Source organism: Coprococcus sp. TF11-13 (genome assembly GCF_003481085.1).
GTDB classification, from domain to species: Bacteria; Bacillota; Clostridia; order Lachnospirales; family Lachnospiraceae; genus Coprococcus; species Coprococcus aceti.
This window is the reverse complement of the sequence record NZ_QUKK01000007.1, coordinates 58,135-115,805: the sequence shown is the minus strand read 5'-3', so window position 1 is coordinate 115,805 and position 57,671 is coordinate 58,135. Positions and strand designations below refer to the sequence as shown.

Genomic DNA, 57,671 nt, shown 5'->3' with positions numbered 1-57,671 from the left:
ATGGAATCTTGTCGCTTCTTGCCGAGTTGTAGCCCCAAACGTCCTTATCGGGGGCGGAAACGAGTGCAGATAGAAGCAAGACAAGATGATTGAGCTGTGCGTAGCCCAGCAGGCACAAATCCAGCACACCCAGCGTATTGGAGAACAAAATGGTATATTTGATAGGCGCAGGCCCCGGCGACCCGGGACTCATCACGGTGAAGGGCCTGGAATTCATAAAACAATGCGATACAATCATATATGACAGACTCGGAACCTATCAGCTTTTGGAGATGGTGAAGCCGGACTGCCGCAGGATATACGTCGGCAAGCAGGCGGGCAGCCACTACAAGAAGCAGCCTGAGATAAACGAGATACTTGTTGAGGAAGGCCGCAAAGGCAACATGGTGGTGCGCCTCAAAGGCGGCGATCCATTTGTATTCGGAAGAGGCGGCGAGGAAGTGACCGCACTTTTAGAAGCGGGGATCCCATTTCAGGTGATACCGGGAATAACATCCGCAGTGGCGGTTCCGGAGGTGTGTGGCATACCAGTGACACACCGAGGAACGAGTAGAAGCTTTCACGTGATAACAGGACACAAGCGGGCGGACATACACAGATCTGATGAAGGTGGTTTAGATGATTACGACTACATCAGAAATCAGGAAGGGACAAGCGTGTTCCTGATGGGGCTGAACAGACTGCCACAGATCATGGAGAGACTTGTTCAGACTGGGGCGGAGGAGAATACTCCGGTCGCGGTCATTTCCAAAGGAACCATGCCAGGGCAGAGGATAGTCCGCGGCGATATACAGACAATTGCGGACAAGGTGAACGAGGCAAAGCTTGAATCTCCTGCGATCATAGTTGTGGGTGAAAATGCAGCGTTGGATTTTACAGCACCAAACAGAGGACCGCTTCAGAATGTCCACGTTGGACTTGTTGGAACGCCAAAGCTTCGCGAGAAGATGAGAGTTGCAATAGATGCACTTGGCGGCCAGTCCTACAGCATAGTGGATATGAGTGTGGAGCAGACAGAGGAGAAGAACAGGCTGCGAGTGGCTCTGGAACATATAGAAGATTACAGCTGGCTGGCATTTACCAGTCAGAACACCATAACCTTGTTTTTCAAATGGCTCAGAGAATGGAATATAGATGTCAGAAAACTGGCTCATCTGAAATTTGCGGTGGTCGGTGCTGGAACAAGAGATACGCTTAAATCTGAGGGATACATAGCGGATTATGTGCCGGGCGAGTACACCACAAGCGCCCTTGCTATGGGACTTGCAAATGTGATGAATGACGGAGAGAAACTTCTCCTTCCGAGGGCAGTCCAGGGCAGCGAGACGATGCTTGACATACTTGATCAGGGCGGTGTGGTATATGAGGAGATCCCGGTTTATGATGTGGTTGGACGCAGGATGGAGAGCATACAGTATCTGAAGGATCTGGATGTGATAACATTTGTCAGCGCATCAGGAGTCAGAGGATTTCTAGATGTTCTTGATGCAGAGAAAAAAAACTGCGGTGTGGCCAATATGTTGAATGATATAGATTCATGTGGGGATCATACGGACAATACAGACGGCAGTTTTAAAATACATGATATAATGAAGAATATCCGCATAGCGGCACTTGGAAATGTGACCGAGAAGGCTTTGGAGAGGGCTGGTTATCATGCGGATATAGTTCCGGAGGTTGGTGATATCGAGCACCTTATATCAGCCATCGGTGATTATTATTTTAGAGAAAAGAGGCAGTAACATGATAAGACTCAGAAGACTTCGTGGCAGCGAGGCCATCAGAAATATGGTTAGAGAGAACCGGGTTAACAAGGAGGATCTTGTATATCCGATGTTTGTGGCGGAGGGCACAGGGATCAAGAATCCGGTAGACTCCATGCCGGGAATATACCAGTATTCACTCGACACATTTGAGGAGGAGCTTCGCAGAGTGGCGGACGCCGGAATCAGCGCGGTTCTCCTGTTCGGCATACCGGCTCACAAGGATGAGGTGGGCAGCAGCGCGTACGACGACCAGGGAATCATGCAGAAGGCGGTCAGGAGGATAAAAGAGCTGTATCCGGACATGATAGTCATAGCGGACATTTGTCTGTGCGAGTACACATCACACGGTCACTGCGGAATTATCCATGACGGCAAGATACTCAACGATGAGACTCATCCATATCTGGGCAAGATGGCTGTATCACTTGCAAAGGCTGGCGCAGACATGGTGGCTCCGTCGGATATGATGGATGGACACACCGCATACATCAGAAAGGCACTTGACGACAACGGGCTGACGGATGTACTGATCATGGGTTACAGTGCGAAATTTGCATCTGGTTACTATGCACCATTTCGCGATGCGGCACATTCTGCACCACAGTTTGGAGACAGAAGGACATACCAGATGGATCCCGCAAATGGCAGGGAGGCTCTGAGAGAGTGCGAGGCGGATATCGCCGAGGGAGCAGACATAATCATGGTTAAGCCGGCACTTGCTTATCTGGATGTAGTCAAGGATGTGAGAAACCACACGGACTATCCGATAGCGGTGTACAATGTCAGCGGCGAGTACTCCATGGTCAAGGCAGCTGCGGCAAATGGCTGGATAGACGAGAAGAGGATCGTCATGGAGAACATGACAGCCATGAAGCGCGCCGGAGCAGGAATCATCATAACCTATCATGCCATAGACGTGGCAAAATGGTTAGAGTCGGAATCAATATGACAGAGTCATATTTGGGAATGATTCCGACGATCTGCCCCGCTCGACGGAGGAGAGAGGGGCGTTTCCAAAGAGTCGGAATCAATATGACAGAGTCATATTTGGGAATGATTCCGACGATCTGCCCCGCTCGACGGAGGAGAGAGGGGCGTTTCCAAAGAGTCGGAATCATAAAAAGTCACACAGGACGATAAATTATAGAAAGAAGAATGGCAATGACAAATTCACAGGATCTATTTGAGAAATCACAGAAGGTAATTCCGGGCGGCGTCAATTCACCGGTCAGGGCATTTGGCTCGGTGGGACGGACACCTGTATTTATGAAGAAAGCAAAAGGTTCACATATATTTGACGAGGATGGCAACTCCTATGTGGATTATGTCTGCTCCTGGGGACCGGGAATTCTGGGGCATGCCGATGACAGAGTCATAGATGCGGTGAAGGCGGCTTGTGATGACGGACTTACATTCGGCGCACCGACAAGGAAAGAGCTCGAGATCGCAGAGCTGGTAAATGAGCTTATGCCTTCAATGGAGCTGACCAGGATGGTCAACTCGGGAACAGAGGCAGTGATGAGTGCGCTCAGAGTGGCGAGAGGATTTACAGGCAGAGACAAGATTGTAAAGTTCCGCGGCTGCTATCACGGACACAGTGATGGACTTCTGGTCAAGGCAGGCTCGGCGGCACTTACACAGTCAGTTCCGGACAGCCTGGGAGTTCCAAAGTCGTATACACAGCATACACTCATAGCAGAGTATAACAACGAGGACAGCGTAAAGAAGTTATTTGAGGCGGAGGGCAAAGACATTGCCGCAATCGTGGTCGAGCCGGTTGCCGCAAATATGGGAGTTGTCCCACCGCATGATGGATTCCTTCAGTTCCTCAGGGACATAACAAATGAGTACGGCGCACTTCTTATATTTGATGAGGTCATCACAGGTTTCAGACTCAGCCTTGGCGGTGCCCAGGAATACTTCGGGGTAAAGCCTGATCTCACAACACTTGGCAAGATAGTCGGAGGCGGAATGCCGGTGGGAGCATACGGCGGACGCCGCGATGTCATGAGCATGGTGGCACCACTTGGCGGAGTATACCAGGCGGGAACCCTGTCGGGCAATCCGATAGCCATGACAGCCGGACTCACAACGCTCCGCATACTCCAGAAGGAAAAGGATACAATATATCCTGCGATAGAAAAGAGCACAAGGCAGATAGCCGACACAGTCAGAGACACACTCGGCGACACAGTCCATGTCAACCAGATAGGCTCACTGATGAGCGTATTCTTCACAGATCAGGAAGTAGTAGACATGGATACATCAACATCCAGCGACACCGCAAGGTATGCAAAGTATTTCTCATACATGCTGGACAACGGAATCTACCTTGCTCCATCACAGTTCGAGGCAATGTTCGTATCTTACGCACACAGCAAGGAAGACGTATCCAAAACCTGTGAGCTGATAAAGAAATACAAAGAGAACTAGAGAGACTTAGTAGGTCAGAAGATGTCTCATTAAAAAGGAATTTATATTCCTATATTGTAGAAATAATTAGATAAGTATTAAAAGAGTGGTTTGGAAATAACATAATAAAACTAACGGTTATCGAAGAGTAAGCTGTCATGTTTATGTGATGCTCCAAAGGCGGGTAGCACATAGACGACGGAAGCTTGTCGCTCCTTGCTGAGCGGGAGCCCCCTTGCCCTTATAGGGGGGCGGGAGCGAATGCAAATAATGTGTCAAGTTTTCTGTGAAAACTTGACATGTAGCGTCAGCCCCTCGCCGAAGGCGACTTTTGATGGGCTGATGTTCAATTCAGGAGCTAAGACAAGGTGACAGAGTCGTGCGTAGCCTTGGAGCATCACATAAACATGACAGCGACCTTCTTCGACAAGGAGGAAATATGAGAGATTTGGTTATTGTGGGCAGCGGCCCTGCGGGTCTGTCCGCCGCAGTCTACGCCAAGAGGGCGATGATGGACGTGGTGGTACTGGAGAAGGAGGCATTCTCCGGCGGGCAGATCGTGAATACAGAGCAGGTTGACAACTACCTTGGACTGCCGGGCATAAGCGGTTTTGACATGGGTATGAAGTTCAGAGAACATGCGGATACATTTGGCGTGGAGTTTGATGACAGAGAGGTGACAGCTATCGAGGATCACGGCGATCACAAGAAGGTCAGCCTGGAGGATGGCAGCAGCATAGAGACAAAGGCGGTTCTGATAGCCACAGGCGCAAAGCACAGAAAGCTTGGCGTTCCCGGTGAGGAGGAATTCACAGGGGCAGGAGTTTCTTACTGTGCCACATGTGATGGAGCGTTCTTTAGGAACAAAGAAGTCGCAGTTGTGGGCGGAGGTAATATAGCTCTTGAGGATGCCCTGTATCTGTCAAAGATGTGCAGCAAGGTACATCTGATCCACAGAAGAGATGAGTTCAGAGGCGAGAAAATACTCGGAGCGCAGGTGCTTGAGACTGAGAATATAGAATTCCACCCATTTGCGCAGGTGACGGAGATAGGCGGAACGCCGGGCAAGCTGGAACTAAAGGTCGCTGTTAAGACACCGAAAACAGTGGACGGACAGACAGACAGCAATTTCACGCTTCCGGTAGCCGGTGTATTTATTGCCATAGGAACAAGCCCTATCACAGACTTCCTCGGTGACGTTGTGGAGCTTGATGACGCTGGTTATGTTGCAGCGGGCGAGACCGGACAGACCAGCACACCGGGAATATTTGCCGCGGGAGATGTGAGGACCAAGGCAGTGCGCCAGGTGGCGACAGCAGTTGGAGATGGTGCAGCAGTTATCCATTATGTTGAGGAATACCTGAACGGATTAAAAAAGAAGGTATAACTTGAGTATCTGATCAGCAACATATGGTAGGCAGTATAGAAACATAATCATAAAAATCAAGTGAATTAAACGGAAAATAATTGGCACGGAGATAAGGTAAGAACATTATAACTGCTTTTTCTCCTTGCCAAAAAAAATAAAACTAATTCATAGTAATTCTATAGGTAAAATATAACAATGAACAGGAGGCGGAAAAATGTTAATATCATCAAAGGGACAATATGCTTTGAGACTCATGGTAGATATATCGATAAACAGCGGCAGCACGGTTACTGTCAAAGCCGTAGCCAGAAGATGTGGATTGTCTGACAAATATCTTGAGCAGGTTACATCTTCTCTGCTAAAGGCAGGATATTTAAGGAGCGTGAGAGGTCCGAGAGGTGGTTACCGTCTGAACATGCCGGCGGAGGAGATCACGGTTGGGATGGTGCTAAGGGCGATAGAGGGCAGGATATCACCAATCGATAACAGAGTTGATGAGGATGGCGACACCAATATGGTCATGAACGATGTCATTGGAGAGGTGTGGGATGACCTTGAGACTGCCATCAACAATGTCCTTGACAACAAAACCATCGCCGATCTCACCCGGGAGTACAGTGACCGGATCGGATACATGTACTCGATATAAATCAGGGACGGAGGGGCAATAAGATTTCAGTTGAAAAAAAACTTATTTTGTATATAGTTGTAGTGGGATATATATCATATTAGGAGAATAAGAGATGTTAACACAGTTTTCGAGAACGGAGCTGCTATTTGGCAAGGAAGCCATGGACAAGCTGGCAGGCTCTAAGGTAGCGGTATTTGGAATAGGCGGAGTTGGCGGTTATGTATGCGAGGCGCTGGTCAGAAGCGGTGTCGGAGCATTTGACCTGATAGATGACGACAAGGTGTGTCTGACAAATCTCAACAGACAGATCATAGCGACAAGGAGCACAGTTGGAAAGTATAAGACCGATGTTATGAGGGACAGGATGCTTGACATCAATCCAAATGTGGAGGTTGAGGTACACAAATGTTTCTTCCTTCCGGAAAATGCGGATGACTTCCCTTGGGACAGCTACGACTACGTAGTCGACGCGGTGGACACCGTGACAGCCAAGATCGCTCTTGTCATGAAGTGCAAGGAGAAGAATATCCCGATCATCAGCAGCATGGGTGCGGGAAACAAGCTTGACGGAAGCCAGTTCAAGGTTGCAGATATATACAAGACAAAGGTGTGCCCGCTTGCGAAGGTCATGAGAAGAGAACTGAAGAAGAGAGGCATCAGGAAACTCAAGGTCGTATACTCTGAAGAGATTCCGACAAGGCCGATCGAAGATATGGCGATAAGTTGCAGAAACAACTGCATCTGTCCTCCAGGAGCAGAGCACAAATGTACAGAGCGCAGAGACATCCCGGGCAGCGTGGCATTTGTGCCATCAGTCGCAGGGCTTATCATAGCCGGTGAGGTGGCAAAGGATCTCATCAGGGTATAAAAAAGAAGACGCTGAGAAATCAGCGCCTTCTCCATAAAAATACCAAAGTTCCAAGCAGAACAGCACCACCATAGATGAATGGTGCATTTTTGTCGCTGTTCATAGTTTTTTCCGTATAAGATGCAGATGGATTCTCCGGGTTGTAATATATTGCGATGGACGACATGGAGTTGTAATTTGTTAGACCGCGGACGGAAAGAAAACCATTGTGCAATACTCCGGATTGGTCGCGGTATTCATAGTTGATATGGGTTCTTTTACTGACTCTTCTGACAGATGTGATATTGGCGGACGTTCTGGTATAGTCCCGCTCGATACGGCATGCCTTACCCCGTATGGAAAGACCGATGACCACAGCTATGATGAATGATGCTATTGGAATAATGTAAGTCGTATAAGGTAATAGTCTGAAAAAAATACTGATAGAATCCCCCCGATGTTAAAATCATAATGTACCTCCTGAAATTGTTGTTTCCCCAAAATGTCAGACATGAGATCCCTATTTACATGCCGGACTTGTATGTGTAAATTATAATATAAAGAAGACTGGTTGAGAATCCCTTAATTTAAGAGGATAAGTCTGTTAATATAGCAAATCTCAGGTAATAAATATATTACTGTATGCACTGCCACTCATGGTGGTCATAAGCTCAGTCATATTCGCATTTGCCAGAAGTGATAACATGGTGATAATAGGCCAATAATATAATAGAGAATATACAAAAGGAAGATGAACGAGATGGATAAGAAAGAAGAAAAGAAAATCATAAGACAGGAGTTTCTGACAGGTGAGAGAGCTCTTTTCATGGGAAAAAATCTCGATATATATGATACGATATTTGACGACGGCGAGTCTCCGCTTAAGGAGAGCCGCGGCATAAATCTGTACGGCAGCATGTTCAAATGGAAGTATCCGCTGTGGTACAGCAAGAACATTGTTGCGGAGGATTGCCACTGGTTTGAGATGGCGAGAGCCGGAGTCTGGTACACTGATAATATCGCGGTGAGGCGGGCACTCATCCAGGCGCCAAAGAACTTCCGCAGATGTAAAGGTCTGGAGCTTACGGATGTGACATTCACCCATGCGGAGGAGACACTGTGGAGCTGCGATGACGTGACAATGGACCACGTGACAGCAAAGGGCGACTATTTTGCCATGAACAGCAATAATATGAAGATAGACGACCTGAAGCTTGACGGAAACTATTCATTTGACGGATGCAGGAATGTGGAGATAAGAAACTCCAATCTGCTTTCAAAGGATGCATTCTGGAACACAGAGAACGTGACCGTATATGATTCATTCATATCGGGCGAGTATCTTGGCTGGAACGCAAAGAACCTCACCCTGGTGAACTGCACCATCGAGAGCCTTCAGGGCATGTGCTACATCGACAACCTTGTAATGAGGAACTGCAAGCTCATCAACACAACACTTGCATTTGAATATTCAACAGTGGATGCCGACATCTGCAGCAAGATAGACAGTGTCATGAACCCGACATCAGGAACCATCAAAGCCCAGCACATTGACAACCTGATAATAGAAAAAGACAAAGTAGATCCGTCAAAGACGAAAATAATAGTACAGGACTAAATTAAAGCACAGGGATTCACGGCAAAACATCACCCATACGTGTGACAGCATATGATAATATAAATAAGAGAAATATAATAATTTTTACGTAGAATGATGATAAATACATGGTGGCATATCATAACGTAAATGAGATTCCGCGGCTGCTGTGGTGAAACGAGTTGGCACATATAGAGTGCTCAATTGGTAGTGAAGTCGACTGAGCATTGCTGCTTCTTGCCGGAGCGGCGCAAGCAACGCACTTATCGCTTGCAGAGCGCAGTGCAGATAGAAGCAAAGCAAGGCGAGGGAAGACGAACGTGATGGAGCACTCTATATGTGCCAGCCGTTTGCCACAGCAGCCGCGGAATCTCTCCATGAAGTGGAGGGATAAACATGAAGTTTGATTTTGACAAGGTTATAGACAGACGCGGCACAGGCTCCCTGAAGTGGGACGTGCCGAAAAATGAACTGCCAATGTGGGTGGCAGACATGGACTTTCAGACGGCTCCGTGCATCAGGGAGGCACTGGCAGCCCGGGTTGAGCACGGAATATTCGGATATTCCATCATCCCGGACGAGTGGGCAGATGCCTACGTGAACTGGTGGGGCAGCAGACACGGATTTGCGATAGACAGGGATTGGCTGGTGTTCTGCTCCGGAGTCATCCCAGCCATATCAACGGCGGTGAGAAAGCTCACTACACCTGCAGAGAATGTTGTAGTGCAGACCCCTGTCTACAATATTTTCTTTAATTCTATATACAACAATGGGCGAAATATATTGGAAAGCCCTCTGAAATACGACGGCGAGGGATATGCCATGGACTTTGAGGATCTTGAGGCAAAGCTTGCAGATCCACAGACCAGCCTCATGATACTCTGCAATCCACAGAATCCTGCGGGGAAGATCTGGGATAAGGAGACACTTGCCCATGTGGGAGAGCTATGCGCAAAGTATGGTGTGACGGTCATCTCGGATGAGATACACTGCGATCTCACCGATCCTGGAAAGGAGTATGTGCCATTTGCCACGGCATCTGACACATGCAGGGATATAAGCGTGACCTGTATTGCGCCGACAAAGACCTTCAACATAGCCGGAATCCAGACTGCGGCCATTGTGGTTCCGGATAAATTCCTGAGACACAAGATGTGGAGAGGCCTGAACACAGATGAAGTAGCCGAGCCAAATGCATTTGCGGTGGATGCGGCGATAGCAGCATTTACAAATGGTGGCGAGTGGCTGGACAGTCTCAGGCAGTATCTGTATGAGAACAAGCAGTATGTCAGGAAGTTTATAGATGAAAAAGTGCCGGGTATAAAGGTGGTGTATTCGGAGGCCACATACCTTCTCTGGCTTGACTGCAGTAAGATAACTGACAACGCAAAACAGCTTTCAGCATTTATCAGGAAGAACACCGGACTCTATATGTCGCCGGGACTTTCATATGGTAAGAACGGAAAGGCATTTATCAGACTTAACATCGCATGTCCAAGGTCGATCGTGGAAGAGGGCATGAAGAGACTTGCCGAGGGAACCACGGCATTCAGAAAAATGAACGCAGAGACGGTAAACATAGACAATGCGGCTAAAAAAGGAGATATAGATGAGTAGCAGTGAAAACTTGCTGAAGGACATGATATCTGGAAAGTCCATGACCGCATCCCAGCAGATAGGACTTACGGTCAGGCTCAGTATTCCGGCGATCCTTGCCCAGATCTCGTCCATTGTCATGCAGTACATCGATGCATCCATGGTGGGGCGTCTCGGTGCAAATGCATCGGGAGCCATCGGACTTGTCTCGTCCACGACATGGCTGTTTGGTGGGCTGTGCATTGCAGTGACTACAGGATTTACTGTGCAGATAGCCCAGGCTGTGGGCGCCGGTGAGGATAAATCTGCCAGAAATATCATGAAACAGGGACTCATAATAGCCATGTGCATAAGCGCCCTGCTCGCACTCGTTGCAGCACTTATAAGCACACCGCTTCCGAGATGGCTCGGCGGTGAAGCTGCTATACAGAAGATGGCAAGCCAGTATTTCCTTGTGTATATGCTGGGACTTCCCGCTCTGCAGATGAACAGCATAGCGGGCGGCATGCACCAGAGCTCCGGAAATATGAGACTACCAGGCATACTGAATGTCATGTGCTGTGTGATGGATGTGATTTTTAATTTGTTCTTTATATTTCCGACAAGAATTGTAAATTTAAGTATTCCGTTTTTATCCAGCGTAAGGCTGGTTGGTTCTCAGATGGCAGAAACGGTTCAGGCAGGAGCCTTTGGTTCCCATTTGTCAACACTTGTGCAGTCTGAAACCTCGATGAATGGACTGACATTTACCATGCCGGGACTTGGACTTGGCGTTGCAGGTGCGGCGCTCGGAACCATCACGGCTGAGGCGGTCACCTGTGCCATCATGGTCACAGCACTTCTTTGGAAGAACAGGACACTTCACTTAAGAAAGGGCGAACACTTAAGATTTCACAGGGATATACTTGTCAAAGCAGTAAAGATAGGAGCGCCGGTGGGGCTTGAGCAGATGGTCATGTGCTCAGCGTACGTCATGTCTACAAAGATCGTGTCACCGCTCGGAACGATAGCCATCGCAGCCAACTCATTTGCAGTTACTGCGGAGAGCTTCTGCTACATGCCGGGCTACGGAGTACAGGCGGCATCAACCACACTTGTGGGACAATGCGTGGGAGCCGGACAAAAACAGTTGTCCAGAAGAATGGCATGGATTACAATGGGATTAGGTGTGTCGGTTATGACCATTGGCGGAGTCCTCATGTACATAGCAGCTCCGGCCATGATAGGTGTGCTGACACCGAACGAAGAGATAAGAAATCTAGGTGCGGCAGTGCTGAGGATAGAGGCATTTGCCGAACCATTTTACGCCGCATCCATAGTTGCATCGGGGGCACTCAGGGGAGCCGGGGACACTCTGGTACCAAGCTGCATGAACTTTGCCAGTATGTGGTGTGTGCGGATACCGCTTGCAGCTATATTTGCACCGAGGGTGGGACTCTATGGTGTATGGATCGCCATGTGCGTGGAGCTCTGTTTCAGGGGAATCCTGTTCACCACAAGGCTTAAACGGGAAAGATGGATGCGGGTGTTTGAAGAAAAATAAAATATGATGTTTTATAATTGCAAGGTATGATTAAACTTGCAATAAAACACCATTAAACAGGGAGGAAAATATGCCAGTATTTGATTTCAGCGGAAGTGACAACAAGAATAAGAACATAGTTACATATGAGACATTTCAGTCATCGGAAAGAACAGCCACAGCAGAGAAACCGATAATGCTCCTGGAGAACTCGGCCAGGAAGTGGGCGCACCACTCCAGCGGAAAGTTCACAAATCCGATCAAAAGGACAGCATTTGAATTTGACGAGGTGGACGGAGTTCAGTCCGCCGACATAATGAAGATAGATGCGAGATTTGTAAGCCTTCTCAAATGGCTCGGTGAGAATCACATCAATGTCCGTCTGTCGGGAGAGAACAGACCGGAGGGCTATGCGGTGTACAAGATAAGGGAGACCGAGTTTGGCGGCGGGGCAAAGCTGTCGGCAAATGACGGATTCCTTCAGTTTATGATAGAGAGACTTCTTTCCAGCGATGCCCCTTCAGAAGAAGAGAAATCCGAGGAGGAAGAAGAGGAGGAGGCACTTGGTGATGACATGAAGCTCACAAGCATGCAGAGTATCATTGATTTCATGCACTGTGCCGGAAGAACGCTCCCTGACAATATAAGACTGTGGGCGAGAAGAAATCTTGCGGTTGCCAGATCCAGCGAGGTATCCCCTGAGGAGAGACGCCACGCGCAGAGAGCACTCTCCATGGCGATGAACATCAGGTGGAAGAGCAATTATTTTGAGGCGATAGATCCAGATGAGGCGAGAAGGATACTGGACGAAGAACTCTACGGAATGGAGAAGGTCAAGCAGAGGATCATCGAGACGATCATCCAGATCAATCGTACACATACACTTCCAGCATACGGACTTCTGCTCTGCGGACCTGCCGGAACAGGAAAGTCACAGATAGCATATGCGGTTGCAAGAATACTGAGACTTCCATGGACGACCCTTGACATGAGTTCCATCAATGATCCGGAGCAGCTGACAGGAAGCTCAAGAGTGTATTCCAATGCCAAGCCGGGAATCATCATGGAGGCATTTTCACAGGCGGGCGAGTCTAACCTTGTATTCATCATCAACGAGCTGGATAAGGCCAACTCCGGCAAGGGCAACGGCAATCCTGCGGATGTACTGCTGACACTGCTGGACAACCTGGGATTCACCGACAACTACATGGAGTGCATGATCCCGACAAACGGTGTATACCCTATAGCAACGGCAAATGATAAGGAGAACATCAGCAAGCCTATCATGTCGAGATTTGCTGTCATAGACATACCGGATTACACCCCGGATGAGAAGAAGGAGATATTCAACAAATTTGTTCTGCCGAAGGTGCTCAAGCGCATCGGACTTGAAGGGAGCGAGTGCATCATCCTTCCAGACGGCGTGGATGCGGTCATCAGGAAGTGCGATGGTGTGACTGGAATCAGAGATATAGAGCAGGCTGCAGAGCACATAGTTGCACATGCGCTTTACCAGATCGAGGTAAATCACGTTCAGAGCGTGACATTTGACGGAGCTATGATAGAGGAGCTTTTGAGCTGATTATCGTCATATTACACAATTTACATTACAGAAAGTATTATGGTATACTCTTCTTATGAAACAAGTTTCATGGACTACAGTCTGAAATTCATAAGGAGAGTATATTTATAAATGGCAAGTATAAGAGATGTTGCAAAGGAGGCCGGGGTTGCAATATGTACAGTGTCAAGACTTATCAACGGCACGGCAAAAGTTGAACCCGAGACTCAGAAGAAGATAGAAGATGCGATGAAGAAACTGGATTATGTTCCAAATGAGCTTGCGCGCGGCATGTTCAAGGGCAGGTCCAATTCCATTGCGATGTTGGTTCCAAATATACAGCACCCATGGTTCTCATCACTGGCATCGGAGATTGAAAAGATACTTTATGAGAAAAAGTATAAATTCATGCTTTTTTCCACATCCGATGACAAGCAGAGGGAGAAGGAGTGTTTCAAGCTGTTAAAGTCCAATATCGTGGACGGAATCATATGCGGAACAACCACAAGCACAGCAAAGGAATATCAGAGGATAGACAAGCCTATGGTCATGCTGGATTACATGGTGGGAAACAAATTCCCTGTCGTAGTGTCTGACCATAAGATGGGTGGACAGCTTGCTGCCCGGGAATTCATAAACAGTGGATGCAAATACGTCATCCATATATCCGGAATCAGGACTGACAAGAATATCATGTCATTTGAGTGCCATGAGGAACTAGATAGAGTCCTTGCCGAGAATGGGATAAAATCCAGAAGGGTTCCTGTTCAGTGGAATGACTTTGATTTCCAGGGATACTTTGAGATGGCAAAATGCATACTGGAGGAGTATCCTGACGTGGACGGAATATTTGCCGCAGACATGCCGGCGATAGCATTCCTCAAGGCGGCACTTGCCATAGGCAAAAAGATTCCTGATGACCTGGCGATCGTGGCATACGACGGAACGTACATAACCAACGCCAGCACGACAAGGCTCACATCGATACATCAGCCGTACAAGGAGATCGCCCAGGAGGCAGTACGCCAGCTTATGGAGATGATCGACGGACCGGAGGAGGAAGATGATGCCGAAGGACAGGTTGAAAGTGCAACCGCAGATCAGATAGACAGCGCAAAAGAGAGAAACACACATATAGACGGAAATCTTATACTACTTCCGGTGAGCGTAGAAAAAGGCGATACAACTTTATAGTATGATTACGAAAAGAAGTTCATGAAGAGAAAATGAGGTGCCACTCAAAAATCATGAACTTCTTTTTATGTGGATACAAAACATAAGAAACTTACTAAGAGCACAAAATACAAAAATCTATAAATCCCCTATTGACGAAACATGTTTCATATGATAATCTTAGGACAAATGAAACATGTTTCATTTAAGCGCTTATGAAATGTGTTTTATCGGAACAATATGAATGATAGCGAGAATTAACAAGAGGGAAAATTCAAAGCAAGAAAAGGAGAAAAGGTTATGAGAGCAAAGAAATTAGTAGCATGTGCGCTTTCAGCAGCTATGATGCTGGGACTTGCATCTATGACAGGATGTGGTTCAGCAAAGAAGGATTACGATCTGTATATTTACAACACAAAGTCTGAGATTGCAGACAGCATCCAGGATCTGTGCAAGGATTATGAGACAGAGACAGGAGTTAAGGTTAAGGTTTACACATGTGGTACACAGGAGGCCATGGAGACACTCAGATCAGAGATGAATTCCAAGAACTATCCTACACTGTACGCGATAAACCAGGCACAGTTCACAGAGTGGAATGAGGGCGGATTTGTACTTCCATCAACATCAGTAAAGAATGAGGAGTTAAAGTCAATCTACGATTCAATTCCAGAGAGCATGCAGCTCGCAGATGAGAGCGGAGCAAGCTGCGGAATCCCTTACAACGTAGAGGGTTACGGACTTATCGCAGATACACAGATGATATGTGATGTATTTGGACTTGACAACGCAGACGCATTTGTCGCTGATTACAGAAGTGCCAATTATGAAGAGTTCACAGGCATGATCAAGGCAATTGATGATTACATAAACGGCAAGGGTGGCGAGAAGGTTACACTTTCAGGCAATGCATACACCACGGCAAAGGACAAGACAGCCACAACAGAGAACATGAACGGAGTGTTTGCAATCGCAGGCGCTGAGAAGTGGACATATGCAAACCACTATACAAACTACGCACTGAATGCAGTGTTCCCTAACTACAATACAACGGCAGCAGCTACAAAGGAAGATGTTGATAAGCTTGAGGAGCCACTTGTAAAGATGGTTCAGGAGCTTGACATGCTTTCAAGCTACACAGCAGGACCAAGCGGCAAGGTAGAGCGTGGATCAGAGTACATCAACTCAACAGTGACAGGATATGATCAGGCAGTTCAGACATTTGCCGAGGGTAAGGCAATGTTCATCAAGCAGGGTAACTGGGTATACGGAACCATCGCAGGTGTGGATGCAGACAAGGCATCAAGACTCACAATGCTCCCAATGAAGGTTAACCTTGAGCAGAGTGACATCTCAGCTGAGGGCGTTACAGTTGACAAGATGAACAGCTCAATCCCTGAGTTCGTTTCACAGTATTACGTTATCAACAAGAAGGATTCCGAAGAGGAGCAGAAAGCCGCTGAGGACTTCCTTGTATGGCTCTACACATCAGATACAGGAAAAGATTACATCACCAACAAATTTGCATTTGTCCCATTCAACGCAGACGAGAGCGAGAAGCTTGAGAATCCTCTCAGCAATTCACTTGTATACTATATGAGCAATGACCTTGTAATGGGCAATGACTTCGATGCATTCCCTGAGTCATGGGGACTCAATACCATCGGTGCAACTATTCAGGAGCAGTTGTTTACAAATCCTGATCAGTGGGATGAGAACACTATAAGAACAGGTGTGGAAGATGCACTGACAAAGTGGAAGGACAGTATCAAGGAGTAGTAGTTTAAGATATGTCAGATTCCCGATGGGAATCTGACAGGCAGCACCAGCCTTGACCGGATACGGTTCAGATCAGATCAGGCTGGTGCTAAATGTAGGAAAGGAAAAACTATGAAAAGATTTTACAAAAGAAAATTCTGGTTTATGGTTCTGCCTTCTATAGTGTTGTTTCTGCTGGTTATCATAGTTCCTTTTATAGAGGGTGTGATCTACTCCTTCACTGAGTGGAGAGGTTCATACTTCGTAGGTGGGGAGCACTGGTGGAACGCACTGGTGGGACTTAAGAATTATACAAGCATATTCAAGTCAAAGGATTTCCTTCAGTCACTTGGATACACGGCCATATATGCTGTACTTGCAGTAATAGCACAGAATGTTGTCAGTCTTCTTCTGGCACTCATGATCAAGAAGCTCACCAAGGGCAAGGGACTTTTCAGAACGGTACTGTTCCTTCCGTATGTACTTGGAATGCTTGCCATGGGTTATGTATGGCGTTTCATATTTGAAAATGTATTTTCACAGACACTGTTTGGAACAGATGGCGTGGTACATGTAGAGGTGCTCAACAACATGCTTCAGAATCAGTGGAAGGCACTTCTGGCATATGCCATTGTCGGAGTATGGCAGGTTGCAGGTTACTACCTGATAATCTACCTCAACGGACTCAACAATATTTCTGAGGATATTTATGAGGCTGCCAGAATAGATGGAGCCACAGGCTGGACAAGCTTCAGGAAGATCACACTTCCGCTTCTCATGCCTTCATTTACGATAGTTCTCTTCATGTCACTGGCAAACAGCTTCAAGATGCTCGACCTCAATGTTTCACTGACAGAGGGCAATTTCGGAACGACCATGATATCCTACATGATACTGAAAACGGTAAGAGAGAGCTCTCCTCCGGCATACGGAGAGGCGCAGGCACAGGCAGTTATATTCTTCGTTATCATTGCAGTTATATCTATAGCTCAGGTAATGATCACTAAGAGAAAGGAGATCGAATCATAATGGGAGTAAAAGGCAAGATCAAAAGAGCAATCATAGTGGTTATACTCGCTGTATTGGCAATCGTGACCATATTCCCGATATGGTTCCTGATCGTCAATTCATTCAAGGGACAGCAGGAGATAGTAACATCTCCAATAGCTCTCCCGAAGTCGTGGAATCTGGACTATCTGAAGAATGCGGCTGAGCAGATAAATCTCGGCAGCAGCCTGCTTCAGACAGTACTCATAACAGTTGCAGCTGTGGCACTTATCGTGTTCATATCTTCATTTGCCGCATGGGCAATTGCCAGAACAGATTCCAAAGTGGCAAATATACTCTTCATCGCGTACACAGCAGCCATGCTCATACCTTTCCAGTCAGTTATGTACCCATTGGTATCACTTATGGACAAGCTGGGACTCAAGAACACACCGGGTCTGATCCTCATGTACGGAGGCTTTGGAATCAGTATGTCGGTTCTGCTGTACAGAGGATTCATCAAGAGTATTCCGCTGTCACTTGAGGAGGCAGCCATGCTCGATGGAGCAAATATATTCCAGATATACAGATATGTGGTCATGCCGCTCTTAAAGCCGACGACCATGACAGTTGTCATCACAAATGCAGTGTGGATATGGAACGATTACCTTCTTCCATTCCTCGTAATAGGAAATAACGACAAAAAGACGCTCACGCTGAGCTTATACTATGCAAAGAGTCTGTCAGGACAGTACGGAAATCCATGGGAGCTCATCTTCCCTGCAGTACTTCTCTGTATCATCCCTATTGTGATCATATTCATCATTCTTCAGAAGAATATCATCGAGGGAATTTCAGCCGGAGCTGTGAAAGGATAAACATAAAATATGGACAAAAAATGGTGGAAAGAGGCGGTATTTTACCAGATATACCCTAGAAGCTTCTATGATAGCAACGGAGACGGCATAGGAGATCTGAAGGGGATAACCGAGAAATTGCCGTACCTCAAAGAACTTGGCGTGACCGCTGTGTGGATATGTCCATTCTTCAAGTCGCCTATGAAGGACAACGGATATGACATATCGGATTACTACGATGTGAATCCTGAGTTTGGAACCATAGAGGATGCGGATGAACTTATAAGATGTGCAAATGAAAATGGCATCAAGATCATCATGGACATGGTCATCAATCACACATCAGACCAGCACAGATGGTTCCAGGAGGCGTGCCGGGACAGACACAGCAAATACAGAAATTACTATATATTTAAGGACAACATAGATGGACTTGCAGATCTCAGATCTAATTTCGGTGGAAGCACATGGACACAGATTGAGGATGGCAGCTGGTATTTCCATTCATTTGCGAAGGAGCAGCCGGATCTCAACTGGGAATGTGAGGAGATGAGACAGGAGCTCTACGACATGATGAACTGGTGGCTCGACAAGGGAGTTGCCGGATTCCGAATGGATGCCATCACATTTATCAAGAAAGACCTCTCATTCCCGCCTATGCCGTCAGACGGCGAGGACGGCAGATGCGATGTTGGCAAATGCTGCCTCAACAGGCCGGGAATAGATGAGTTCCTTCACGAGTTAAAGCTTAACACATATGGCAGAGGAGACTTTGTGACTGTCGCAGAGACTCCTGGAGTTCCAAGTAAGGATTTGGACAAATACATTGGAAGAGATGGACATTTCTCCATGATATTTGACTTCAGCTACACAGACATAGATATCAATCCGGGCGATCTCTGGCTGCACCAGAGAGACTGGACGATAGAGGAGTTCAAGGACAAGCTGTTCACCAATCAGAGACTCGTGAAAAAGATTGGATGGGCGGCGAATTACCTGGAAAACCACGATCAGCCTAGAAGTATAGGCAAGTACTTCCCAGCTGGTGATATTCCTGAATACAGGACACAGATGGCAAAGGCGCTTGGCGCGTTGTTCTTCTTCCTGAAGGGTACGCCATTTGTATATCAGGGACAGGAGCTTGGAATGATCAACACTCATTTTGACAATATAGATGAGCTCGACGATATCAATTCCAAGGGACAGTATGCGAGATGCCTTGAAGCCGGATACAGTGAGACTGAGGCGATGAAATCCGTAAATATAAGGAGCCGCGACCAGTCAAGACTTCCAATGCAGTGGAACAGCGAAAAAAACTTTGGATTTTCAGCGCATGAGCCATGGCTGGCATGCAACAATCAGTGTGACCTCCAGACGGTGGAGCTTGAGAGCGTTGATAAGGATTCTGTGCTTAACTTTTATAAGGCGATGATACAGCTCAGAAATCACTCAGAGTACACACAGACTCTCATCTACGGAGACCTGGAGGATGTGGAGACGGATAATGCAGGAATCATAGTGTACAGGCGCAAGCCGGTTCAGATTGAGTGTGCATGTGGAACTGGAGCAAATGCAGAAAGCGCAGACAGATCGGTATATGTTGTTGTCAACATGACCGGTAAGGATGTGGGCTATGCAATTCCTGAGACTGCGGATGTGCTTATGGGTAATTATGCGGATTATGATGGTACGCTCAGACCTTATGAGACTGTGGTGTACGCGGTGTAGGCCGGAGCTGGCAGAAAAAGCCTGAATATTGGTGGAGACTGATTGAAAATTACAGTTGGTCTGGTATCAGTATTCAGGCTTTTTTTATTGTCTGTATACTTTTTGGATACTTTTTGGATACTTTGCTCAAATCTATAGACAAAGTGAATGGATCATTAAATGCAAGATATGTCTTAATGTTCAAAGCGTATTCACAGTTCAGAATAATCCCCCAACTTAACCATCAGCAGTGCCATATTTGGTCAACTTTTTTCCATATAAAATATAATACCCAGATATTAAAATAGCTGTATAAAAAGCAGTCAGACATGAGATTTAAGAGCAGAGGGTGCGCAGTGTACAGGCGTAACGGAGGTTGTCTGCTCAGACAAATAAATGGAGAAAAGGAGATACACTTATGGGTATTATATTTCACGAAGAGACACAGACATTTCACCTTACAAATGGTGAGATAAGCTACATCATGACGGTGCTCCCGAACGGACATCTGGGAAATCTGTACTATGGTAAGGCGATAAGGGACAGAGAGGATTTCTCACATCTGTTGGAGCTCGTCCAGAGACCTATGTTCCAGTATGTATATGACGATGACAGACTGTTCTCACTTGAGTCAGTGAAGCAGGAGCTTCCTGTGTACGGAACCACAGACTACAGAGCACCGATGGTTGAGGTACTTCAGTCAAATGGCAGCAGGATATCAGATTTTGTATATGTATCACATGAGGTAAATGCGGGCAAGCCAAAGCTTGAGGCACTGCCGGCAACATACACAGAGAATGATGACGAGGCAGAGACATTGATCGTCACATTGAAGGATTCACTCACAGGCATAAAGGCGAGAATGCTTTATACAATATGGAGCGACAGACCAGTCATAGCAAAGAGCGTAGAGTATGTAAATGAAGGCACAGAGGCGGTACATCTCACCACTGCTTACAGCATGTGCCTGGATCTCCCTGATCCTGATTACCAGTGGATGCAGCTCTCGGGCGCATGGGCAAGGGAGCGCCACATAATAACAAGAGACCTCGAGCAGGGCTTACAGTCGATAGGCAGCAACCGTGGTCATTCATCCCATGAGCACAATCCGTTCATCGCATTGAAGAGAGAGACAACGGACGAGAACCAGGGAGAGGCGATTGGAATAAGCCTTGTATACAGCGGCAATTTTAAGATACAGGCTGAGGTTGACACGAGAAATACAGCCCGTATTCTGGCCGGAATAAATCCGGATACATTTGACTGGAAGCTCGATGTAGGAGAGCATTTCCAGACTCCTGAGGCAGTTATTGTGTATTCAGACCAGGGACTCAACAAGATGAGCCAGACATTCCACAAGCTGTACCAGAAGAGACTTGCGAGAGGCGAGTGGAGAGACAAGCCAAGACCGATTCTCATCAACAACTGGGAGGCTACATATTTTGATTTCACCAGAGAGAAGCTCATAGCCATCGCACAGAAGGCAAAGGAGTGCGGAGTTGAGCTGTTTGTCCTTGACGACGGCTGGTTTGGAGCCAGAACCACAGACCATGCAGGTCTTGGAGACTGGGTTGCAAATCCAGACAGACTCCCGGAGGGAATCACAGGAATTGCAGAGGATATAGAGAAGGTAGGTCTGAAGTTCGGACTGTGGTTCGAGCCTGAGATGACAAATAAAGACTCAGACCTCTACAGAGAGCACCCAGACTGGATACTTTCAGTTCCAGGAAGACATGACTCACACGGAAGATTCCAGTACGTTCTGGATTTCTCCAGAAAAGAGGTCGTTGACAGAATATATGAGATGATGGCAAAGATACTCAGCACGGCAAAGGTGTCATATGTGAAGTGGGATATGAACAGAAGTATCACCGAGTGTTATAGTGCGGCTCTTCCGGCTGACAGACAGGGCGAGGTGTTCCACAGATACATACTTGGTGTGTACGATCTGTATGAGAGACTTACGAGCACATTTCCACATGTACTCTTTGAGTCATGTGCCAGCGGCGGCGGACGTTTTGATCCGGGTATCCTCTACTATGCACCACAGGGCTGGACAAGCGATGACACGGATGCCATAGAGAGAGTCAAGATCCAGTATGGAACGTCCATGTGTTACCCGATCAGCAGCATGGGAAGCCACGTGTCGGTTGTGCCAAATCACCAGACAAGGCGAGAGGCTCCGCTGAGAACCCGTGCAAATGCTGCATACTTCGGAACATTTGGCTATGAGCTGGATCTAGGCAAGCTTACCGCTGATGAGATAGAGGAAGTCAAGGAGCAGGTCAGGTTCATGAAGGTATACCGTGAGCTGATCCAGTACGGAACATTCTACAGACTTGCAAGTCCATTTGAAGATGAGGAGTGCGGCTGGATGGTCGTGTCAGACGATAAGAAGACCGCCATAGTTGCGTGGTTCAGAACGCTCTACACACCTAACAAATGTTTCACAAGAATGAAGCTTCACGGTCTTGATCCGGATGCGTTATATAGCTGCAATGTGCTCGGAGGACAGGCACTCACAGTGAGCAAGACACCGGATGGAAAGCTGATATATGAGAAAGTGTCAGGAGACAAAGGAGAGGATTCTGCAGTCAATGTCATCGCAGGCCCTTCATGCTATGGCGATGAGCTGATGAACCTCGGACTCATCACCAGCGACACATCGGCGGGAGAGATAGTCGGAGAGGATATGCCTTGCGGAGACTATGATTCCAGACTCTATGTGCTCAAGGCAGAGTAAGCGGGTTTGCGAAAAAATTTTCCTGGATATAGTCCAAAATAATAGAAAGCGTACAAGATTTTTGGATTTTGTACGCTTTCCTGCTTTTTCGGGCAGAAAAAGAAAAAAGACAGTTAAGATGTGCCTGCGTAAATCGGAGGAGAAAACACAGTATGAATATATTTGACATAATGGGGCTTGTAATGGTTGGACCGTCGAGCTCACACACGGCAGGGGGTGAAGGTGTGTATCGGTGCAGACATGTCCGATACACTGAAGGAGACTGCGCGTGGAGGCCTTGCAACCACTCGCACGGCGCTTGAGGTGAAAAATAGACTAAAAATGTAGATAGAAACTATGGCATTTGTCAAATTGCATAAATAAGGTTTTTTTTAGCCTGCAAACATGATATAATTGCATAAAGAATGTTTAAAAAATGCAGTTGGGGATGATCAGATGAGCAACAGGAAGAGAATATGCGTTATAACAGCACAGGTTGAAGAGAGTACACAGAATCGCTTCATGCAGGGATTTCTGAAGCAGGCATATGATATGAATTACGATGTCTGCATATTTTCCATGTTTTTGAAGTACCAGGATTCAACAGACAGGGAGGTTGGAGATTCAAACATCTACAACCTTATTAATTTTAACCTTTTTGATGCTGTGGTATTGTGTCAGGACACCATACAGACTCCGGGAGTCGTAGAAAAGCTGGAGAAGCGCCTGCAGTCAGAATTTGCAAATGGTGTGGTAGTGGTAGTCGACAAAGAGAATAACATATTCCCAACGGTCATGATGGATCATTATACCCCTATAGTAAAACTCGTGGATCACCTTATAGAGGTTCACGGCCACAAGAACATATATTTCCTGGGCGGACTCAAGGAGCACATACACTCCAAGCAGCGACTCGCCGGTTACATAGACAGCATGAAGGCGCACAACCTGCCGGTTACGGACGACATGATATATTATGGAACATACTGGTACGACAGCGGCGACTACATGGTGGACGAGCTTGTGAAGGATATGGAGCATCTGCCGGATGCCATCGTATGTGCAAATGACTGTATGGCCATCGGAGTGTGCACCGCATTTGACAGATATGGAATAAGAGTTCCCGAGGACATAGCCGTGGTGGGCTATGACTCCATAGAAGACGGAAGAAACAGTCCTGTTCCGATCACATCTGCGGACATACCGGCGGATGACTGCGGGCACTACTGTATGAAATATATAGATGCAAAGCTCAACGGACATGACGTACCGGAATTCAAGTCCAATGTGGAGCTGTACATAGGTGGAACCTGTGGCTGTGAGGGCTGGGAACGAGAGACAGTCAGGATCAGAAGAGACAAATGGGAGACAGACCTCTCAGAGACCGGCTTCTACTCTTGCTTCAACAACATGGCGGATGACCTTGTGGCGCAGACGAGCGTGGAGTCATTCTTTGACACCGTGTCGGAATACGTGTACCAGATAAGACCATTTGAGAGCTTCCATCTGTGCCTGAACGACTACTGGAGAAATCCGGAGGTCATGACCGGTGATGAGGCACTTCGCCATGGTTACACAGATCATGTATACAGACTGATAAAGTGCGGCCCGGATGAAAAAGAAGAGAGACACATACGCTACGACGACGTATTCGAGTCTGCGAAGCTGTTGCCGGAGCTGTACGAGGACAGGGATTATCCTACAGCGTTCATATTTACACCATTGTTCTTCCAGGACAGAAGCTTTGGCTATGCAGTGGTGAACTACGGTGCAGAGCCGAGGGTGTACGAAGATGTATACAGATCCTGGATCAAGACGGTTGCCAGGGACATGGAGTCATTTGCAAGACATCAGGGACTCAATGTACTTCTAAACAAGCTTGAGGCGGATCAGATAAGAGACGGTCTCACCGGAATGTACAACTACAGAGGCTTCATAGGCAGGGCAAATGACATGATAATCCAGGCCGCTGAAGAGAAGTCTGAGATACTTGTGTTGGCGGTGGATCTGAAGAATACACGCCAGATAAACAGCAATTACGGAAGAACAGAGGGTGACAGAGTCCTAAGCTATGTTGCCCAGTCGATAAATGAGATACTTACCCCATACGAGATATCCATGAGGATGGGAAATGACGAGTTCGTCATAGCCACAGTGGCAAAGAGTGGCGATATCTCAAGGGGAGAATATATAGCCGAGGAACTCAAGAAGAAGCTTGAGGCGGCAAACAGTGGCGGAAAGGACGATTACGAGCTCGGTATATATTACGGATGTAAGAAGGCTCTGGTCAAGTCATCTGCCGAGCTGGAGACCCTCATCAACGATACGGTCAACCAGAAGAACCGCATAAAAGAACAGAACAATGCCAAGGGACGCAACAAAGCGACGATAACGAACAGGGATCTGGAGAGAGATGAGATAGTAGCTATGATACTGGACAACAACATGCTCACATATCATTTCCAGCCTATAGTAAGTGCCCGTGACGGAGGCATATTTGCATACGAGGCACTTATGAGGATACTGGTTCCTATGAGAATGTCACCCCCTGAGCTTCTGGAGAGTGCAGAGAGACTGAACAGACTGTACGATGTGGAAAAACTCACACTGTTCAACGTCGTGGAGATCGTGGCATCGAATCCTGAGATGTTCAGGGGCAAGAAGGTATTTATCAACAGCATGCCGGGGCATATGCTCAACGCACAGGACAGAAAAGAATTCCTTTCAAAGGTGAAGATGCTCCAGTGTGCAGGCATAGTCATAGAATTTACCGAGGGAGCAGAGCTGTCGGATGCGGAACTGAATGATCTCGAGGCATTCCTCAGAGGAAATGGCATGGAGATCGCTATAGACGACTACGGCGCAGGCTATTCAAATGTAAACAATCTTCTCAGGTATATGCCTGAGTATGTGAAGATAGACAGAATGCTTCTGACAGGGATCGATGCAGACCCACACAGACAGCATTTCGTCAAGGATATAATAGAATTCACCTCGACCAACGACATCAAGGCGCTGGCGGAGGGCGTTGAGACCACGAAGGAGATGAAGACCGTCATCCAGCTCGGTGCGGATCTCATTCAGGGATACTATACCGCCCATCCGAACGCGGAGGTAGTACAGCTCATATCCCCACAGGTTGTGAATGAGATAGTTCAGTACAACCAACAGGAAGAGGTGGCTGAGAACAGCAGCATATTTGTCATGGAGCATGAGAGAAATGCATCACTTCTGAAGCTCGCATCCCAGGGAATCAGGGAGATAGTTGTGGCACAGAGAGCCGGTGGCGACAACAATGTCCGCATAGTCGGCGCACAGGGCTTCAAGTCAAATATGACACTCAAGATAAAGGATGGTTTCACCGGAACCATAGTGCTGCAGAACGTAAGCTTCTCGGGCGACCGCGACAAGCCTTGTATAGACTGCGGTGAGAATACGGATCTGCACATCGTGCTTGAGGGTAAGAATTTCTGCAGGAATGGCGGAATAAAGATACCGGAGTCGTCCAGAGTGACATTTATCGGAGATGGTGATATAATGGTCCGCGTCAACGGTAACAGCTATTACGGAATAGGCAATGACATTCATTCAAAGCATGGAGTCATGAAGTTCAAGCAGGAGGGCGCCATTAATATAGAAACAAACGGTGTGAACGGAGTGGCAATAGGCGCCGGACTCGGAGGAGATATACGTATAGAGAAGGGCCGATACGACCTGTATATCAACGGCGAGAACGGAGTTGCTATTGGAAGCATAAGCACCCCGGTGAATCTGAATCTCCTGCAGGCGGACATAGACATAACCTATGAGGCTGCAAATGGAGTCGCCATCGGCTCGGTGAGCCAGCACGCAGATATCGCGATAAAGAACACATCCATATCGCTCAGAGGATCGGGCAACAGATACGTGGCGGTCGGAACCCTGGACGGAGATGGATGCAGCGTAGATATAAGCAGAGCACATGTGGACATGAACCTTAAGGGCAATTCGTGCATAGCCATGGGATCTGACCATGGAATAGCAGACATACGCATGACGGACGCCAACTCAAGGCTGGCGGTTCAGGGCGAGGCGTGCTTCGCACTTGGAAGCAGAGACGGCACAGGCATGCTGTCCAGCAATAATGCAGATCTGAATGTGGTTGTCAGGAATTCACTGAACATAGATATATCCGCGGCAGAGCAGGACATACGTCTGGTGAATGGAAGATACATGTTCATTTTGAACAATGAGAATATAGAGCGCAAGGTAGTAGAGCGCTATTAATTCAAAGGAGTATAAAGGATAATGGAAAGAGAGACTATGTGTATACAGGCTGGATACCAGCCTAAGAATGGGGAGTCAAGAATGATACCGATCGTACAGAGCACAACGTTCAAGTACGACACGAGCGAGGATATGGGTAAGCTGTTTGACCTTGAGGAGAGCGGATATTTCTACACCAGACTTGCAAATCCGACAAATGACTATGTGGCAGCCAAGATATGTGCCCTGGAGGGGGGATCGGCAGCAGTGCTCACATCGTCAGGACAGGCAGCAACATTCTTCTCGGTATTCAACATTGCCGGAGTGGGAGATCACGTTGTGGCATCATCCACCATATACGGAGGAAGCTTCAACCTTTTTGCCGTGACCATGAAGAGAATGGGTGTGGAATTCACATTTGTGGATCCTGACTGCTCGGACGAGGAACTTGAGGCAGCGTTCAGACCGAACACCAAGGCCGTGTTTGGCGAGACCATAGCCAATCCGGCACTCATAGTATTCGATATAGAGAGATTTGCAAATGCGGCACATGCACACGGAGTACCACTCATCGTGGACAACACATTTGCCACACCGATCAACTGCAGACCTATAGAGTGGGGCGCAGACATAGTCACACACTCCACCACGAAGTACATGGACGGACATGATGCAACCGTGGGTGGGGCGATCGTGGATTCAGGCAAATTCGACTGGATGGCACACGCAGACAAGTTCCCAGGACTCACCACACCTGATGAGTCATATCACGGAGTGGTATACGCAGAGAAGTTCGGCCAGGGCGGCGCATATATCAACAAGATCGTGGCACAGCTTATGAGAGATCTTGGCCCGATACCTGCACCTATGAATTCGTACATGCTCAATCTTGGACTGGAGTCGCTTCACGTGCGTATGCCACGTCACTGTGAGAACGCACTGGCGGTTGCGAAGTTCCTCGAGGCACACGATAAGATAGCTTGGGTAAATTATCCTGGACTTGAGAGCAGCAAGTATTACGAGCGTGCTAAGAAGTATATGCCGGACGGCACATGTGGAGTTGTGTCATTTGGCGTCAAGGGAGGAAGAGCTGCTGCGGAGGCCTTCATGAAGGAACTCAAGGTTGCGATGATAGCAACACATGTGGCGGATGCACATACATGCGTTCTTCATCCTGCATCAGCTACACACAGACAGATGAATGACGAGGAGCTTCTGGCGGCAGGAGTAAGTCCTGATCTTGTGAGACTGTCGGTGGGCATTGAGAATGTAAAAGACATAATAGCAGATCTTGAAAATGCACTGGATAAGGTACAGATATGAGAATAATAAATATAACCGACCTTTCGGCACCCGAGCTTGATATATATGCGCGCATGTCAGAGAATCAACTGGCGCACATATATGAACCGGCTTCCGGGCTGTTCATAGCTGAGAGTCCAAAGGTCATAGAGAGGGCACTGGATTCGGGTTACGAGCCAGTGTCCATTCTATTGGAAGACAGGCACGTGGAAGGACAGTGCGCGGATATAATAAAGCGGTGCGGAGATATACCGATATACACAGCACCATTTGATGTCCTCACGAAGCTCACGGGATTTGCCCTGACAAGGGGGATGCTGTGCGCCATGAGGAGGGCAGAGCTGCCGTCTGTTGAGAGCGTGTGTGAACATGCAGCCAGAATAGCGGTGCTTGAGGAAGTGATGAACCCGACAAATGTGGGAGCGATATTTAGAAGTGCGGCGGCACTTGGGATGGATGCTGTACTGCTCACGCCGGGCTGCAGTGACCCGCTCTACAGGAGGGCGGCAAGGGTCAGCATGGGAACGGTGTTCCAGATACCGTGGACATATATTACATTTGACACCCTGGGTCTTGCACACAATAAAGCAGATCATGGCATATGGCCGGAGTTTGGGATGGAACAACTTCACAGTATGGGCTTCAGGACGGCATCCATGGCGCTAAGAAATGACACGATAGACATACACGACCCGGAGCTGAAGCAGATCGACAGACTTGCAGTAATACTGGGAACCGAGGGAGAAGGCCTCAAGACAGAGACCATAGATTCCAGCGACTACACAGTGAAGATACCAATGTATCACGGAGTGGACAGCCTGAATGTGGCTGCAGCCAGTGCCGTGGCATTCTGGGAACTTGGCAGACGCTCGTAAAACGTCGAAAAACCTCCCTCAAAAAATACGCATACATATCTACAGGATATGGAAAATATGTTATAATAGTCAGGACGTGAACGGACAGGCTCACAGTCGGCAGAAGGAAAAGACTTAGGAGGATGATAGACATGTTTTATGCTATTTCAGGAATTAACGGGGATTATGAGGCATACAAGAGAGCACTCAAGAAACTCAAGTTTCAGAACCTTGACGATATAAAGGAAGAGGACATCATGAACGAGGAGGCAGTCATCAGCACCCTTGAGGGCGAGGATGTCCTGTATGTCCTTGGCAATATAATCGGAGCAGGTGGCGGATCCATGAAGATACTTCAGGATATGATGAGCAGAGATAATGTCATCGCAGTTGTCGGTGAGAACGAGTACAAGATCACACAGGCACTCAAGGCACTGAATGACCATATCCAGTCCACAGGTGAGGTGCCACCACAGATGCTGGTAGACAAGATAACATCCATGCTTGGAGAAGAGCTCTCAGGTGCGGTGGAGGAGTTCCTGCAGCTTGATGATGAAGAGCGTGAGGATGTCATAGAGTATATAGATGAGATTTCTGAGGAAGCGTTCCTCGAAGTGATGATGGCGAGAAAGAAATTTGTGCTGGTTCACGCCGGAATAAGAAACTTCGATCCGAAGAAGGAACTGGATGAGTACGACACAGAGGACTTCATCACAGAGCCAGCAGACCTGGACAAGACATATTACAAGAACAGAACACTCGTCGTTGGACATGTGCCAACCACAGAGCTCGGCGGTGAGGGCAAGATCGTTAAGAAGAACAACAACGTTGCCATCGACTGCGGGTGCGGCAAGGGCGGACAGCTTGGAATATACTGCCTGGGCAACGGCTCGGAGATGTATGTATAATAGAATAAAGAAGAGATTGACACGGCGGGATATGAAATATCATATTCCGCTTTTTTATTATGGAAGAAATTGGATTAAGAAAATAAAGTGGTTTATACAAATTGTATAGTTAAGCAAAAAATCAACGAGGATTTTTGTCGATTTTAAATCGCAAATGGAATTGAAAAATTGTGAAGAAACTGTTAAATTAGGGGGTGAGCATGTATAAAGAATTTTCCTATATAAATATTTATAGTTTTTTATAAAGAAAACAGGAGGAAAACATGGGTGTTATAGATTTTCATTCACACATACTGCCGGGTATAGACGACGGCAGCAGGAATGTCGAGACATCTATAGGCATGCTTCGGATGTGCAAAGAGCACGGCGTTGATATTATGATAGCGACGCCGCACTTTTATGCTGATTCAAATACTGTGGAGAGGTTCATTGATTCAAGACAGAAAGCATATGATAAAGTCATGGCTGAGAATATGGACATACCGCAGATTATAATGGGGGCAGAGGTCGCGTTTTTTGCAGGAATAAGCAGAGCGGAGAAAACGGACGCACTAAAAGTAGAAGGAACTGATATCATGTTGCTGGAGATGCCGTTTGTGACATGGAGTGATTCGGTAGTGCAGGAAGTACGAGACTTAATTGAGAAGAGACATTTCCATATCATACTAGCTCATATAGAGCGATTCTTACAGATACCAGGCAACAAGCCATATGTGAGACAGATCCTTGAACTGCCAGTTACGGTGCAGGTGAATGCGGCGACACTTCTGGATTTCAGACAGAAGGGCAAAATGCTCAAGATGTTCAAGAAAGGACAGGTACACATCATAGGAAGCGACTGCCATGGTATGCATCACAGGGTGCCGAACTTGTGGCTTGGCCGCGAGGTGCTGGAGAAGAAGCTGGGACATGAATTCCTGGAGAACATGGACAGCTACGGAACAAAGCTCCTGAAAGAACATCAGATACACCCATAATCAGCAATAACAACGAAACATGTACAAGATAAACAGATAGATGGAGGACAACAACATGTCTAAGAAGACAGCGATAATCATCAGTATTGTGCTGTTCATAATACTGTGTGGTCTTATTGTGTGCGAGAAGAAGTGGCCTACAGCGGGAACAGACCTGCTTATGCTGAACGTTCTGAGATAGCACATTACATTCCGACGAGGTGATACATATGTCATACAGGAACAGAACACTATCAGAAAAAAAGAGAATATACAAGAAGCTTGGACTTGTGATCGCAGCCATACTGGTCGTATGCATTGCACTGGCGATAGCACTCAGACCGACAAAAGGAAATGCATCACACAATGCATCGGGCACACAGGCGGTCGAAGGCATGATCGAGGTGGACGGAGTCAAATACGTTCCCAAGAAGAATATAGAAACATATCTTTTTATGGGAATCGACAACATGGGCAAGGTTCAGAAAGTCACCGATTATGAGGGGGCAGGCCGATGCGATGTGGTCATGCTGATGGTCAGAGACCTGACAGATGGAACATACAAGACGCTGAGCATAGACAGAAATACCATAGTGGAGCAGGATACACTGGATCCCGACGGAACCTACGTTGCAACGAGCCCGGCACAGCTTGCTCTGGCACATGAGAATGGTGACGGAATGGAGATAAGCTGCGAGAACGTGGTCAAGGCGGTGTCAAACTTCCTTGGCGGCCAGAAGATAGACGGATACGCAGCGGTGAATATGGGGGCCATAGGAACCATCAACAATCTGGCTGGCGGAGTCACGGTTACCATAGAGGATGATTTCTCCAAGGTGGATAAGACCATGAAGCAGGGAGAGACCATCACACTGACCGATGAGCAGGCAGTACATTTTATCCATGACAGATTCGATGTGGGAGATGAATCCAACACCCAGCGAATGAAGCGTCAGGAGGTGTACAAGGCAGGACTCAAGGATAACCTGGCGGCAAAGTGCAGCGAGGATAACACATATCCACTGACCATATATGACGCCCTGGGAGATTACATGGTGACTGACATCAGCTCACAGAAGTTCTCCAAGCTGGCACTCCTTGTTCTCAAGGAAAAGGACGCCGGAACGGTGTCGATAGCTGGAACAGAGACCGTAGATGATCTCGGATTTGTCGAGGTGGAGCCGGATGCGGACAGCCTTCAGCAGGCGATCGTAGAGCTGTTCTACAAGGAATATAACTAGCATCACACATTTGATGCAGGGGATATAGATACAAAAAACGGATGGAGGGAATATATGAATTCCAACAAGAAAATGGCTGCTGTGCAGGATGAGACCACACAGATAGCCGCAGTGAACACATACAAGAATACAGAGGATGATGAAAACGAGATCGATCTCCTGGACATGGGAATGGCGCTTCTTGAGAAGCTCCCATACATCATACTGTGCTTCCTGATCGGTGCGGTGCTGTTCAACGCATTTGCATACTTCCTGATCAAGCCGACATACCAGTCGACAGCCAAGCTGTATGTGGTATCAGCATCAGATGATTCCATAGTAAATCTCCAGGATCTGAACATCGGTTCATCCCTGACCAAGGATTACGAAGACCTGATACTCAGCTATCCGGTTCTCGACCAGGTCATCGAAAAGCTCGGCCTTGACATGGACTCAGAGGGGCTTGCCAAGATGATAACCCTTGAGAATCCTTCAGACACACGAGTCCTGAAGATCACGGTCACAAGCACTGACAAGCAGCAGGCATGTGACATTGCAAATACACTGGCAAACGTGTCGATAGAGTATCTCCCGGATACCATGAGCACAAGCGCACCTAACATAGCCCAGGTTGCAAGGGTAGCAGACCAGAAGGTCGGACCAAGCTACCTTAAGTACACCGCCATAGGTGCATTGCTTGGAGCACTCATCTACTGCCTGATCGTCATTGTGGGATACCTGATGGATGACACGATCCACTCAGCAGACGACATGGAGAAGTATTTCGGAATAGTACCGCTCACGACAATACCTGAGAGCAACCAGTTCAGAACAGACGATTCAGATGAAGAGCCTGGAAAGAAACATAACAGGAAAGAGAGGGTCAGAGCATGAAGAAGCTTAACATAGAGTTTCAGGAACTCCCATATGCAGTGGAGGAGGCGATGAACCGTCTCAGGATCAACATAAAGTTCTGTGGCAAGAACACAAGAAAGATACTCATAACCAGCAGCATGCCAAATGAGGGCAAGAGCAGCGTGGCGATCAACCTGTGGAAGATGCTCGCCGAGGCAGGATTCCCTTCAGTGCTGGTGGATGTGGATCTTCGTAAGTCAGTCATAAAGGACAGACATCACATAAAGGATGCTGACAAGCTTCCGGATCTTGGATATTTCCTGTCGGGACAGTCCGAGATGGAGGATGTCATCTATGAAACACAGGTAGAAAATGCATACATCGTACCTTGTATGAACCTTCTGGAGAACCCATCGGCTCTTCTGGAGGATGCTAGATTTGCAGAGCTTCTTGACAAGCTGGCAGAGACATATAGGTATGTCATTATAGACTCGCCACCGCTTGGCAGTGTGGCGGATGCCGCTCAGATCGCATCACTGTGCGATGGCGCAGCTCTGGTAGTCAGAGCAGGTGAGACATCAAGAAGTCTCATCAAACAGTCATTCCAGCAGCTTGACCAGGTAGGTTGTACGCTGCTTGGAGTCATACTCAACAGAGCCCAGACAACGGGGAGAGCATACAAGAAATACTACGGCAAGTATGGCAAATACTATAGCCAGTACGGCTATGGTTATGGCACTTACGGCAAAGAGGCTGCAGCCTCCAGCGACAGTACCCCGTCAAAATAATTCACTTTGGATATAACGCCATGTATAGTGGCGTGCAGGGCGTTTTATCATATATTCAATACAATAGAACTTTTTGGGAAGGAGGAATTTATTGTGAAGAATTTAAAGAAGCTTTTGGCTATAGTTGTATGTATCGCAATGATGGTGCCAACAGTTGCATTTGCAGCTACATCATCACCAGCTAAGGTAGACGTTAAGTCTGCTACAGCAAAGTCTCTTACATACAATGCAAAGAGCCAGACAACAACAATTGTTGTTAACGGTAAGACACTTACCCTGAACAAGGATTTCAAAGTCGTTTCAGGAAGCCTTAAGGCAACAAAGGCTGGTACATACACAGTTAAGATCAAGGGAATAGGTAACTATTCAGGCGATACAACAGTTAAGTACACAGTTAACGCACAGCAGAGCTACAAGGCTACTGCTGCTGCAAAGACATACAATGCTAAGAATCAGACAACCAAGGTTACAGTTAAGTATGGTAACACAGTTCTCAAGAGAGGTACTGATTACAAGATTACTGGTGTAACTAGGGCTAAGAACGCTGGCAAGTATAAGATTACCGTAAAGGGTATCAACAACTACAAGGGTACAAAGACAATTTACTATACAATTAACAAGGCTGCTCAGAAGTCTGTTAAGGTTAAGGTAAATGCTTCTAAGAAGAAGATCACTGTATCTGGTGTTAAGGCAAAGGCAAAGGTTACTTACAAGTCAGCCAATAAGAAGGTCAAGGTTAAGAATGGCAAGATTACTGTTGGTAAGGGTGTCAAGAAGGGCACAAAGGTAAGAATCACTGTTAAGGTTGCTGCAACAAAGAACTACAAGGCATACAGCAAGTCAATTATTTACAAGGTTAAATAATCAACCTGCTATGTTAAATAGTTCCAAGCCCTAGCCGGTGGCGCAAAACGAATGTCCATGCCACAGGACGTTCCGCGCCGCCAGTGTGGGTGATAAATAACAGACCATTTAATGCGTATCATGGTTTACAGATGAAAAGGTTCAGCCGACAATCACACGGGCTGAGTCATTTCATGTATGAATCAACAGACTGGGTCATGCGGGCACAAATATGACCCTGACGACAGAGGATGAGGAGAGAAAATTATGTATCAGAAAGGCGCAAAAGGCTGGCTGAAGCACTTCGACTTCATGCTGCTGGATCTTATAGTACTTCAATTGTCATTTCTTGTGGCATTCCAGATCAGACATGGATTCATCAATCCGTATGCGAGCAGAGATTATCTGGCACTGGCTATCATCACAGAGCTTGCGGATATAGTAGCCATGATATTCCTGAATACATATGAAGGCGTTCTCAGAAGAGGATACTTCAGGGAATTCATATCCAGCTTCAAGAACGGTTTCGTGATAGTTGCACTGCTCCTTCTGTATGTGTTTGTCCTCAAGGATACATCTATATATTCTAGAACTACCATCCTGCTCATGTGGGCCATATATGTGTATGCCACATTTGCGGTGAGGAGCCTGTGGAAGAAGCATCTTGAGAAATATGCAGAGCATGGCAAGGGCAAGAAGCTCCTAGTCATGACCACCAGACATGTAGCAGATGAAGTGGTGGCAGGACTCAAGGAGAAGAACTACTCCGGGTTTGATATAGTAGGTGTCATGGTGATAGATGCCAATCTCGTCGGTCAGGAGATTCAGGGAGTGCCGGTGGTGGCGGATTACAACAGTGCAGTTGATTATGTGAGAACCGCATGGGTGGACGAGATATACGTGGATGTGCGTGGGGCATACGGATATGCGAACACGCTGATAGACGCATTTATCGAGGGCGGCATCACAGTTCACATGTGCATATCATCCATCGTGAGGACCCACGGCGACAAACAGCTCATCCAGAAGATAAATGGTGAGACCGTGGTCACGACCATGATGAACTACGCAACACCAAAGCAGATGCTGCTCAAGAGAACGGCAGATATAATAGGTGGTCTGGTGGGCAGCGTATTTACGCTCATCCTCACCATATTTATAGGACCTGTCATATACATCAAGTCCCCGGGACCGATCTTCTTCAAGCAGGAGAGAGTGGGACTGAACGGCAAGATATTCAAGATGTACAAGTTCCGAAGCATGTACATGGACGCTGAGGAGCGCAAGAAGGAACTCATGGCGCAGAACACCATGAGCGATTCGAAGATGTTCAAGATGGACTTCGACCCGAGAGTCATAGGCAACAAGATCCTGCCGGACGGCACCAAGAAGAAGGGAATAGGTCAGTATATCAGAGACTTCTCCATAGATGAGTTCCCACAGTTCTTCAATGTGCTTAAAGGGGATCTCTCACTGGTTGGAACAAGACCGCCTCTCATCTCAGAGGTGGAGCAGTATGAGATGCACCACAAGAGCAGACTTGCAACAAAGCCTGGAATCACCGGAATGTGGCAGGTGAGCGGTCGAAGCGACATCACGGACTTTGAGGAGGTTGTGAGACTGGATACGGAGTATATAGAAAACTGGAGCTTTGGACTTGATATGAAGATTATACTTAAGACGATTAAGGTGGTGCTTGGAAGAGAAGGGTCTAAGTAGTATACGGATGCTTTCTATAAGTGAATTAAAAATAGAGATACTTAGATGCAGGAGGATAAATGACAATGAAAACTGATTATAAAATTGCGGTTGCTGGTACTGGGTATGTTGGACTGTCAATTGCGACATTGCTCTCTCAACATCATCAGGTAACTGCTGTTGATATTATTCCTGAGAAAGTGGATCTTATTAACAATCATAAGTCTCCAATTCAGGATGAATATATTGAAAAATACTTGGCTGAAAAAGAATTAAAGCTGACAGCAACGCTGGATGCAAAGGTTGCATATTCTGAAGCGGACTTTGTTGTAATTGCGGCCCCTACGAACTATGACAGCCACACGCAGCATTTCGACACAAGCGCAGTCGAGGCAGTGATCAAGCTGGTCATGGAATATAACCCGAACGCCATTATGGTTATCAAATCCACGATTCCTGTGGGGTACACCGCATCCGTGCGCGAGAAGTTCAACAGCAAGAACATCATCTTCAGCCCGGAGTTTTTAAGAGAGTCCAAGGCTTTGTACGACAATCTTTACCCTTCTCGTATAATCGTTGGTACTGACCTAAATGATGAGCGTCTAGTTGAAGCTGCTCACGAGTTTGCCGGTTTACTGCAGGAAGGTGCAGTCAAGGAGAACATTGACACTCTGATCATGGGCTTCACCGAAGCAGAGGCTGTTAAGCTGTTCGCCAATACATATCTGGCTCTGCGCGTGGCTTACTTTAACGAACTGGATACTTACGCAGAGAGCAAGGGCTTGAACTCCCAGCAGATTATTGAAGGGGTCTGCCTTGATCCTCGTATTGGTAGCCACTACAACAATCCGAGCTTTGGTTATGGCGGATACTGCCTGCCCAAAGACACCAAGCAGCTTCTGGCCAACTATGCAGATGTGCCGGAGAATCTGATTGAAGCAATAGTGGAATCCAACCGTACCCGTAAAGACTTCATCGCCGACCGTGTCCTGAAGCTGGCTGGATATTATGGCTACGATGCGGAGAATGAGTTTGATGAGGACAAGGAGAAAGCTGTTACCATCGGTGTTTATCGTCTGACCATGAAGTCCAATTCCGATAACTTCCGCCAGAGCTCTATTCAGGGTGTTATGAAGCGCATTAAGGCGAAGGGTGCAACCGTGGTGATTTACGAGCCGACCCTGAAGGATGGTGAGACTTTCTTTGGTAGTGTCGTGGTCAATGATTTGGTTAAGTTCAAGGAAATGAGCAACGCCATTATCGCAAACCGTTACGATAAGTGCCTGGATGATGTGAAGGATAAGGTTTATTCGAGAGATTTGTTTGGTAGAGATTAATAAGTGTGGGTTAGTAGAGAGATGGATGAAAAGAAAAAAGTAAAGATATGTTTTGCAGCTTCATCCGGTGGACATTATGAGCAGCTTATGATGCTAAAGCCACTGATGGAAAAATATGATAGTTTTGTGATTACTGAAAAGACAGACTATAGTGCAGAAGAAAAAGGTGAAAGAACATATTATGTGAAGCAAGTCAACCGCCGAGAGAAGGACTTTATCTGGCGGATGATTCAAAATGCTTGGAAATCTATCGGCATTTACAGAAAAGAGAAGCCTGATGTAGTCATCTGCACGGGAGTTCTTGCTATGATACCGATTTGTTTGATTTCTAAACTTATGGGTAAAAAACTGATTTACATAGAGTCTTTTGCAAAGGTTACGTCTCCAACAGAAACAGGGAAATTGCTCTATAAATTTGCAGATCAGTTTTATGTTCAGTGGAAGCCAATGTTGAAAGTCTATCCTAAAGCCATATATTTAGGAGGAATCTATTAAATGGGAAATAAGATTTTTATAACACTCGGATCACAGAAATTTCAGTTTAATAGACTACTGAAGGCTGTGGATGAATTATGTGAAAAAGAAATTGTTGATGCAGCAGGTGTGTTTGCACAGATTGGTTACAGTGATTATTTACCTAGAAAATATAGCTACAAAAAGTTTTTGGACAGGGATGAGTTTAGCAATGAAATGGGAAAAGCGGACATTGTCATAACACATGGAGGCACTGGAGCTATTATCGGAGCCGTAAAAAAGGGTAAAAAGGTAATTGCAGTTCCTAGACTTGTAAAATATGGTGAGCATGTTGATGACCATCAGCTTCAGTTAATTAAGCAGTTTGATGAGTTGAATTTGATTTGCCCTTGTCGGGATACCAACAAATTGAGCGATGCGTTAGATACAGTGCAGAAAGCAAGTTATAATGGTTATGAATCAAATACGAGTAATATTATAAGTAGCATTGAAGAGTATATAAAAGGAATTTGAATATGAACAGAGATAAAATTATGACCCTATTAAAAAAAAGTTTAAGGTTTCTACCAGATAAAAGCTATGTTAAGCTTTATTATCGGTTAAGAGTTGGAAGAAAACTAGATGCAGATAATCCAACAACGTTAAATGAAAAACTCCAGTGGCTGAAATTTAACTATAGGTTCCCATTACAATCAATAGTGTCTGATAAGCTACTGGTAAGGGATTATGTGAAAGAAAAAATAGGGGAGAAATATCTGATTCCGTTGCTAGGCAGTTGGGAGAAATACGATGACATTAATTTCTCCTTGCTTCCAAAACAGTTTGTTTTGAAGTGCAATCATGATTCTGGTGGTCTGGTGGTTTGCACAAACAAAGACAAATTGGATAATAGCGAGGCAAGGAGCAAGATTGAGAAATCACTGAAAAGTAATTTTTTTTATATCGGTCGTGAGTACCAATATCGAAACATTAAGCCCATGATTCTTTGTGAAGAATTTATTTCTGATAACGGCAAAGTTCCGATGGACTATAAAATCTATTGCTTTAATGGGGTGCCAGATGTCATCTTAGTATGCAGAGATAGATTTAGCAAAAATACTCATAGAGCATCATATCTGTTTTTTGATCAGGATTGGAAATTTCAACCTCTAGATAAAGGGGATGAAAATCTACAAGATATAGACATACCAAAACCTAAAAATCTAGATATTATGCTTGAAATTGCCAAAAAGTTGTCAAAAGACTTCTTATTTGCAAGAATAGATTTGTACAACATAGAAGGAAAAATTTATTTTGGGGAGATTACTTTATCACCTAATTCAGGATTTGATCCAGATATAAAGTATGAAACCGACTTGATGTTTGGCGAAAAACTAAAAATTCCATATTGGGATTTTATAAATAGAAATATTTAACTATGAAAAAGATTAATAATCCTTTGGTGTTAGAAATCGTATTGGATCTTGGCCAAAAATTATTTTCACCTTTTAAGAGAGAAAAATATGTCAAAATTATTTATATTGTCAAAAAATAAAATAAAATTGTGCATTAGTAAATATATGGATATTGTTTATTTTCAGAGATGGAAAAAAGCAACACAGTATCCCTGTACTTTATTGAATACGCAAAAAAGAAATGAAAAAATAATTGTGAGTTTAACATCGTTTCCAGGAAGAATTCATTTAGTACATAAAACGATACAAACAATTTTGCTACAATCGGTAAAACCGGATTTGATTGAATTATGGTTAGCCAAAGAACAATTTCCAAATTTAGAAAAGGATTTACCAAGTGAGCTAATAGAGTTGACTCAATTTGGATTAAATATTTGCTGGTGTAATGATTATCGGTCATTTAAAAAACTTGTTCCTTCATTGCTGAAACATCCAGATGCTATAATTGTTACAGCAGATGACGATGTTTATTATGCTCCAAATTGGTTAGAACGATTATATAGTTCCTATTCAGACGATAAAAATTGTATTTACTGTCATAAAGCGACAAAATTTAGTTATGAAAATGGAAAATTCAATGCGATAGGTGGAGGAAAAAAATATCATCATGGAGCGTCTTTTTTGAATAAATTAGTTGGTGTAGGTGGTGTGCTGTATCCTATCAATTCATTGGATAATGAAGTTGGAAACTCAGAATTATTTAGTAGACTGGCACCTACTAATGATGATATTTGGTTCTGGTTTATGGCAATTAAAGCAGGCACAAGAATAAAAATTGTAAAAGGAAATCATCCAAAACCAGTGGATGTTTATGGAAGTCAGTCTACTATTAAATTAACAGATATTAATGACAATGGTAATATGTTATTCTGGTCTCAGTTCAATAATCTTATAGATTATTATCCTGAAATACGAAACACATTAATTTCGGAAATGAAACAGAAACATATAAGAGGTTAATTATAATGAAAAAAATTGGATTATGTGTATGCCAAGAAACAAGAAATTATGGAAGTCAACTTCAAGTATTGGCAACTGAAGTTGCGGTAGAAAAACTAGGATACGAATATGAAATAATACGATATAAGAAAAAATATGATTTGAGATTTATAATAAAAAGTTTGCCAAGACTATTTGATCCATTATTAATGAAAGGGAAAATCTCTGCTTACATCTTAAATAAAAAAATAAAAAAATATCCGGAATTATATGAAAAATGTAAGGAAAGAAATAAAATATTCGATAGATTTGCAGAGAGATACTTTACAAAACTTTCACCAATATTTTATGGATATGATGCGCTAAAAGACTCTGCAAAAGATTATGAGACTTTCCTTGTAGGAAGTGATCAATTATGGTTACCAAGTGGTCTGGCAACAGGATTTTATAATTTACAATTTGTTCCAGAAGATAAACGTAAAATTGCTTATGCAACTAGTTTTGGAGTTAGTAAAATTCCAATGTATCAGAGAAAAAAAACTGCAAAATTTTTAAAAAGATTTCATTATTTAAGCTCACGTGAAAAGAGTGGAACTAATATTATCAAACAGTTAACAGAAAGAGATGTACCTGTAGTAGTAGACCCTACATTATTATTGACACCTGAAGATTGGAGAGAAATAATTCCGTTCCGTAGAATTGTTGAGGAAAAGTATATTTTTTGCTATTTTTTGGGAAATAATTATGAACATCGCAAAGCGGCAAAAGAACTTCAACGAATGACTAATTTGAAAATTGTAACATTACCACTTTTAGATAATTTTGTTCAAGAAGATTTGAAATTTGCCGATATTTGTTTGTTTGATGCTGCTTCGGATGATTTTGTAAACTTAATACGCGGTGCAGAATATGTGCTAACGGATTCTTTCCATGGCTCGGTGTTCTCAATTCTCAATGAAAAATTATTTTGTACATTTGATAGATTTAATGATGGTACAGGATCACGTAATTCAAGAATAGATAGTTTGTGTCAACAACTAAATCTAGAATCACGTAGATATGATGGCGATATATTTAGAGTTAAAACTCAAATTGATTATGATAAGGTTAATCAATTGAGAGAGGAACGAAGACAAGAATCTTTACAATATTTAAAAACTGCATTACAAGGAGAAATCACAATTGAGTAAATATTCTGATAAATCTTTAAAAGTGAGTAAAAAATATTTGTTACATGCAAAGTTTGAGGTAGCAGAAAGAATTTGGTTCTATTTAATACCAACAGCACAGGGGAGAGTGAAGTGGTTACGAAAACACAAAAAGTTAGCAATGCTTGGAGATCATGTTCATTGGCAACCACGAAAGTATCCTACGGATGGAAATATGTTAAAAATTCATGATAATGTGGCTATTGCATCTAATGTTGAATTTACGATGCATGATATTATCCATTGGATTTTTGACGGTATTGAAGGGCATAGGTGCTTTCAAGAATTTGCTGACTGTATTGAAATATATGAAAATGTATTTATTGGTGCTGGAACGCGAATATTACCGGGAGTAAGTATTGGACCTAACGCTATTGTTGCAGCGGGGGCTATCGTAAATAAAGATGTTCTACCAGGAACTGTAGTTGGGGGGGTTCCGGCAGAAGTTATTGGTTCATTTGAGGAATTAAAGAAAAATAGAAAAATATATAGCGATAAGATTCAGTCTGTTAAGGCAGATAATATAAACGTGGATGATTATTTATGGAATGAATTTTCTAAGAACCACAAAATTGAGGCAGGAAAAAACTATGAGGGACATTAAATCATCTTTTGTAATACCACGACTATCATTTGCAGAGAATATTACGCTCGTACTTTCGATACTGCTATTGTTTATGCAACCACTAAAAAATGCTATTCCTGTTTTTTCATATATTGATGAATTTACAGTTTTATTTTCATTTGCTGTATTTGTTCTTAACAGAGTTAAGAGGCATTCTATAAGTATTATTGAAGGAAAAATAATCGTTGCTTTTTTTCTGTTTATTATAGTCGGGACTTTTGGTAATGCTGTATCAAAGTTAGATAGAAGTTCAGCGGCAATTCTTACAGATATTTTAAGTTACGGAAAATTCTTTATGATGATTCTTGGGGGCTTAGCATTATTCGATTCCTTAAAGAATGTTAAGTGGATATTTTCAATTGTTGTCAAATTAGTCAGAAGCTTAGTTGTGTTGGGTTTAGTACTTGCAATTTTGAATCAAATTATGGATCTCGGTATGAGAGATGATATAAGGTATGGTATGTATTGCTTTTCATACATCTATGATACTGCTGCTATTTTTAGTTGGTATTGCTACATGTTTATCCTTATCCTTTCTATTGATCTTTTAAATGGAATAAATAGGGAAAAAATCACATATGTGATATTAAACATGTGCCTCTGGTTATTTACCGGACGTAGTAGAGGATTCGCTTTTTGTGCTATTTATATTATGCTTGTCTTATTATTACGTATGTATGAAATAAAGAAAAAACAGTTAAAAATTAAAATTGGTTATTTTGTTATGTTGGGCTTGCTTGGTATTATAGTCGCATGGAATCAGTTGATTTTTTATTTTACCACAACAACAGAAGCGAGAAGTATATTATTGTATGTCGGTATAAATTTATTTAAAAAGTATTTTCCACTGGGTGCGGGACTTGCAACTTTCGGTACAGCGGCTGCACAAAAATATTATTCACCAATATATGGAATATATGGATTAAGTAATAGATATGGTTTCACATTTGATAATCCGCTGTATTTAACTGATAATTTTTGGCCTGCTGTTATTGGGGAAACAGGTTTAATTGGTTTAATGATTTTTTTTGTTGCTTTGTATTTTGCTTTTAAGTATCTATATGATAAGTGTAATCAAAATAATATGGCTAGGGTGATTATTATTTTTTTTATTGCAACAATTCTTTCGTCAAGTATTGCGACATCTATATTTGCACAAAATGCAACAGTTGCAGATGTATTTTATATATGTATGATACCAGCTATTTTGCGAGAGGGAAAAAATATTTATGGATAACAAACCGAGTATTAGAAAAAATTACATGTACAGTATGGCATATCAAGTACTTATTATGATATTGCCATTAATTACGGCACCATATCTTTCGCGTGTAGTTGGCGCTGAGGGAACGGGTATATATTCTTACACATATTCTATAGCACAATATTTTGTCTATTTTGCTATGTTAGGTATTTCTAATTATGGAAATAGGAGTATTGCGAAAGTAAGAGATAACATAGCGCAAAGAAATTATACCTTTTCTAGTATCTATCAGCTCCAGATTTTAACTTCATTAATAGCGTTTGTAGCTTATTTGTTATATTGTTTTATTTTGGTTCATGAAAATAGAAATATTTCGTTGTTACAAGGCTTTTTTGTATTGTCTGCAGTTTTTGATATAAGTTGGTTGTTTTGGGGAATGGAAAATTTTAAAGTGACTGTTACAAGACAGATGCTTGTAAAAATATGTTCCGCGATTTGTATTTTTCTGTTTATTAAGAGTCCATTAGACTTGTGGAAGTACACGACTATATTAAGCTTTGGAGTGCTAATTAGCCAAATATATTTATTTGCAAATATTAAATCGTATGTTACTTTCTCGCCTGTATCAATAAAAGAATCTTTATCTAATTTTAAAGCAGTTTTGATTTTATTTATTCCAATTATTGCAACAAGTATTTATCGTGTGATGGATAAGGTGATGATTGGTGCTTTAAGTAATATGACTGAGGTAGGGTATTATGAAAATGCTGATAAGTTAATTACGACATGTTTAGGCGTGGTAGGATCATTGGGTGCAGTTATGTTGCCTAAAATGTCAAATTTAGTTGCAAATGGTGAAATAAAAAAGCAGAAAGAGTATTTGCTGAAATCAATTGAAATTACTATGTTTGTTGCTTTTGCTATATCTTTCGGTATTTACTCCATAGCAGATATATTTATTCCCTTTTTTTATGGTAATGAGTTTTCTTCTAGTATTACTATTACGAAACTCTTGGCTATTAGTGTACCATTTATTTCTTGGGCAAATGTTGTTCGTATGCAATATTTGATTCCAAATGAAAAAGATAAAATTTATGTCAGCTCTATTGTGATTGGAGCAGTTTCAAATGTCATAATTAATTTTTTATTAATTCCTAGATATCATGCGAACGGAGCGGCTATTGGCACATTATGTGCAGAAGCAATAGTGATGTTGATACAAACAATTGCTTCGTATAAGCAACTTGAAATAACAAAGTTTATTAGTAAAAGTGTCCCTTTTTTAATTAATGGAATGTTTATGCTTTTGCTTATAAGGTTTGTGTCGAGCGTAATTGATGATAATACTGTTTATGCAATGTTATTAGAAATAGCAATAGGTGCCGTTTGGTATTTAGGTTTTAGCATTTTCTATTTTTACCGTACCAAAAACGAAATATTTTTATCGTTTATTTCAAGATTAAAAAAATAAATAGTAAAAAGGATAAATAAAGAATGAATGTTATTTCATACGCTGTTCAAAGTAAGCAAAAAAAAATCAGATTGCGCAGTACATCTGGGGGGACGTTCTCAGAAATTGCTAGGTCTTTTATTATGACAGGTGGAGTTGTATGCGCAGCCGGGTATGATGAACAAGGGAAGGTTGTTCATAAATTAGTAACTTCTGTGGCGGAGATTGATGAATTGTGTGAGTCAAAATATGTACAAAGTAGACTGAATAATTGTTTTGCAGAAGTTGAAAGTTATTTATCTTCATCAAAGAAAGTTTTATTTGTTGGGACACCATGTCAGGTTGCAGGTATTAAGGCGTATTTACACAACAAAGATGAAAAATTATATACGATAGATCTTGTTTGCTATGGAGTCCCTTCTCCTGCAATTTATACGGCATGGCGTTTAGAAATAGAGCGTGTATACAGAAAGAAAATTGCTTACATACATTTCAGAGATAAGTCATTTGGATATGCGGCTCCCAATGTGAAAATTATATTTAAAGATGGTTCATCAGATGAGCAAACATTTTTAATTAAATCATATATGAAAACATTTATGTCGGAATTAAATGTGAGATCGTCATGTTCTGAGTGCGCATTTAAAGGAATAGATAGATGTTCAGATCTTACATTTGGAGATTGTTGGCATATTGGTGTGTTTCAAAAAGCAATGGATGACAATTTGGGTACAACGGGTGTTTATGTTCATTCACCTAAAGGTAATATGTTACTTGATATGATAAAAGATCGAGTTAACATACTCCAGATTGATACACAACAAGAAATAAAATTGGATGGCAGAAAAATTAACGAATCTGTGCAGAAAAATCCAAATAGAGATGCTTTCTTTAAAGATGCTAGTACATTATCATATGATGTTTTAGTGAAAAAATGGGTTCCAGACAGTAATAAAGAAATGCTGGTTACTATAATAAAAAGATACGCAAAAAATCTTCCTTTCTTCAAAAAATTGATAAAAAAAGTTAGAAGTTAGGTCTATTGCGTACTTGTGTTGATTGAGTATGTTGCTAAGAAATACGTCGACATTGGGTTGTAGAATGATGAGAAATCATTTTTGAGAAAGATTAGGAGAAAATAAAAATAGTTGGTGGTAAAAGGTGGAAAGAGAAATACCAGTATTATATAAAAGAAAAGAAGAATGCTGTGGATGTACAGCGTGTTATGCTATCTGTTCGAAAGAGGCCATTTCTATGGTAGAGGACGAGGAAGGATTTGATTATCCGCAGATTGATGAATGTAAATGTGTTCGATGCTACCAGTGCATCAAGGTGTGTCCAATCAAAGTAGCACGTATGTGCTAGTTGCAATGCCAATAGGCTAAGTTTGCTTTAAGAGGAACCAGGTGCAAGTGACAGGACATCATGAATTCTAAGATGAATGTGTTACCCAAGGTGTCAGGTGCAGATGAACGGGAAATGAACAGGAAATGAATATTTTGCGAATATTTCCAGAGCGTTAAGGTGGTATTGAGGGAAGTAGGTATGAGGTTATTGCTAGAGGAGCTGGGTATAGATGCAAAAGAAAAGAATGAAGAAATCAAGAGAGAAAAATCCAAAGTTAAAAATAATAATCATAGTGGCGTTAGTGGGAATAATAATGGTAGTAATGTTACCATTTATAATCAATTATATTTATGTCCAGAATGTTAAATCAGATTTTTGGAATGTGGATTATAATATAGGTGATATCCTATTATATTATGGAGGGCTTTTTACATTTGCAGGAACCTCGATATTAGGAATAATGACTTATTTTCAAAATGAAAAGTTGCAAAATAAGTCAGAAGAGGTAAATAGATTACAAATGGAGTTACAAAAAAGAAGTATGGTGCTTGCTGAAAAGCAATATAACCAAAATATCCAAGATTCTAATATGTTTCCGAAATTTGAAATTAAATTGTCTTCATATTCAGGGAATTATGGTGATATAAGTATTTCGGTAAGAAATGTTACGACTATGATAGTATCTGGACTTAGAGCTATTGATTTTAGAGCAGAGTGTAACGAGGCAATAATATTATCTACGAAAGAAATTTTGTTTGAGAAAAACTCGTTAGAACCGGGAAAAGATACTATAGTAAAAATGAAAAATAAAGAAATTATAAAGGAAGTCAGCAATCAGGGATGGATTAGAAATGTGGAATATTATGATGATGTAAAATTGATATTTGAGTTCTCTTGTGAAGATGAGAAATGTGTTACACATTATTATAGAGCGTCGGTAGTTGTATCATCTACGAAAGAATTAGTGAAAGATACTTGGGGTGTAAAGAAGATAGGATAAACGCAAATCTGAGGCAATGCCATTAAGTTAACTGTTCGCTAAGTGTTCGATGTATCAGGAAGAACCACAACCAGTGTTGTGATACTATTCATAATCTTGCGATGCTTACTCTAATTTCTGTAACACATAGCAATTTATTATTAGATACAGCAATGTTTTAATTTTGTACAGATGAATGTTACATCATAGGATGGTGAAGAGGCGGACGGCACAGCCGTTGATACGGCGTCGTTGGAGACGGAGATTTCGACGGATCTACTTAAGGCAGAGTTCCTTATTCTTATATTTATAGGAGAGCGTTAAGGAAAGGATTGAGTATTGTGTGTATGAGAGGGAGTTGTTTGGGATTTGTAGATAGGATGTATACATGGATTTGATGATGTGATTGCCAGCCCATGAGGGCTGGCAATTGTTGGTTATGAGTGAAAAAACTGCATTGGAAACCTATAATAATAATATACGATAATGAAAAAATCCAAAATGAATTACAATAAATACCATGGTATGGTATAATATTAGAAAAGACCATGGTTGTTGCGTGAGGGTGGATCTTGTAAAGTTATGTGACGATAAATTTGCTGGCTCAGGTACAACAGAAATAAAGGCAGTGTATTTGAAATAAATACTATTAGAACGGTGACCGTGTATAACAGTGTTGGAAGTAGTGGCAGAAGATTAGAGGAAAGGTGGATCAACAGTAAAGCTGCTGGTGGTTTAAAAGGGGTAGATAATGGAAAAAGATGAAAAAATTAAAAAATTGATGACTTTACCTTGGCAAGCCCTGTTTGATATTGCGTTATTTCATGGTGTGGATGAAGACTCGGTTAAAGGAAAAGAAAAAAATGAAATAATTGAAAAAGTTCTATTATGCGGAATTCAAGATGAGGAAATTGAACGTCTTGTTGATGATTATGTATATGGAAATCGTGTAACATTTACGTTATGGGGATTTGATCGCCCGCTGACAGATGAAAACATGAGTTATCTACTGGCGTTAGAAGGAAAAGAAGAGCCGTGGATTGATTCCAATAAATTTAGACATTTACGATATGTTGCTGTTAAAGATATAGATGATCGACTGGAACTGTTATATACATATGGAAAGTTGTATAACTATGTAAGTGAAGAAGGAAAAGCAGAGCAGATTTGGGAACTTCATAGAGGCTGTTTGTGGATTGGTAAAGAGAGAAATTATGTTGCTAGTATTAGCAAGCATGAAAAGATGATGCAATGTGTAATAAAACTAATTGCTGAAAAGTTAGGAAATAATTTAACCCAGATAAAACCGCCAAAGCGCGCAATTGATAGGTGTACAAATGCACAGGCTATGAGTAGAATCGTGCTCCAAGGATTGTCGGGTGAGAAGACTGCTATATCTAATCCTGCAGGTTTTACAGAACAACAAGAAGACGAAATGCAGCGTATTAGAGGTAATCGTTTTGACACATCAGGTAGCTATATTGCATCTATTAATGATAATACTACAGCTACAGTGAAGTACAATATGAATAAAGGAAATTTGGGAATATATAAACATCTTCCATCCTCTGTCTTATTTGCATGGTCGAAGGAGGCAATTGAAATAATCCTTGAAGAAATCAATAGCCTTAAGGGAAATCCTGCAGAAGAAATATTTAAGGAAATGGGAGTTGAAATCAAATGGAATGGTGTATCAACATCAAAAGTTGGAGCGTATAATTGGATATTGACTCAGGTTATATCTTCGCTTGATGTGGAGACGGAATATCGTATTCCTATTTCTCCTACAATACATTCACTTCTTAATGATGAAAAAGTTTTTATGGAAATCCCTCAGGTATTCTGTCATGAATGTGGGACATACGAGGTGCCGTATTGTGCAAACTGTGGAAGCCAACTTACGTTTAATCGAAAAGGTCAACTTGAATGTAGTTGTAATGCTCCTATTTCCATTATGTGTGGAGAAGGGCATCGAGCAACAGAGCTGAAATCCTGGTACATTCCGAAGCCCTCTTTGCTAAAACAAATTAATAATAATATTGCCAAAATCTACAATCATAAATCGCTTAGTTATCAAATGTGTGTCATGGATGATGAGCTTTGTATTATTCATAATAATACGGAATTAGATTCAAAAGTTGAAATTTTATTTGAGGATGTTGATTATTTTAAGCAAAGATTAGATGTGCCAGATAATGTTAAAACTTATGCGGTTAGGATGAAAGAGAAGTGTGCAGGTAAAAAATGTTCATTCTGTGAAATTCGGAAATGCCTTTCAAAGCCCAATTTAGTATGTCTTCCAAAGGTGTTTTACGGTGCTTTGCCAGGATTCCGCCCACAACCACATAAGGGTGGAGAATTTGGAGATGTTTCAGCACAAATATCGGTTTTAAATAATTATTATCAAATGATAGGAATTATAAAGAAGAATACTGAGAATAAAGCTAGTACAAAATCAAAAACATGTTCAGAATTTGATTTGATAGATAAGCCATTGTTGTCAACGTCAAGAGAGGGGCAAGAAATCATTAGACAATTTGTCGAACAGGGGATGATAGACTCACGGGTGGATGTAATTGCGGTAGTTGCGCCGCAGTATTTTGACAATAGTTTAAAAGGAACTTTGTTGTTTTTAGCTCGGCTGATGAATAAAAAAGTCATGTTTGTTGGTTTGGATGAGATATGCAGGGTTATAACAATTTATAATAATTTAAATTCCCCAAAAAGTCATCAAATTACCGAGGCGTCAGGTGGAGATGAATGAGATATAATACAAATATTAAAAAAAGTATCCTTTGCTGATCTTTATGTTATACTTAAACCAAACGTAATCCAAACACAACTTGTTTTGCATAAAGAGGTATAACATATGAAGATTCTTATCACCGGCGGAGCTGGGTTTATTGGGAGTAATTTTATATTTTATATGATGGATAGATATCCTGAGTATGAGTTTGTGTGCGTGGACAAACTTACATATGCGGGAAGTCTGGATACGATTAGACCTGTCTTGGACAGGTCTAATTTTGTTTTTTATAAGGCGGATATATGCGATAGATGTGAGATGTATCGTATATTTGAGGCGGAGAGGCCGGATGTGGTCGTGAATTTTGCAGCAGAGTCGCATGTAGACAGATCTATAGATAACCCGGAGGTGTTCCTTGATTCTAATATCAAGGGCGTGTCCGTGTTGATGGATGCATGCATGCGATATGATGTCGGCAGATTTCATCAGATCAGTACGGATGAGGTGTATGGAGATCTGCCTCTTGACAGGTCGGATTTGTTATTCACTGAAGAATCGCCTATTTGTCCGAGCTCGCCGTACAGCAGCTCGAAGGCGGCAGCAGATCTTTTGGTTATGGCTTATCATAGAACGTATGGCTTACCGGTTACCATCAGCAGGTGTTCAAATAATTATGGACCATACCAGTACCCTGAGAAACTTATCCCTTTGATGGTGACAAATGCATTGGCAGACAGGCCGCTGCCTGTTTATGGACAGGGGATAAATGTCAGGGATTGGATACATGTGGATGACCATTGCCGTGCCATAGATGCGATATTGACCCGGGGAAAAGTTGGTGAGATATACAATGTGGGCGGTCATTGTGAACGGACAAATATTGAAATTGTCAGGATGATTTGCAGGGAATTAGGTAAGCCCGAGTCACTCATAACATTTGTCGCCGATAGGAAAGGCCATGATCTGCGGTATGCTATCGATTCAACTAAGATTGAACAGACTCTTGGCTGGCGGCCGGAGGTGAATTTCGATGATGGAATACGGCGAACTATCAGGTGGTACTTAGATAGGTTGAGGGGAATGTAGGATACGGGAGTGTGAGGAAATGAGTAAATATGTATATTTGTTTGAATTGGATTCTGTGCGCAAAACAGATGAGGAGATAATTGTGGGACAGGCTGCCTTGTACGATGAGATTGTGACAAATGGTAATATAGTTGTCTTGACTTATAATCAGATGGTGGATTCGAGGGGCTTTTTCAGCCTGCTAAAAAACGGAGAATACAAAGAGGCTTTGCTGAAATTGTTTGATAGTGGGGTTATCAAGATATCCCAGTATGGCGATATACGTACTGTGTCCCAGTATTTGATGGATTCGATAGAGGATGACAAGCAATTTATATATTCCGCACTTCCATTGAAATATAGCCAGAAACGACTTACCGCAATTATGAAGAGGTGCCTTCTGTATTCTGATTTGTCTGAAATATATGAGTACGGTCAGCTGGCTTTGGCACTAAAGAAGAATGAGAATGGTGAGCAGTATAATGATGATTATAAGAACAGGCGAGATGAGCTCATAGATATATTTGTTGAAGTGGACAATGATGGTGAGCACCAGACTAATCTATCCTGGGATGCTATGGCTGAGATATTGGAGAACTTGTATAGCTTTATGGAAACCGTGATCAAATTGAGCATGATGCATGATATATACATAAGTCCAAGGGCTGATGGTGAGTTGGGCTGTTGGAAATTCAGTTCGATATTGGATAAGGTTATACGTTTATATGTTCCGAAAGATAATGTGGAGCTGTGGGGAAGTGCTCAAACGATACTTGATAACATATATAAGCAAAATAAGAATGAAAATAATCGTTCAGTGTATATCAGAAAGCTTAAAAAATTGGTAGAAACAGGCACAAATGTCAAGGGGTGTCAATATGCACAGGCAATTGTTGATTTGTGTTATAACTATGCTTGCGAGAGCAGTATATCAAACGTGTCAAGGCATTATGATGTGAGGGATTTAGAAGATTGGGGTAGTGCCTGCCATGGTGAGAATACATTTGAATGTGACTTTTCTAAGCGATTGAAGCGCACGTGGGATGGTGGAAGGAAACGTGATGAAAGATATCTTGTTGATGAGAAAAATGATTTTAAGACCTTCAAACTGGGAAAATATAGACCCCCAAAGATCGTTAATGCTGCAAGAATTGTAGGTTATGTCAAGGATAAACCAGAAATAGATAGGAATTATGTATTCTATTATGAGAATAACGCTAAGAAGGACAAACATAGAAGAAAACTGAAACTTTTATGTGGAATATTGAAGAAAATAGTATTTGCTATTTTGTGTTTTCTAATAGTGATAAGTCCCGAACTGACAGGTGATTATTGGACCGCAAAAGCTATGCAAAATAGTTGGATAAAACCTGCTGTAGCATTTTGAAATTCGGTTCCTTCGGGTATTCAGACAATGGTTATGCTGATAATTACAGAGATCGTGACTTCGCTCATAGCTAAGATTCCTGGACTTGATGCTTTGTCATTATCAGAATCCTTAGCGGAAATCTGGCAATTGCTTAGGGATATGGTTCGGATTACCTTTAGAAAAAGTAAGGCATATGTGAATTCGGTCATGAAAGGATTAGATAACTCTGAACATTTTTGTGAAGGCGAAAAAATAAGATACACATTGACAAAAGAACTGAAGAGATATTTAAAGCTTTGTGAAGATAGGAATATAACAAAAGAGGATTCGAAATATAAATCGTATCCGATAGCGTCCCTGGATACTTTAGAGGCCAGAAAACAGATCCTCCGTGACGAGGAGCTGCATAGCCGTAAATATGGAGTTGTTTACAGCAGCGCATATAACATGATGGTGGTAGATCCGATACGCAAGGATGATAATGAACTTATGGCTTATGAGAGAGTCCTGCCAAATGGGAACGATGGTGTGGTTATTCTGGCGAAGCACAAAGGAAAATATGTTTTGCTGGAACAGTTCAGACATGCAATCAGAAGAATACAGTATGCATGCCCTCGTGGTTTTTCTGATCCAAATTGTACACCGATTGAAGATGTACGCCGTGAGATTAGAGAGGAACTGGGCGCTGATATCATAGGAAAGCCGATAGAGCTCGGTCGTATAGCTGCCGACAGTGGCCTCACAGGAGGCTGCGTCCATGTATTTTTGACCAATATAGGCGCCTACAAACAACGTTGCGGCCATGAAGGGATTATATCTACCATTGAGTTAACAAGGAAACAGATGGAGATATGGGTTAGTAAGAAGAAGATAGATGATGGATTTACGCTAGGGGCGTTGGAACTGGAGAGAAGCTGGTGTTTGAAGCGGAGAAGAGCCGGGGCGGAAATGTAATGTGTTATATGTAATATGGGAGAATGGTTACAAATATGATAAGATTTGCTATATAATATAAATTGAAAAAGGCGGAGAGATGTAAGTCTCTCTGTTTTTTTTGAGTTTTTCTATATTGTATAGACTTTGATATAGCTATATATTATAATATACATATTGTTGCAACTTAAGATTCAGAATAATAATATATTATAACTCACATATAAATACATTGGGAGGATAATACATTTTCAGATAATAGAATTATATGCGGAGAAGGTAGCAAAGAATGTCAAGAATTAGATGGATTCATTTTTCAGATTTACATCTTAATTTAACTGGAACAGAAATCAAAAGATTACGCAAAAATCTTTTGTGGTATTTGGACACTGTAGTTGGAAAAATTGATTATGCTTTTTTTACGGGGGACATTCGACATGCGCCAAGTGGAGATTTCCCTTCAAATGCTGGAAAAGAAATAGAAAATATATGTAATGCGATTGGCTTGCCAGAGAAACGTTTATTTATAGTGCCAGGAAATCATGATGTAGATAGAAATTGTCCTGAAAAAAATAAAGTTATTAATTTGTAAAAAAAGAGGGAGCAATAAGGTTTAATATATGTAGAAAAGGTGAATAAAATAGGCAAAAATTGGGGCATATTATCTATAGCATATTCAAAATTAGATAAATATGCAATGTTTATAGATGGAATTGATTGCAAGAACAGTTAATAACTGTAGTTGGGAAGAGTGATAGATTCTCAGTTCCCATATTAAATCAAGAACCATTATCAGAATATTTATGGTTGTTAAAGCAGGAAAGTCAGGATTGGTATGTGAAAGAGAACACTTAATAGCAGACATTTCCCATTAAAATTCCAATCATCATATAATGATTTCGAGTTGATGAAAAGTAGAGCGAGGTAATGCACATACTTGAAAAAAACGTTGTTTTTTTTATGAAAATCGCATATACTAATATCAACAGAACCCAACACGCCTCTCAACGATGCGGACCACGTTGGGTCTTTTAATTTTAAGGAGAAAATATATGGGAGAACTGAAACGACATCAACCATCAATGTCAATTGATGAACAGGTGGAGAATTTAAAGACACTGGGATTAGTTATCAGCGATGAAGATTATGCAAGGCACATATTGAATGATATATCATACTTCAGGCTGATTAAGGCATATAGTTTGGGTTTTAAAGCAAAAAATGGGGACTATGATGAAGGAGTAACGTTTGAGCAGATTGTAGAGTTATACCTGTTTAATGCTAATTTCAGACAAATAACATTTGCTGAGATAGAGAAGATAGAAGTAAATGTTAGATGTAGAATTGCAAATTATTTTGCGGAAACATATGGAGTCCTTGGTTATATGAATCCTGAAAATTTTGTTGATGAAGAATATCACAGATCTTTTTTAGAGGATATAGAAGAGGAAGTTGGCCGGAATTCTAAAGCACCTTTTGTGAAAAATTTCAGAACTAATTACGAGGGGGGAGATTTGCCGATATACGCTCTGGTAGAGGTATTCAGTTTTGGAACTCTTTCAAAGTTTTATAAAAATATGAAAAATACAGATAAAAAAGCGGTAGCTAAAAGCTTTGGAATTGGATATACATATCTAGAGAGCTGGCTGGAGAGTATTTCTTATGTACGTAATATCTGTGCACATTATGGGCGGTTGTATAATGCAAAACTATCAAAGACACCTATCTTGTATAAGGAATATTCCCAACAGGGAATAGGAAATAATAGAATGTTTGGTGTATTATTATGTATGAGACACATTCTGCTGCATGATAAACACTGGAATTTATATGTAGACCAAATAGAAGCATTAATAGAGAAGTATGAAAAAGTAGATGTAAGGACAATGGGATTTACTGATAATTGGAAGGAATTATTGGAGATAGGTTAAGTTGGAATTTGCAGAGACAGATAAATAATATTGAGGAGCATAAAAATGGCTGTGAAAAAACTCGATTGAGGTTTTTCACAGTCCATTTTTGTGTTAGAAGAAAGAAATTGAAAGAAAGTTACTTGATAAGTAATCCATGATGTTATAGAGGTTGGATTTAACTATGGCAGAATTAGGACAGATGTAAGAGAAATAATCAATACTTTATGTCAATACAAAAATGTTGAAATAATAGCTGGAGCAGTTTGTATAGATCATGTACATCTCAGTGTGGCGATTCCGCCAAAAATAAGTATTTCAAACTTTATGGGGTACTTAAAAGGAAAGAGTACATTGATGATTTATGACAGGCATCCCGAATTACAAAGTAAATGGGATAAAGCGTTTTGGGCAAGAGGATATTACGTGGAAACAATTGGTAATATCACTGATGAAGCAGTTCAAAAATATATAAAAGAGCAGGCAGAAGAATCAAGAAAAGAAGATTCAAGAAGTACCGCTTTGTAGCGGACCAGTGAAGGTGCTTGCGATACCGCCCTTTGGGGCGAGCAGTAACAATAGCCCTTTGGAGGGCTGATAATAAACCACCACTTGAAGTGGTGGTTGCTAACTAGTAAATGATCCATAGCCAGTATCTACCCATCTTACCCAAATTTTGCGATAATTACCTAAATCAGTTGAAAAATAAGAACGGGAAATCTAAATATTCGGAAAGTATATTATGGAAATATGACTAGTAGTTTGGGAAAAGTAACTTGCAACATGGAATGCAACTATTCAAAGATGAGATTAGACCGAGACAGCATACATATAGAGATTACTAGCATTGCTAAAACAATACTAAAGTATTATACTATAAAAGCACAATAATTAAATATACAATATTTGCATTAGTGAGATGTTATGGAATAGTGTTGTATATGTGATTTAAGCGAGAAAAAATAAAAGATAAATCTTGTTGAGAATTGTTTTTATGCTGGAGAACTTAGTGGACAGATAGGGAGAGGCCATGAAATTTTTATCCTTGTTTAAAGAAAAAAATAAAAATACACAAGTAATGTCAAGAAATGAGACTTCTCTGGAAATGGTAGCAGATAACATCCTTAGCCAAAGAGGAAAACAAATAGAGGATGGACTAAGTAAAACCACAGCTAGTACAGGAACTCCGATGGAAAATTTGCATGGTGGGGCGAAAAAAATGGCTCAAATGTCAAATATAGGTGGTGGTTCAAAAGCAACTGGCGGAGGTGGCGTTGATGAAGGAATGAAAGCAATGCTACAATACACACAGGCCGACGCTGTGAAAAAGACTGTGGCGAATAGAAAGAATAAAAGAAGTCCTGGTGAGATTGACAAAGTAGAGTCAAAAGATAATAAATGAGATCAGAATATCAATATAGCGAGCAAATAAAATATGATATTGATCTGATTAAGCCTGAAAATTATAAGTAACTTCAGGCTTTTTCTTTTTATTTAGGTCAGTGCTGTGCAAAAAGCTTGGTGGGTAGTTATGAGTATAACAAACAATATATATTATTCATTAACTGAATGCATTGGCAGATAATAAGCATGGATTGTATAAAGAAATGAAAAGAATAAAAGAAGTTTATAGAAATCACAATGCACATGGTGCGTTTTCCAGAGAAATGATGGCTTATGTCAATATTCCTGATTTTGGAAGTTATCCCATGTATATTGGAAAGAAATATCTGAAAGGTTTTATTGATAATGAAGATGATAAAGTATCGTTTGAAACTTACGTTAATGTAAAAAAAGTGTTTACTGAGTTTTGGACGATTTTAAGAGAAAATTATGAAATCCTAATGATGTTTATAAGTAGTGGACTGCCTATTCCGGTGGACACAAAAATATACATGGACAGTGTAAAGGATAGGAATGAGGCGGAGATGCGTATTGAAAAATTGTGGTATGATATAGATAATCAAAGTAATATGGATTGGTAGGAAGATCATTTGGTTTATCTCTACTGGGAATGTTAGAAGTTATATATTATGGGGATGAGCTATTGAATATGAAAAGGAACTCCTGTTTGGAGTTCCTTTTTGTTTTCTATGAGTAAAATTGTTTGAGAATAAAAAAGAATAGATAACGAAAATGATGATAAAATTATATAAAAGTATTTAATGGTTGCGTAAATATGCTATAATAAAGCATATATATTAGTTATACATAACATATTGAGAAATATTGGGGAGGTATGAATGGATGGAATATTGTAGGTTAGAACAAATATCAGAACAGATGGAAGGACAATTAAGAGCAGGAAATTTATATCCTGTATTGGGGGCTGGATTTTCTGCTAACTGCAAAAGCAGGGGAGGAATAGTTCCAGATGGTAAAAAATTAAAAGAAGATTTCTTAAGTCAAATAAAGGAGCAAGCTGTTGATATTGAAAATATTAAAGATAGAGATTTA

General features: G+C 42.6%; 48 protein-coding genes and 1 pseudogene (1 of these 49 running past the window's edge). All 49 read left to right on the top strand.

All coding sequences use genetic code 11. The annotated features are described in order from the left end of the window. The first annotated feature begins 149 nt into the window (after window positions 1-149). A complete protein-coding gene (gene cobA / locus DXD11_RS11840) occupies window positions 150-1,742 on the top strand; it encodes a uroporphyrinogen-III C-methyltransferase (RefSeq protein WP_118758471.1) in 1,593 nt (530 codons plus the stop codon). Between the two features lies 1 nt (window position 1,743). Next, window positions 1,744-2,715, top strand: a complete 972-nt coding sequence (gene hemB, locus DXD11_RS11835) for a porphobilinogen synthase (protein ID WP_118758470.1) — start codon at window positions 1,744-1,746, stop codon at window positions 2,713-2,715. A gap of 206 nt (window positions 2,716-2,921) precedes the next feature. Beyond that, window positions 2,922-4,199 (top strand): glutamate-1-semialdehyde 2,1-aminomutase, encoded by a 1,278-nt coding sequence (hemL, locus tag DXD11_RS11830; RefSeq protein WP_118758469.1) that lies wholly within the window; start codon window positions 2,922-2,924, stop codon window positions 4,197-4,199. A gap of 418 nt (window positions 4,200-4,617) precedes the next feature. Then, a complete protein-coding gene (locus DXD11_RS11825) occupies window positions 4,618-5,565 on the top strand; it encodes an NAD(P)/FAD-dependent oxidoreductase (RefSeq protein WP_118758468.1) in 948 nt (315 codons plus the stop codon). Window positions 5,566-5,761: 196 nt separating this feature from the next. Further along, window positions 5,762-6,196 (top strand): RrF2 family transcriptional regulator, encoded by a 435-nt coding sequence (locus tag DXD11_RS11820; protein ID WP_118758467.1) that lies wholly within the window; start codon window positions 5,762-5,764, stop codon window positions 6,194-6,196. A 94-nt stretch (window positions 6,197-6,290) separates the two neighbouring features. Then, window positions 6,291-7,046 carry a tRNA threonylcarbamoyladenosine dehydratase gene (locus DXD11_RS11815; RefSeq protein ID WP_118758466.1) on the top strand — a complete coding sequence of 252 codons (756 nt, stop codon included), beginning with the start codon at window positions 6,291-6,293 and terminating at the stop codon, window positions 7,044-7,046. Between the two features lie 739 nt (window positions 7,047-7,785). Next, window positions 7,786-8,643: a DUF3737 family protein gene (locus DXD11_RS11805; RefSeq protein ID WP_118758465.1), complete on the top strand. Its 858-nt coding sequence runs from the start codon at window positions 7,786-7,788 to the stop codon at window positions 8,641-8,643. A gap of 375 nt (window positions 8,644-9,018) precedes the next feature. Then, window positions 9,019-10,239, top strand: coding sequence for a MalY/PatB family protein (locus DXD11_RS11800; protein WP_118758464.1), 1,221 nt, complete (start codon window positions 9,019-9,021; stop codon window positions 10,237-10,239). Continuing rightward, a complete protein-coding gene (locus tag DXD11_RS11795; protein ID WP_118758463.1) occupies window positions 10,232-11,761 on the top strand; it encodes an MATE family efflux transporter in 1,530 nt (509 codons plus the stop codon). The genes DXD11_RS11800 and DXD11_RS11795 overlap by 8 nt, the downstream gene beginning before the upstream one ends. A 70-nt stretch (window positions 11,762-11,831) precedes the next feature. Further along, window positions 11,832-13,322 carry an AAA family ATPase gene (locus DXD11_RS11790; protein WP_118758462.1) on the top strand — a complete coding sequence of 497 codons (1,491 nt, stop codon included), beginning with the start codon at window positions 11,832-11,834 and terminating at the stop codon, window positions 13,320-13,322. A gap of 111 nt (window positions 13,323-13,433) precedes the next feature. Then, window positions 13,434-14,495 (top strand): LacI family DNA-binding transcriptional regulator, encoded by a 1,062-nt coding sequence (locus DXD11_RS11785; RefSeq protein WP_118758461.1) that lies wholly within the window; start codon window positions 13,434-13,436, stop codon window positions 14,493-14,495. Between the two features lie 279 nt (window positions 14,496-14,774). Then, the gene (locus tag DXD11_RS11780) at window positions 14,775-16,253 is read left to right on the top strand and encodes an ABC transporter substrate-binding protein (RefSeq protein ID WP_118758460.1); all 1,479 of its coding nucleotides are present in this window, start codon (window positions 14,775-14,777) and stop codon (window positions 16,251-16,253) included. Window positions 16,254-16,364: 111 nt separating this feature from the next. Further along, window positions 16,365-17,261 (top strand): carbohydrate ABC transporter permease, encoded by an 897-nt coding sequence (locus DXD11_RS11775; RefSeq protein WP_044998090.1) that lies wholly within the window; start codon window positions 16,365-16,367, stop codon window positions 17,259-17,261. Beyond that, on the top strand, window positions 17,261-18,097 hold the full coding sequence (locus tag DXD11_RS11770) for a carbohydrate ABC transporter permease (protein ID WP_118758459.1): 837 nt from the start codon (window positions 17,261-17,263) through the stop codon (window positions 18,095-18,097). The genes DXD11_RS11775 and DXD11_RS11770 overlap by 1 nt, the downstream gene beginning before the upstream one ends. 9 nt (window positions 18,098-18,106) lie before the next feature. Further along, the gene (locus DXD11_RS11765) at window positions 18,107-19,804 is read left to right on the top strand and encodes an alpha-glucosidase (RefSeq protein WP_118758458.1); all 1,698 of its coding nucleotides are present in this window, start codon (window positions 18,107-18,109) and stop codon (window positions 19,802-19,804) included. Window positions 19,805-20,201: 397 nt separating this feature from the next. Next, the gene (locus DXD11_RS11760) at window positions 20,202-22,526 is read left to right on the top strand and encodes an alpha-galactosidase (protein WP_118758457.1); all 2,325 of its coding nucleotides are present in this window, start codon (window positions 20,202-20,204) and stop codon (window positions 22,524-22,526) included. Window positions 22,527-22,961: 435 nt separating this feature from the next. Further along, entirely contained in the window at window positions 22,962-26,771 is a 3,810-nt protein-coding gene (locus DXD11_RS11755; protein ID WP_117550416.1) for an EAL domain-containing protein, read from the top strand. 21 nt (window positions 26,772-26,792) lie between these two features. Continuing rightward, a complete protein-coding gene (locus DXD11_RS11750) occupies window positions 26,793-28,073 on the top strand; it encodes an O-acetylhomoserine aminocarboxypropyltransferase/cysteine synthase family protein (protein WP_015534752.1) in 1,281 nt (426 codons plus the stop codon). Then, window positions 28,070-28,927 carry a TrmH family RNA methyltransferase gene (locus DXD11_RS11745; RefSeq protein WP_118758456.1) on the top strand — a complete coding sequence of 286 codons (858 nt, stop codon included), beginning with the start codon at window positions 28,070-28,072 and terminating at the stop codon, window positions 28,925-28,927. The genes DXD11_RS11750 and DXD11_RS11745 overlap by 4 nt, the downstream gene beginning before the upstream one ends. 131 nt (window positions 28,928-29,058) lie before the next feature. Continuing rightward, window positions 29,059-29,814 (top strand): hypothetical protein, encoded by a 756-nt coding sequence (locus tag DXD11_RS11740; RefSeq protein ID WP_015534754.1) that lies wholly within the window; start codon window positions 29,059-29,061, stop codon window positions 29,812-29,814. A 263-nt stretch (window positions 29,815-30,077) separates the two neighbouring features. After that, entirely contained in the window at window positions 30,078-30,791 is a 714-nt protein-coding gene (locus tag DXD11_RS11735) for a CpsB/CapC family capsule biosynthesis tyrosine phosphatase (protein WP_118016843.1), read from the top strand. 55 nt (window positions 30,792-30,846) lie between these two features. Further along, a complete protein-coding gene (locus DXD11_RS14730; protein WP_015534756.1) occupies window positions 30,847-30,972 on the top strand; it encodes a hypothetical protein in 126 nt (41 codons plus the stop codon). A gap of 28 nt (window positions 30,973-31,000) precedes the next feature. Then, window positions 31,001-32,011: an LCP family protein gene (locus DXD11_RS11730; protein WP_055145509.1), complete on the top strand. Its 1,011-nt coding sequence runs from the start codon at window positions 31,001-31,003 to the stop codon at window positions 32,009-32,011. Window positions 32,012-32,065: 54 nt separating this feature from the next. Further along, a complete protein-coding gene (locus tag DXD11_RS11725; protein ID WP_118758455.1) occupies window positions 32,066-32,884 on the top strand; it encodes a YveK family protein in 819 nt (272 codons plus the stop codon). Continuing rightward, complete coding sequence (locus DXD11_RS11720; RefSeq protein ID WP_118758454.1) at window positions 32,881-33,633, top strand: CpsD/CapB family tyrosine-protein kinase; 753 nt, start codon at window positions 32,881-32,883, stop codon at window positions 33,631-33,633. Before DXD11_RS11725 ends, DXD11_RS11720 begins: the two co-directional genes overlap by 4 nt. Before the next feature lie 93 nt (window positions 33,634-33,726). Further along, window positions 33,727-34,497 (top strand): hypothetical protein, encoded by a 771-nt coding sequence (locus DXD11_RS11715; RefSeq protein WP_118758453.1) that lies wholly within the window; start codon window positions 33,727-33,729, stop codon window positions 34,495-34,497. 246 nt (window positions 34,498-34,743) lie between these two features. Beyond that, a complete protein-coding gene (locus tag DXD11_RS11710; protein ID WP_118758452.1) occupies window positions 34,744-36,195 on the top strand; it encodes a sugar transferase in 1,452 nt (483 codons plus the stop codon). A 65-nt stretch (window positions 36,196-36,260) separates the two neighbouring features. After that, the gene (locus DXD11_RS11705; protein WP_118758451.1) at window positions 36,261-37,511 is read left to right on the top strand and encodes a nucleotide sugar dehydrogenase; all 1,251 of its coding nucleotides are present in this window, start codon (window positions 36,261-36,263) and stop codon (window positions 37,509-37,511) included. A 21-nt stretch (window positions 37,512-37,532) separates the two neighbouring features. Then, window positions 37,533-38,006, top strand: coding sequence for a PssD/Cps14F family polysaccharide biosynthesis glycosyltransferase (gene pssD, locus DXD11_RS11700; protein ID WP_118758506.1), 474 nt, complete (start codon window positions 37,533-37,535; stop codon window positions 38,004-38,006). Next, the gene (gene pssE, locus DXD11_RS11695; RefSeq protein WP_118758450.1) at window positions 38,007-38,498 is read left to right on the top strand and encodes a PssE/Cps14G family polysaccharide biosynthesis glycosyltransferase; all 492 of its coding nucleotides are present in this window, start codon (window positions 38,007-38,009) and stop codon (window positions 38,496-38,498) included. A 2-nt stretch (window positions 38,499-38,500) separates the two neighbouring features. Beyond that, window positions 38,501-39,400: an ATP-grasp fold amidoligase family protein gene (locus DXD11_RS11690; RefSeq protein WP_118758449.1), complete on the top strand. Its 900-nt coding sequence runs from the start codon at window positions 38,501-38,503 to the stop codon at window positions 39,398-39,400. An 87-nt stretch (window positions 39,401-39,487) separates the two neighbouring features. Then, on the top strand, window positions 39,488-40,399 hold the full coding sequence (locus DXD11_RS11685) for a hypothetical protein (RefSeq protein ID WP_118758448.1): 912 nt from the start codon (window positions 39,488-39,490) through the stop codon (window positions 40,397-40,399). A 5-nt stretch (window positions 40,400-40,404) separates the two neighbouring features. After that, window positions 40,405-41,568 (top strand): polysaccharide pyruvyl transferase family protein, encoded by a 1,164-nt coding sequence (locus DXD11_RS11680; protein ID WP_118758447.1) that lies wholly within the window; start codon window positions 40,405-40,407, stop codon window positions 41,566-41,568. Beyond that, window positions 41,561-42,190 carry an acyltransferase gene (locus DXD11_RS11675; RefSeq protein WP_199688742.1) on the top strand — a complete coding sequence of 210 codons (630 nt, stop codon included), beginning with the start codon at window positions 41,561-41,563 and terminating at the stop codon, window positions 42,188-42,190. Before DXD11_RS11680 ends, DXD11_RS11675 begins: the two co-directional genes overlap by 8 nt. Continuing rightward, window positions 42,177-43,448, top strand: coding sequence for a hypothetical protein (locus DXD11_RS11670; protein ID WP_118758446.1), 1,272 nt, complete (start codon window positions 42,177-42,179; stop codon window positions 43,446-43,448). The genes DXD11_RS11675 and DXD11_RS11670 overlap by 14 nt, the downstream gene beginning before the upstream one ends. Further along, window positions 43,441-44,886, top strand: a complete 1,446-nt coding sequence (locus DXD11_RS11665) for a flippase (protein WP_118758445.1) — start codon at window positions 43,441-43,443, stop codon at window positions 44,884-44,886. The genes DXD11_RS11670 and DXD11_RS11665 overlap by 8 nt, the downstream gene beginning before the upstream one ends. 23 nt (window positions 44,887-44,909) lie before the next feature. Beyond that, the gene (locus tag DXD11_RS11660; RefSeq protein ID WP_118758444.1) at window positions 44,910-45,902 is read left to right on the top strand and encodes a Coenzyme F420 hydrogenase/dehydrogenase, beta subunit C-terminal domain; all 993 of its coding nucleotides are present in this window, start codon (window positions 44,910-44,912) and stop codon (window positions 45,900-45,902) included. A gap of 124 nt (window positions 45,903-46,026) precedes the next feature. After that, window positions 46,027-46,230, top strand: coding sequence for a 4Fe-4S dicluster domain-containing protein (locus DXD11_RS14895; protein WP_118758443.1), 204 nt, complete (start codon window positions 46,027-46,029; stop codon window positions 46,228-46,230). A 211-nt stretch (window positions 46,231-46,441) separates the two neighbouring features. Next, complete coding sequence (locus DXD11_RS11650; protein WP_118758442.1) at window positions 46,442-47,212, top strand: hypothetical protein; 771 nt, start codon at window positions 46,442-46,444, stop codon at window positions 47,210-47,212. 730 nt (window positions 47,213-47,942) lie between these two features. Continuing rightward, entirely contained in the window at window positions 47,943-49,955 is a 2,013-nt protein-coding gene (locus DXD11_RS11645; RefSeq protein ID WP_118758441.1) for a hypothetical protein, read from the top strand. A gap of 105 nt (window positions 49,956-50,060) precedes the next feature. Then, entirely contained in the window at window positions 50,061-51,023 is a 963-nt protein-coding gene (gene rfbB / locus DXD11_RS11640) for a dTDP-glucose 4,6-dehydratase (protein ID WP_118758440.1), read from the top strand. Window positions 51,024-51,042: 19 nt separating this feature from the next. After that, window positions 51,043-52,389, top strand: coding sequence for a hypothetical protein (locus DXD11_RS11635; protein ID WP_118758439.1), 1,347 nt, complete (start codon window positions 51,043-51,045; stop codon window positions 52,387-52,389). 33 nt (window positions 52,390-52,422) lie between these two features. Further along, window positions 52,423-53,325, top strand: a complete 903-nt coding sequence (locus DXD11_RS11630; RefSeq protein WP_147360984.1) for an NUDIX hydrolase — start codon at window positions 52,423-52,425, stop codon at window positions 53,323-53,325. Window positions 53,326-53,593: 268 nt separating this feature from the next. Next, on the top strand, window positions 53,594-53,896 hold the full coding sequence (locus DXD11_RS11625; protein WP_118758437.1) for a metallophosphoesterase: 303 nt from the start codon (window positions 53,594-53,596) through the stop codon (window positions 53,894-53,896). Between the two features lie 460 nt (window positions 53,897-54,356). Further along, window positions 54,357-55,235, top strand: coding sequence for an Abi family protein (locus DXD11_RS11620; RefSeq protein ID WP_199688741.1), 879 nt, complete (start codon window positions 54,357-54,359; stop codon window positions 55,233-55,235). A 162-nt stretch (window positions 55,236-55,397) separates the two neighbouring features. Further along, window positions 55,398-55,742, top strand: a pseudogene (tnpA, locus tag DXD11_RS11615) (IS200/IS605 family transposase); the annotation flags it as partial. Between the two features lie 502 nt (window positions 55,743-56,244). After that, a complete protein-coding gene (locus DXD11_RS11610; RefSeq protein ID WP_118758435.1) occupies window positions 56,245-56,616 on the top strand; it encodes a hypothetical protein in 372 nt (123 codons plus the stop codon). A gap of 172 nt (window positions 56,617-56,788) precedes the next feature. Continuing rightward, window positions 56,789-57,199 carry a hypothetical protein gene (locus DXD11_RS11605; protein ID WP_147360983.1) on the top strand — a complete coding sequence of 137 codons (411 nt, stop codon included), beginning with the start codon at window positions 56,789-56,791 and terminating at the stop codon, window positions 57,197-57,199. Between the two features lie 262 nt (window positions 57,200-57,461). Next, window positions 57,462-57,671 carry the beginning of an SIR2 family protein gene (locus DXD11_RS11600; RefSeq protein WP_118758433.1) on the top strand. The gene runs 2,214 nt beyond the window's last position, so only the first 210 of its 2,424 coding nucleotides appear in the window; it begins with the start codon at window positions 57,462-57,464; the stop codon falls past the right edge of the window.

Coding starts and splice junctions, on each gene's coding strand:
- cobA (WP_118758471.1), top strand. CDS start 150: ATGGTATATTTGATAGGCGCAGGCCCCGGCGACCCGGGACTCATCACG.
- hemB (WP_118758470.1), top strand. CDS start 1,744: ATGATAAGACTCAGAAGACTTCGTGGCAGCGAGGCCATCAGAAATATG.
- hemL (WP_118758469.1), top strand. CDS start 2,922: ATGGCAATGACAAATTCACAGGATCTATTTGAGAAATCACAGAAGGTA.
- DXD11_RS11825 (WP_118758468.1), top strand. CDS start 4,618: ATGAGAGATTTGGTTATTGTGGGCAGCGGCCCTGCGGGTCTGTCCGCC.
- DXD11_RS11820 (WP_118758467.1), top strand. CDS start 5,762: ATGTTAATATCATCAAAGGGACAATATGCTTTGAGACTCATGGTAGAT.
- DXD11_RS11815 (WP_118758466.1), top strand. CDS start 6,291: ATGTTAACACAGTTTTCGAGAACGGAGCTGCTATTTGGCAAGGAAGCC.
- DXD11_RS11805 (WP_118758465.1), top strand. CDS start 7,786: ATGGATAAGAAAGAAGAAAAGAAAATCATAAGACAGGAGTTTCTGACA.
- DXD11_RS11800 (WP_118758464.1), top strand. CDS start 9,019: ATGAAGTTTGATTTTGACAAGGTTATAGACAGACGCGGCACAGGCTCC.
- DXD11_RS11795 (WP_118758463.1), top strand. CDS start 10,232: ATGAGTAGCAGTGAAAACTTGCTGAAGGACATGATATCTGGAAAGTCC.
- DXD11_RS11790 (WP_118758462.1), top strand. CDS start 11,832: ATGCCAGTATTTGATTTCAGCGGAAGTGACAACAAGAATAAGAACATA.
- DXD11_RS11785 (WP_118758461.1), top strand. CDS start 13,434: ATGGCAAGTATAAGAGATGTTGCAAAGGAGGCCGGGGTTGCAATATGT.
- DXD11_RS11780 (WP_118758460.1), top strand. CDS start 14,775: ATGAGAGCAAAGAAATTAGTAGCATGTGCGCTTTCAGCAGCTATGATG.
- DXD11_RS11775 (WP_044998090.1), top strand. CDS start 16,365: ATGAAAAGATTTTACAAAAGAAAATTCTGGTTTATGGTTCTGCCTTCT.
- DXD11_RS11770 (WP_118758459.1), top strand. CDS start 17,261: ATGGGAGTAAAAGGCAAGATCAAAAGAGCAATCATAGTGGTTATACTC.
- DXD11_RS11765 (WP_118758458.1), top strand. CDS start 18,107: ATGGACAAAAAATGGTGGAAAGAGGCGGTATTTTACCAGATATACCCT.
- DXD11_RS11760 (WP_118758457.1), top strand. CDS start 20,202: ATGGGTATTATATTTCACGAAGAGACACAGACATTTCACCTTACAAAT.
- DXD11_RS11755 (WP_117550416.1), top strand. CDS start 22,962: ATGAGCAACAGGAAGAGAATATGCGTTATAACAGCACAGGTTGAAGAG.
- DXD11_RS11750 (WP_015534752.1), top strand. CDS start 26,793: ATGGAAAGAGAGACTATGTGTATACAGGCTGGATACCAGCCTAAGAAT.
- DXD11_RS11745 (WP_118758456.1), top strand. CDS start 28,070: ATGAGAATAATAAATATAACCGACCTTTCGGCACCCGAGCTTGATATA.
- DXD11_RS11740 (WP_015534754.1), top strand. CDS start 29,059: ATGTTTTATGCTATTTCAGGAATTAACGGGGATTATGAGGCATACAAG.
- DXD11_RS11735 (WP_118016843.1), top strand. CDS start 30,078: ATGGGTGTTATAGATTTTCATTCACACATACTGCCGGGTATAGACGAC.
- DXD11_RS14730 (WP_015534756.1), top strand. CDS start 30,847: ATGTCTAAGAAGACAGCGATAATCATCAGTATTGTGCTGTTCATAATA.
- DXD11_RS11730 (WP_055145509.1), top strand. CDS start 31,001: ATGTCATACAGGAACAGAACACTATCAGAAAAAAAGAGAATATACAAG.
- DXD11_RS11725 (WP_118758455.1), top strand. CDS start 32,066: ATGAATTCCAACAAGAAAATGGCTGCTGTGCAGGATGAGACCACACAG.
- DXD11_RS11720 (WP_118758454.1), top strand. CDS start 32,881: ATGAAGAAGCTTAACATAGAGTTTCAGGAACTCCCATATGCAGTGGAG.
- DXD11_RS11710 (WP_118758452.1), top strand. CDS start 34,744: ATGTATCAGAAAGGCGCAAAAGGCTGGCTGAAGCACTTCGACTTCATG.
- DXD11_RS11705 (WP_118758451.1), top strand. CDS start 36,261: ATGAAAACTGATTATAAAATTGCGGTTGCTGGTACTGGGTATGTTGGA.
- pssD (WP_118758506.1), top strand. CDS start 37,533: ATGGATGAAAAGAAAAAAGTAAAGATATGTTTTGCAGCTTCATCCGGT.
- pssE (WP_118758450.1), top strand. CDS start 38,007: ATGGGAAATAAGATTTTTATAACACTCGGATCACAGAAATTTCAGTTT.
- DXD11_RS11690 (WP_118758449.1), top strand. CDS start 38,501: ATGAACAGAGATAAAATTATGACCCTATTAAAAAAAAGTTTAAGGTTT.
- DXD11_RS11685 (WP_118758448.1), top strand. CDS start 39,488: ATGTCAAAATTATTTATATTGTCAAAAAATAAAATAAAATTGTGCATT.
- DXD11_RS11680 (WP_118758447.1), top strand. CDS start 40,405: ATGAAAAAAATTGGATTATGTGTATGCCAAGAAACAAGAAATTATGGA.
- DXD11_RS11670 (WP_118758446.1), top strand. CDS start 42,177: ATGAGGGACATTAAATCATCTTTTGTAATACCACGACTATCATTTGCA.
- DXD11_RS11665 (WP_118758445.1), top strand. CDS start 43,441: ATGGATAACAAACCGAGTATTAGAAAAAATTACATGTACAGTATGGCA.
- DXD11_RS11660 (WP_118758444.1), top strand. CDS start 44,910: ATGAATGTTATTTCATACGCTGTTCAAAGTAAGCAAAAAAAAATCAGA.
- DXD11_RS11650 (WP_118758442.1), top strand. CDS start 46,442: ATGCAAAAGAAAAGAATGAAGAAATCAAGAGAGAAAAATCCAAAGTTA.
- DXD11_RS11645 (WP_118758441.1), top strand. CDS start 47,943: ATGGAAAAAGATGAAAAAATTAAAAAATTGATGACTTTACCTTGGCAA.
- rfbB (WP_118758440.1), top strand. CDS start 50,061: ATGAAGATTCTTATCACCGGCGGAGCTGGGTTTATTGGGAGTAATTTT.
- DXD11_RS11635 (WP_118758439.1), top strand. CDS start 51,043: ATGAGTAAATATGTATATTTGTTTGAATTGGATTCTGTGCGCAAAACA.
- DXD11_RS11630 (WP_147360984.1), top strand. CDS start 52,423: ATGCTGATAATTACAGAGATCGTGACTTCGCTCATAGCTAAGATTCCT.
- DXD11_RS11625 (WP_118758437.1), top strand. CDS start 53,594: ATGTCAAGAATTAGATGGATTCATTTTTCAGATTTACATCTTAATTTA.
- DXD11_RS11620 (WP_199688741.1), top strand. CDS start 54,357: ATGGGAGAACTGAAACGACATCAACCATCAATGTCAATTGATGAACAG.
- DXD11_RS11610 (WP_118758435.1), top strand. CDS start 56,245: ATGAAATTTTTATCCTTGTTTAAAGAAAAAAATAAAAATACACAAGTA.